Source organism: Streptomyces sp. NPDC038707 (genome assembly GCF_040636485.1).
GTDB lineage: Bacteria > Actinomycetota > Actinomycetes > Streptomycetales > Streptomycetaceae > Streptomyces.
This window is the reverse complement of sequence record NZ_JBEZUP010000024.1, coordinates 52192-107938: the sequence shown is the minus strand read 5'-3', so window position 1 is coordinate 107938 and position 55747 is coordinate 52192. Positions and strand designations below refer to the sequence as shown.

Here is a 55747-nt window from a genome sequence, read left to right as displayed (position 1 = left end):
CTCGCCACCCGGTACGCGGACGTCCGGGCGATCCTCGGCGACACCCGCTTCAGCTCCGACACCTCCGCCCCCGGCTACCCGGTCAGCGGCATGACCGGCGGCAGCCCGCGCCCCGGCGCCACCCGGGGCTTCATCCGCATGGACCCGCCGGAGCACACCCGGCTGCGCCGCATGGTCACCCGGGACTTCATGGTCAAGCGGGTGGAGGCGCTGCGCCCCACCCTGCAGCGGCTCACCGACGAGCTGTGCGACGCGATGGAGCGGACCGACCGCTCCGAGCACCCCGTCGACCTGGTCCAGGCCCTGGCGCTGCCGCTGCCCTCGCTCGCCATCAGCCTGCTGCTGGGCGTGCCCTACGAGGACCATGACACCTTCCAGCGGCTGACCGGCACCCTGCTCTCCCGTGACCTCGGCGAAGCGGAGCGCGAGCCCGCGCGCCGCGAACTCCTCGCCTACATCGACCGGTTGGTGCGGGACAAGAAGGCCGAGCCGGGCGACGACATCATCAGCCGGCTCGTCACCGAGCAGTACGCGCGGGGCGAGCTGACCCACGAGGACCTCGTGGCGTTCGCCGTGCTGCTGCTGGTCGCCGGGCACGAGACGACGGCCAACATGATCGGCCTGAGCGCCCTGTCCCTCATGCTCGACCAGGACACCGCCGGCCGGCTGCGCGAGGACCCGTCACTGGTCCGCGGCGCCGTCGAGGAACTGCTGCGTTTCCACAGCATCATCCGCAACGGCCCCCGGCGCGCGGCCCTGGAGGACGTCGAGGTCGGCGGGCGGCTCATCCGCCGGGGCGAGGGCGTCATCGTCGCCGTGCCCTCCGCCAACCGCGACGAGGACACCTTCCCCGACGCCGGCCGGCTCGACATCACCCGCCCCAACGCCCAGCACCATGTCGCCTTCGGGTACGGCATCCACCAGTGCCTCGGCCAGGCGCTGGCCCGCGCCGAACTCCAGGTGGTGATCACCACCCTGCTGCGCCGCTTCCCCGGTATGCGTCCCGCCGTACCGGTCGAGGAGATCCCCTTCCGCACGGACATGGTCATCTACGGCTGCCATGCCCTGCCGGTCACCTGGTGACCTCCGGACCACCACCCGTTTCCCCACCACCGAAGGAGTCCTGATGCAGATCACCATCGACGAGGCGAAGTGCTGCGGTGCCGGCCAGTGCGTGCTGGTCGCCCCCGAGGTCTTCGACCAGCGCGACGAGGACGGCATCGTCGTCCTGCTGGACGCCGCCCCGGACGCCGCCCGGCACGCCGCCGTGCGCGAGGCCGCCACCATCTGTCCCGCCGCGGCCATCCAGGTGCGGGAATGAGCGCCCCCCACACCCCCCGCCCCCGGATCGCCGTCGTCGGCGCGGCGGCGGCCGGGCTGGCCGCGGCCGAGGGGCTGCGCCGCCTGGGCTGGGACGGGGACATCGCGCTCATCGGCGACGAACCCCGTCCGCCCTACGACCGGCCGCCGCTGTCCAAGCACGTCCTGTCCGGCGCCTGGGAGCCGGAGCGCACCGCGCTGCGGGATGCCGGCCAGCTCGCGGCGCTCGGCCTGGACCTCAGGCTGGGCACCCGGGCCGTCTCCTACGATCCCGAGCGGCGCGAACTCACCCTCGGCGACGACGGACGCACCGCGCTGCGCTGCGCCGGTGTCATCGTCGCCACCGGTGTCACGCCCCGCACCCTGCCCGGCGGCGACGCGCTGGAGGGGGTGCATGTGCTGCGCACCCTGGACGACGCGCTCGCCCTGCGCCGGCGCCTCGCCACCCCCGGCCGCCGGCTGGCCGTGGTCGGCGGCGGCGTGCTCGGCGCGGAGGCCGCCGCCGTGGCACGTGCGCTCGGCCACCGGGTCACGCTCCTCGGCACCGAGGAGGCCGTGATGGGCCGGGTGCTGGGCCCGGAGGTCGGCCGGCTGCTCGCCGGCGTCCACCGTGCCCACGGCGTCACCCTGCGCGCCGGGCAGGCGGTCACCGGGATCCGTGGCGAGGCCGGCCGGGCGACCGGTGCCGTGCTCGCCGACGGGACCGTGGTGGAGGCCGACGACGTGCTGCTGGCCGTCGGCTCCGTCCCGGCCGTCGACTGGCTGCGCGGCCCCGGCGCCGAGGCGGCGGGCCTGGACCTGACGGACGGACTGCGCTGCGACGAGTTCTGCGCCGCGGCCCCGGGGCTGTACGGCGCCGGTGACGTCGCCCGCTGGTACCACCCCGTGCTGGGCCGGCACGTGCGGATCGAGCACCGTATGAACGCCAGCGAGCAGGGCCTCGCCGCCGCCCGCAACCTCCTGTCCGAACTGGACCCGGAACGCTTCGGCGAACGACGCCCGTTCACCCCGGTGCCGTACTTCTGGTCCGACCAGTACGACCTGAAGCTCCAGGCCCACGGTGTACTGGCCGGCGCCGACCGGACCGAGGTCCGCCTCCTGGGCGGGGACCCGCTGCGACTGGCCGCGCTGTACGGCACCGCCGAGCGGGCCACCGGAGTCCTGGCGATCGGCCTGCCGCCACGCCTGACCCGGTCCCTGCGCGCCCTGATCGCCATGCCCGGTCCCTGGGCGGAGACCCTCACCCGGCTGACGGCGGCGGTGGACGCCTGACCAGGTCCGCCCGGGGCGGCCTCCCCTGCCCCGGGCGGACCGGACGTCAGCCTGCCGAGCAGACCGTCCCGTTGAGGCGGAAGACCGTCGGGTCCGGGTTGGGGCCGTCGTTGGCGCCGACGAAGCCGAAGGAGACCGTCGACGCGCCGTCCGCGGCCAGCGGCCCGGCGCCCTCGGGGGCGGTCACCCGGACGTGCGAGCCGGTCTGGTGGAACGTGGCGTTCCAGCCGGAGGACACCGACTGCCCGCCGGTCGGCCAGTCCCAGTCCACGGTCCAGCCGGTGATCGGCGTGTCCGAGAGATTGCGCACGGTGACCGTGGCGACGAAGCCGTTGCCCCAGCCGGTGTCACGGTGGTACGTCACCGCGCAAGCGGCGTCCGAGGGGGTGCTGGTGGTGAAGGTCAGCGGCGAGGACGGGGCGGAGAGCCGTCCCGAGGCGTCGGACGCGAGCACGTTGACCGTGTGGGTACTGCCCGGCGGCAGGTTGCGCAGGGTCACGGACGTGCCGGTGCTCTCGCCGACCACATGGGTGTACGCGCCGTCGCGCTCCTGGACCAGGTAGCGGGCGGCACCTGTCGCACCCGCCCAGGACAGGCGCGCGGTGGTGTCGGTCACCGCCTCCAGTCCCGGGGTGCCCGGGGTGCCGGCGGCCGACGCCGCGGGCCCGGTGCCGGCCTTCGGGGCGAGCGTGACCGTGAGCAGCGCGTACGGCTCCACCGTCACCTGGGAGGCGGTGGCCGCCGCACCGGTGACCTCGGTGATGTCGCTGTCGCCGCGCGCGTAGCGGTGGACCTGGGGCGCGCCGGCGGAGGGGGTGAAGCCCGCGTAGTCCAGATCCACGGTGTGCGCGGCGTCCGGGTCCTTGTTGACGAGCAGCACGCTCAGGCGGCCGTCGCGCCGCAGGACGGCGTGTGCGGAGACGTCCTGCGCGGAGGACCGGGCGGCGACCATGGTGTCTCCCGCGGTGCCCAGTTCGCTGGTCATCTTCATGCCGTAGTAGGGGTGGAACGGGGTGTTCGGCGCCGGTTCGCAGACGTCGCCGGTGCAGGCGCCGCTGGAGAGCATCCCCATGTCGCCGTAGTCCGTCTCGCCGTCGACGGCGGTGATCTGGCCGGCGCCGTTGTGGGTGTCCCACCAGTCGACGTTGAACACCCCGTTCTCCAGCGCCGTCATGAAGGCGTCGGCGGCGAACAGGCCGTTGGGGCGGGCGGTGAGACGAGCGCCGCCGGTGTTGGTGTTGATCTCGGTGAGGGCGATGCCGATGCGCGGTGAGTCCGCGCCCGCGTACCGGTCGAGCTGGGCGCGCACCTCGCGCAGTTCGCCGGGGAGCCGGGTCAGCCGGTTCATGGCGTCCTCGGCGGTGGTGTCGGAGCCGCCCGCGTACCAGTGGACGCTCACGAAGTCGACGACGTCGGTCACTTGGGAGAGCACGGTGTTGTTCCAGTCGCCGGGGTCGCCGCCGCCGACCACGCCGTCCGGCCACTCGCCCGGCGCGGTGAGGACCGCACCGATCTTGACGGTCGGGTCGACGGCCTTCATGGCCTTGGCGTAGGCCCGGACCTGACGGGCGTACTCCTGCGGGCTCTTGTCCGCGTGGTCGTCGTGCTCCCAGCCGCTGCCGTAATGTCCGTTGCCGTAGATCTCGTTGCCGATCTCCCAGTACTTGGCACCGTAGTTCTTGGTGATGTTGGCGTACCTGACCCAGCCGGCCGCCTCCTCGGGCGTGCCCGAGCCGTAGTTGGCGATCAGGATCGGCTGTGCGCCGGTGGCGCGGACGGTGCCCATGAAGGCGTCGAAGCCGGTGCCGGGGGCGACGTATCCGCCGGGCGCGGTGTGCGTCTCCCAGTGGTAGATGTCCGCGTAGGAACCGCCGGGATAGCGCATCATCCCGACATCGGCCGCCTTCATCAGACCGGCGACCTCGGGATCGTTCATGTGCGAGTCCCAGATGGCGGTGTTGACGCCGCGGGCGGTGTCGGTCAGCCGGCCCAGCGCCGCCTGGGTGTTGACCCGCACCTCGACGTCCGCGGTGTCCGCGGCGGCCGCCGCCCGGGGCGCGGCGGGCGCGACGCCGGCCAGCGGGGTCAGCAGGGCCAGCGCGGCGGCCAGCACGAAGGCGCCGCGCGCGAGGGCACCGGGGCCCCCGGTACCGGCCGGCCGGCCGGGGCTGTGCAGTGGTGGCATGGGGGTCCTCCCTCATGGGTCCGGCGGCACGGCAGGTGCCGGACGGTGCCGCCGGACAGGCGAAGTGCCGGCGCGGCAGCAGGGCGTTCCGCGCCGGGACGGGGAAAGCGGAGCGGGCGGAGCCGGGGTGCGGGCGGTACGGGCGGCCGGATCCCACCCATGGGAGCGCTCCCATGATGAGAGGGGTGTGACGCCATGTCAACGCCTGTGCGGGAGGGAGGATCGGGGCCCGGGGAAGCCGGGCGCGAGACGGCCGTGCCGGAGGCGGCCGTACGGTGCTCACCCGGACGGGTGCGACGTCCGGGCCCACGCGCGGACCCGCCCGGACCCGGGCGGGCCGGGACCGGGCAGGTGACCGCGGTCCGGTGGGGTTCAGCCGGAGTGCGGCCGGCCGTCCCGGACCCAGGTCGTCACGACGAGAGCCGCGGTGATGAACATCAGCACACTGAAGGTGGAGACGGATTCGACGTACTGCTCGTAGCCCTGCGCGCGCAGTCGAAGCGCGAGCGAGCCGAGCGCTGTGCCAAGCGCCGCGGTGACGGCTGCCATGGCGACGAACGGCGCCTTCCTCATGGGTACTTCCTCCAAGCCGCGAGACTGTTGACCAAGATCGAGACTACCTGCATCACGCAAGCATCACCGCGAAGCGGACAGTCGGCCGCCGGGTCTCAGCCGCGGATCATCGACATCAGCGCACCATGGGTCCCGGCGTCGGCCGCCACCACCAGCCCACGGCCGCCCGCACCGACCGGGCCGCCGTCGATCCCGGTGACCACACAGCCGGCGGCCCGGCACACGGCGATGCCCGCGGCGAAGTGCACGCTCCCGGACAGGTCTCCGCCGTCGGTGACGTAAGCGGCGCGCCGGCCGGCCGCGACCCAGGCGAGCGCCAGCGTCGTGGACAGGACCCGCACCCCGAACCGCTCGGCGAAATCGGCACGGGCCGGCAGTTTCGCCGTCCGCGGCCCGGGCGCGCCCGGGAACGGCGCGTCGAGGTTGACGTCCACCAGCCGGGTGGCGGACGTGGGCGCCAACTCGGTGTCCACGCCGTCCTTCCGTACCCAGGCGTTCGCGCCGTCGGTGAAGAAGACCTCGCCGGCGAAGGGATCGGCCACCGCTGCCGCCCCGCCGCGCAGGGCCACGTTGACGGCCACCAGCATGGTGCCGGCGGCGTAGTTGAGCGTGCCGCACAGGGGGTCCACCAGCCACTGGCGCGCGGCGGCGGCCGCGCCCCGCCGTCCGCCCTCCTCGCCGAGCACCGCGTCGTCGGGCCGGGCGGTGCGCAGGACGCCGAGGATCGCCTTCTCGGCCTCGATGTCGGCCTCGGTGGCGAAGTCCCCCGCCCCCTTGTCCACGCGTGAGAGCGGCCGGCCGTACAGACGCCGCACCACGTCCGCGCCGGCCCGCGCCGCCGCGACCGCCACCCCGACATCGTCGAGTCCCGCATACGAGTTGATCATGCCCCGAGGGTACGGTCCCCGGCGAACGCGGGTGAGCCTTCCGGCGGCCTCGGTGAGAGCCGGCTCGGTCCGCACCGACCGGACGCAACGGCCGGTCGGTGCGGACCAGTTCGCCTTCCCACCCCCGTTAGGGTGGCCCGGTGACCGACGCGAGCGAGGACAGAGTGAACCGTTTCCGGGCCGAGGCGGCATCCCGGGGTCTGCCGTCGGAGGAGGTGGAGGAATGGATACGTGTCGCCCTTCCGGCGGTGTACCTGGCGGAGGGCGGTGACGGGCCCCTCGTGGCCCGGACCGGCGGCGACCCCGTGCTGCCGCCCGGCGTGCCCGTGCCGTCCGATCCCTTCGTGGCCTCCGTCGACCTCGCGGCCCTGCCGCCGGGTGCCACCGGCCTTCCGCTGCCCTCCGACGGCCACCTGCTGTTCTTCTCCGGCACCGACGCGCACGGCGTCGGGGAACGGGTGCCGGACGCGGTGCTGTACGTCCCCGCCGGGACCCCGGTCTCCCCGGTCCCCGTCGGACACGGCCGGCGCACCCCGTACAAGGCGCGCGAACTGCGGACGGTCTGGCACCAGTCGAGCGCTCAAATGCCCGAGAGCTTCGCGCTGGACACCTGGGGCGCGTTCCCGGACGAGGAGCAGTTCGACCTGGCCGACGAACTCGGCGACGCCTGGGCGCAGGTGGGCGGCTACCGCCCGCCCTGGGTGCTGCAGCTCGGCGGCCACCCGGTCTCGCCCCAGAACGACCCGGTGCACTACGCCCGTGACCCCGGGGAGGCCGGGCCCGCCGGGCACGGCACGGAGGACGCGGACGACTGGGCTCTCCTGGCCACCTGGTGGTGCGGCGACGATGTCCCGGAACTGGACTCCGGCGTGGCCCACTGGGTGATCCGCCGACGGGACGTGGCGGCCCTGCGCTTCGACCGCGCCCTTCGCTACGTGGAAATGGCCTGACGGCGCCGGGACGGGCGCGGCGGCTCCCCGGCGGGGTTCAGCTGCCCTCCCTCCGAGACGGCGGCAGCGCCCGGATCGTTCCCGCCGTCTCGTCGGGCGCTTTTCCGGCCATGGGGTGCCCCGCCCCGGTCAGCCGGTGCTCCAGGTCCGGTGCCCGCGTGTGCCGGGCCGCCGCGCAGGCCGGGGTCCGCCACCGTACGACCGCTCGGCGGCCGGGCCGCCGGACGCTCACGCCAGGCCGAACCAGGGCAGGCACGCGGGCAGTCCCGCCATCTCCACCGGGACCGGCTGGTGCCGTTGCCATGGTTCGGCGGTGAGGCGGAGTCTGCGCAGTACGGCGGGCCTGCCGCGTACGGCATGGCGTTCGATGCCGTCCTCGCGGTAGCCGAGCTTGCGCGAGACCGCCGGTGAGGCCGCGTTGTCCGTGTACGCCCCGGACACGGCGTGCTGTGCGCCGAGTCCGGCGAAGGCCAGGTGGAAGACGGCCGCGCGCATCTCCGTGCCCAGGCCCTGGCCCTGGTGGGCCCGGCCCAGCCAGGAGCCGGTGTTCACTTCGCGGCGGACCGGGAAGTCGCGGGCACCGATGCCCTGCGTCCCGACGACGACGCCGTCCCGCAGGGCCACCAGGTTCAACTCCCAGTTCTCCGGCCGCCAGTCGCCCCAGCGGCGCCAGTGGTACTGCAGGACGTCCCGGGCACGCTGGTCGGGCGGCACATCCGTCCAGGCCACGGTGAACGGCTGCACCGCCGGTTCGTGCACCCCCTCGGCGGCGAGCGACGCCAGCGCGGCGAGTTCCTCCGGGTGCGGCAGCCGCAACTCCAGGCGCGGCGTGGTCAACCGCAGCCCCGCGAGCGGCCAGTGGGTCGTCAGGGGCATGACCTGGGATCCTCCTCGCCGAGTCGGCCGCACACCTCGGCGGTCAGTGCGTCGGCGGCGTCGAGTGCGGCCGTGAGCGTGTCCGGAGTCGTGCCGAGCGCGGCGAACAGGCCATGGGCCCGCTCGGCGAAGTCCTGGGGAGCACCGGCGAGTTGTCCCGCGGACCGTACCGCTCCCTTTTCGTTGAGGACCCAGCGCCGGGCGTGCGCGTGGAGGGCGTGCACGACAAGCCCGACCGCGCGGAAGAGGCAGCCGGCGACGAAGAAGACATCCCCGCGGGCCGCCCCCTTGCGGGCACCGGCCAGGATGAACGGTGCCTCCCAGCGCGCGTTGCCGATGAGCGCCTCCCGCAAGGGCTCGGGGTAGCGGCGCGTCTGCTCCCGCAGGGCCCGCAGTTCACCGGTGGGATCGGCGAGGATGTGCCCGACGGCCACCTCACCGGCGTAGGAGTGGGAGTACACGCCCAGGGGGTGGCCGGGCTGGGCGCCGATCTCGAAGTGCCCGGCGCGGCACTGCTGCCACACGCGGTGCACCCGGTCCAGGTCCCGGTAGATCCAGTCGACGCGCCGGCCGTCGACGGTCAGCCAGGCCCCGCCGTCCACCCACGGCCCCCAGCCGCCCGGCTCGGTCACCTCCACCGGCCCGCCGGTCAGCTCGGCCGCGAGCAGCCGCAGGGCGGCGGTGTCGAGCGGCGGCCGGTAGTACAGGCCCAGGTCGAAGTCGGAGCCGGCGTCCTGTGTTCCGCTCGCCCGGCTGCCGCCCAGGCACACGGCGACGATCCCGCCGACACCGGTCAGCCGGTTCGCGATCTCCGTAAGGTGCTCCACCCGTCCCAGTCTGCCGGGGAGGATCACCGCCCGCGACCGGATTACCCGGCCACGGGGGCGCGGGGGTCAGCGCACCCCCGGGTGCTCGCGCAGGGCCTTCACGATCAGGTCGTGGACGAGGTATTCGCCGGGGGCCCGGTTCTCCTTGAGGAGGGGCAGGTCGTCGGGACCGAACCAGTGGCAGGCGGTGTGCTTGGACCACTCCAGGGCGGGGTGGTCCAGATCGCCGTCGACCTCGACGAGGTAGTCGGCCTCATGCCGTGGTCCGGCCCCGTCGTCACCGGTCCAGGTGCTGATCCCGAGCAGCCGCCGGACGCGGCGCAGGCGCCAGCCGGTCTCCTCCTCGATCTCCCGGGCGAGGGCGTCCGGCAATGACTCACCGGGCTCGACATGCCCTCCGACGATGTCCCAGCAGTCGGGGAAGAGTCGTCGGCCGGGGCCGCGTCTCTGCGCGAAGGCCCGGCCGTACCGGTCGAGGACGACCGCCCCGACCGTCCACGTCTCCCCGGCGGCGGGTACGGGGATCTCGACATCGTCGTCCACGGTCACGTGGTGCGGGTCGTCCGGCATGCCCTCACCCTAAGACGTCCTTGCACCTGGTCAGTCGGCGGCGACTTACGAGGGTCGCGGCGACGGCCGTGCAGGCGAGGGAGGGTTCGGCCGTGTGCTGGTGGAGGGGCAAGAAGGCGCGGAGCACGAAGGCCGGCCGAGGCGGTCCGGCCCGGACCGGTCCGCGTCGGCCGAACGCGTTCCGTCGAACGCGAACTCCTCCTACCATACGTTGACTTGAGACGTACGGGGGAGGGTGATGAGCAGCGAGCTGCCACCCGGTCTGGCCGTGGTGATCGCCTTGCTCTGCTGGGCGGTCTACGCACTGTTCGTGTCGGTCCGCAGGGCCGTCCATCGACGAGGGCTGCCGCCGCCCTCGCTCGCGCCCGGCCGACTGGAGGCGAGCCAGGGCGAGGCGTTCCGGGAGATCTGCCGACGGGCCGCGAGTCCGGGTCCGCGCGTGGAGATGACGGACTACTTCGCCGAACGAGGGTGGAACAGGGCGGACGCCATGCGCATCCTCGCCGAGCCGATCAAGCACAAGCTGATCAGAGTGAGCGGCTGGCGGTTCGGCGGGTACAGCGTGACCCGCAAGGGCTGGAGCGTGTACGAGAGCAAGTTCATCTGGGCAGGGGGCGAAGGAGTGCACATCTCGTCGGCGTCGGGCGGATTCGTCGTGGCGAACGTCAACAGCCCTCAGGCAGTGGCCCACGGCGGCTACGGCAACCGGGCGAACGGGCCGGACATCCCGCACCAGCAGCTGATCGAAGCCCTGCGAGCGGACGCCCGGGGGGCCACACCCGACGAGGCGGTCCGGGCGCGGGAGTACGCCGACGACCTGGCCTCGGCCGTGGACGCCCAGGACACGGACGGAACGGCACGCATCCTGGCAAGGATCAACGCCCTGCTGTCCACAGCCACCGCAGCCTTCACCCTGACCCGGGATCTCCTGCGCCCCGGCTCGTAGCGGAGGGGGCGGCGGTGGCCCCGCGATCCGTTCCACGACCTTGTCCCACGAGGCCCCGGGATCAGGTACGGCCGGCGGTGATTCCCGTGAGGATGAGGTCGAGGCCGGCGAGGAACTCGGCCCGGTCGTCGTGCGCGCGCAGTTGCCCGGCGACGCTGCGGGTGAACGGGTACTGGTCGGGATCCAGCCCGTCCCATGTCATCGCCACGGCGTCCAGGAACGCGGTCCGGTCCCTGTCCGGCCGGGCCGCCAGGGTGTTGGCGGCGTTCTGGCCCGCCACTCCGAGGATGTAGCTCAACAGCGCGGACGCCGCGGTGAACCGGGTCGCTTCGGGCACATCCAGCGCCTGGACCTGGCGTCCGATGCGTTCGAAGACCCGCAGCATCGGCGACTGCCCGGGCGTACGCGGGAGCTGGGCGAGCGTGGTGCCGACCCATGGGTGGGCGTCGATCGCGTCGAACACCCCGAGCGCGAGCGCGCGGATCGCTTCCCGGGGGGTCGCGCCGGTGTCGTCTCCGGCGAGAACGGGGGTGATGACGGCGTCGATGGCGGCGACGAGGAGTTCGGTCTTGCCCGTGACGTGCCAGTAGATCGCTCCGGGGCCGGTCGCGAGGCGCTCGGCAAGCGCGCGGAACGTGAGACCGCCCTCGCCGACGGTGTCGAGGAGTTCGACGGCAGCGGTGACGATGCGCTCCCGGGAGAGTGGTTCCTGCCGTCGCTCGGGACGACGCTTCCTGGTTGCCATGGGTTCAGTCTAGGCGCCTGGAACACCGTTCCACCTTGACAGGGGATGGAACGACGTTCCAGTCTGGGTGTGCTGGAACGGCGTTCCAGATGGGGTCCGATCCACCGGGCGCCCGTCCGGCCGCCCGGTAACCGAGAGGAACGACACCCCTATGACCACCCCTGTCACGATCATCGGCGCGGGACTCGGAGGGCTCACGCTCGCCCGCGTGCTGCACGTGCACGGCATCCCGGCGACGGTCTACGAAGCGGAGTCCTCGCCGGCGGCCCGCACCCAGGGCGGCCTGCTCGACATCCACGCCCGCGACGGACAGCTCGCGCTCGAGGCCGCCGGGCTCCACGAGGAGTTCCGCGGCATCATCCACCAGGGCGCCGAAGCCTCCCGGGTCCTCGACAAGGACGCAACGGTGCTGCTGGACGAGCCGGACGACGGCGGCGGCGGGCGTCCGGAGGTGCCCCGCGGCGCGCTGCGGCGGATGCTGCTCGACTCGCTGCCCGCGGGCACGGTCCGCTGGGGACGCAAGGTCACCGACGTCCGGCCCCTCGGGGACGGCCGGCACGAGGTGATGTTCGCGGACGGGGCGACCGTGCGGACCGGCCTGCTCGTCGGCGCGGACGGAGCGTGGTCACGGGTCCGTCCGCTGCTGTCCGACGCCAGGCCCGAGTACGTCGGGACCTGCCTGGTGGAGACCTACCTGTTCGACAGCGACTCCCGCCATCCGGCCTGCGCCCGGACCGTGGGCGACGGCTCGCTCTTCGCCCTCGCCCCCGGCAGGGGCATCGCCGCCCACCGGGAGCCGGACGGCGTCCTGCACACCTATGTGACGCTCACCAAGCCGCGGGAGTGGCTGGACTCCATCGACTTCGGCGACCCGGCCGGCGCCGTCGCCCGCGTCGCCGCGGAGTTCCACGGCTGGGCCCCGGAACTCACCGCCCTGATCACGGAGGCGGACACCGCCCCGGTCCCGCGCACCGTCAACGCGCTGCCGGCCGGGCACCGCTGGGACCGCGTGCCCGGCGTCACGCTGCTGGGCGACGCCGCGCACCTGATGTGCCCGTCCGGCGAGGGAGCCAACCTCGCCATGTACGACGGCGCCGAACTCGGCAGGGCCCTCGCCGCGCACCCGTACGACACCGAGGCCGCGCTCGCCTCGTACGAGGAGGCCCTCTTCCCCCGCAGTGCCGCCGCTGCCGCCGAGGCCTCCCGCGTCCACGCCCTGTGCCTCGACGACAACGCCCCGCACAGCCTTGTCGACTTCTTCACCGGCCATGGGCAGGCCGCCTGAACCACCGGCCCTGCGGCGGGCGCACGGCGAGGAGGAGCCCGCACCGTCGGTCAGGGCCGAGGGGCACCGCTTCTCGACCAGCCGCGGCTCTCGCCCTCGTCGATGAGGCGTCGCCCGGCCCGCCACAGCGCCGAGGACGCCTCTCCGATCACCGCCTTGCGGGCGCGGACATCGTCCGCGGTGACGCCCGGGGTACGCCAGGTGCCGCCCTGGGCCATCCAGTTGAGAAGCAGTGGCTGCAGCCGGTCCATCGCCTTGGCGAACCTGGCCTCGGGAGTGCGCCGTTCCTCGAACTCGTCCCACAGGGAGCGCATCCGCCGGGCCTGGTCGGCCGGGAGCAGACCGAACAGCTCGTCGGCCGCGGCGACTTCCCGCTCGCGCTGATCGACTCCCGCGGCGCTGTCGTAGAGCGGGGTGTCGCCGGCGTAGATCTCCACGAGGTCGTGCAGCAGGACGAGCTGGACCGTGTGTCCTACGTCGATGGGTTCGTCGGAGTGTTCGGCGAGGATCACCACCATCATGGCCAGGTGCCACGAGTGTTCCGCGTCGTTCTCCCGGCGGTCCGCGGCCGCCAGGGGTGACTGCCTCAGGATGGTCTTGAGCTGGTCCACCTCGACCAGGAAGGTGAGTTGGGCGCGCAGCCTTTCGTCCAGGCCCTCGGGGAAGGGTGTCTTCTCCGCGAGGAGGTTCCGCCGTTCATCGCTCATGCGCCCATCGTGGCACGCGGGTACGGCCCCGCCGGACGGTCACGCCTTCTACCGTGGGACGCGTCAGGAGAGCGAGAGGGCGGGGAACATGACCACATGGGGGCTGATCGTCGAGACGACCAGGGGCTCGGGGGACCACAAACACCTGGAGGCCCAGGTGGTGGTGCACTTCACCGGGTCCCGCGCGCAGGCGCTGGCGGAGCTGGAACGGCGGGCACGGAGCTACTCTCCCGAGCACCCCAGGTTCCCCAAGCGCCGTCGGCTGCTGCGGGACGGGGACGGTTTCCTCCTCGTCGTCGACGGGGCGATGCAATCGTTCCTCACCCGCTTCACCGTGGCCGAGCTGCTGGAGGACTCGGGCACACCGGTGACGGACGAGGACGTCATCGGGGCGCCGGACGCGCCGGAGCCGGCGGCCGGAAAGACCGGGCGGCACATCGGGACACCGGCCGCGCCCGGGACGTCTCCGGCCGGTCCGGTGGCCGGCGGGGATGTCGAGCGGTACGCGGACGGGGTGCCCGTCCGGCCGGCCTGGCTGGGGCGCACCGACCTGCCGTGAGCCGCGGTTCGCGGGCGCCCGGTCACGCCGTACCGGCGGCCACCCCGCGTTCCCTCTCAGTGGTCCGTGACGGACTCCACCTCGGCGGCGTACAGCAGGGCCGGATCGAAGCGCATTCCGGTGAACTGGCCCGCGAGTTCGAGGGACAGCACGCCGTGCAGCCGGGTCCAGAAGGCGAGGGCGCGCCGGAGGGCCGACGAGGAGGCCGGGTGCTGCCCGGCCCAGTCCCGGTGTTCCTCCAGGTGCGTCTCCAGGGGTGACGGTGGCCCGTCGGGGCCCTGTCCGGCGGTGCAGACGTCGAGGATGACGGCCATGACCTCCGCGGCGATGCGGGTGGTGTCCTCGGGCGCCCGGTAGCCGGGCACCGGGGTGCCGTAGACGAGGAAGTAGCGCTGGGGGTCGGCCAGCGCCCACTCGCGCAGGGCGTGCGCGATGCCGTGGAGATCGGCGCCGGCCTCGGCGCGGGCGCGGACGGTGTCGGCCAGGCTGCGGTAGGCGTCCCTGATGAGTGCGGTGATCAACTCGTCGCGGCCGGCGAAGTAGCGGTAGAGGGCCGGCCCGCTCATGCCCATCCGCTTGGCGATGGCGTTGAGGGAGAGCGCGGAGGCACCGGCGGTCGCGATCTGCTCCCAGGCGTGCTTCTTGATCTCGTCCCGCACCTGGGCGCGGTAGCGCTCCCTGGGAGTACTCGTCTCCGGCTTGCTCACGGCCCTTCTCCTCCGCTCTCCCGGCTCCTGGTGAGAAGCTATCACCGAAGCTATTGGCCATCGCCATGGGAGTCTCTCCTGACAGGAAGGCGTCGTGGAGGCCCTGCGGCTCCGGCATGTGGCCGTGCCCGAGCCCGGCCCGGCCCGGGACAGATCATGGCCGCCACGGAGGCGACCGGGGTCTGCTTCGCCGAGCAGCAGCTGTGCCGCGGGCGCCGTTTCGGCCGGGCGGCGTTCCCGTTCGCGCCCGGCCACGACGTGGCGGGCCGGGGCCGGGCGACCGGCCGGGGAGTCGCCCGCGGTCGGCGAGTGGCCGCGCCGGTCGGGGCCGGCGGCTGGGCCGGCCACGTGCTGGTAGCCGCGGGGGGCGCGGGCCGGCAGGGCCGGGGAGCCGGGCCAGGGCGGGCGGCGGCCGGCAGCCGCACCGGGAGGCGTCCGGGTGCCGAGGATCCCGGCCGCGTCGCTCCGCGTGGCGGCCGTCCGGCCTCGGCCGCCTCATTCCGGCGAACGGCCTGGGCGTTCTCCTCGCGTCGATCGTTCTCCTCACATCGGATCGTTCTCCCCACATCGATCGTTCCCCTCACATCGATCGGGAACGCGGGCGCGCACGACGTGGCGGGCCCGCCGTCCTCGGCCCGCCGGCTGAGCAGGTTGGGCCGCCTCGCCGGCCGGTCCGGTGCGCCTCTCCTGGACGACCCCGGGCATGTCGGGCTGCCCCGGCGAGGCTGGGGGCGAGGGCCTGGGACCCGGACGGCCCGGGCGCCGAGGAGCCGACGGCTGCGCCGGCCGGCCAGGTGCCGGCCGGCCGCGCACTGCCGTCGATGCCGGCCGGATTCCGGAAGCGGTCCGACGCCGCCTCACGGTACGCGATGGTCGACGGCCACCGGGCGGACAGGCACGGTCCATCGCCCGGCCGGGTGTGCGCGGCGCGACGGCGCGGCGGGGCGCGAGAGGAGCGCAATCGTCGGGAGAACCCTGTGTGCCGGTGCTCGCTGCGTCAGGCGTGCAGGACGACCTTTCCGGCGACGGTGCCGGACTCGGCCAGCCGCATCGCTTCGGCGACCCGGGTGAGGGGCAGTTCGGCGGCGATCCGGGCGGTGATCTCGCCCCGGCGCAGAGCTTCGAACACCTCGGTGAGGTCGTTGCGCAGCCGGGCCCGGAAGCGGTCGCGGTTCAGGGCGCGGCCGGCCCAGACGTTGAAGAAGCAGGCGTGGCGGCCGTTGGGCAGGGTGTTCCACAGCCAGACCCGGCCGAGCAGCTTGAGGACGGGCCACTGCTTGGAGCCCTCGTCGTCGCGGGTGGACGCGCTGCCGTAGGAGACGAGGGTGCCGCCGGGGGCGAGCAGACTCCAGGAGTCGGCGATGCCGCGACCGCCGACGTGGTCGAACACGGCGTCCACGCCGCGCGGGGCGAGTTCCCGGACACGGGTGGGGATGTTCTCGGTGCGGTAGTCGACCGGGGTCACCCCCTGTTCCCGCAGGGCGGCGTGGTGACGTGCGGAGGCGGTCCCGATCACCTGCGCGCCCGCGGCCCGGGCGAGCTGGACCAGGACGGATCCCACACCTCCGTTGGCGCCGTGCACCAGAACGGTCTGGCCGGCCCGTACGCGGGCCTTGCGGTGCAGCATCTGCCAGGCCGTGATGCCGTTGATCACCACGGTCTCCGCCTCCGCGGCGCCGATCCCGTCCGGGACGGGCACCAGGTCGGCGGCGTCGAGGATCACGTGGCTGGCCCAGCCGCCGACCTTCAGCAGCGCGGCCACCCGTGTGCCGACCAGGCCCGCGTCGACACCCTCACCGGTCGCCGCCACGGTGCCGACCAGGTCGTAGCCCGGGACGAACGGGAAGGGCGGCTGGTCGTAATAGCGACCGCGGCGCATCTGCTGCTCCGCGAAGGAGACACCGGTGGCTTCCGTGCGGACGACGACCTGGCCCGGACCGGCCGTCGGAACGGCCCCGTGCCGCACCTCGAGCCCCTCCGGCTCGACCCTGCCCGGCAGCACGACCTCGACCATCGTTTCGGCATTCATGAGGACCTCCGTTGATCGCCAGCACCGTTAGCGGCTCACACTTCTGTTAGAAGTTATAACCTCATGGCGAGTGAGGGTCAAGAGTGTTCGTAATAGGGTCTAACTGCGAGTCCGATCAGGTCCTGTTCTGTTTCCAGTGCCCCATGGCCGCCTTGCGGCTGCTCGCCAGGTGCTCCACCACCAGGGCCTCCACCCGGGGCACGTCACGTTCCGCGATGGCGTCGTAGAGCGCCTCGTGTTCCCGCGCGACGGTCAGCAGGTCGTCGTGCTGCCCGAGGAGCCAGCGCAGCCTGCTGCGCAGGACATGTTCGAGTTCGGTCAGCAATTCGTTGCCGGCCAGCAAGGTGACCGTCTGGTGGAAGTCCGCCGCCGCGCGTCGCGCGCGCACCGCGTCACCGGCGAGTGCGGCTTCGAGTTCCGCGTCCACGTCGGCCCGCAGCTTCTCCAGTCCGGCGCGCGTGTGCCGCTGCGCGGCCAGCCGGAACGACAAGGTCTCCAGAGCCGAGCGCACCTCGTCGAGGTCGGCCACGTCACTGGGGGTGAACTCCCGCACCACCGCCCAGGTCCGCGGTCGCGGCGTCACCAGGCCCTCGGCCACGAGCGCCTTCAGGGCTTCCCGTACGGGGAGGCGGCTGACGCCCAGCGCCTCGGCCAGTTCCCGCTCGACCAGCCGGCTGCCGGGCCGTCGTACTCCGTCGAGGATCTCGTCACGCAACTGTCGCGTCACCCGCTCCGACTCGGGTGCGAAGTCGCCCTGCTCAGCCATCCCCGTCCTTCTTCTCTCCTTGGCACCCCGCGGTGCGCCGGGGGTCCTTCGCGGTGCACCGTGTGCCGCGGGATCCACGGCACAGCGACCTTAGCGAACGGTGTCTTCGGCGGCACACGGGGCAACGGGGCGCCTCGGCGGGGAGGTGTTCCGGCCGGGGACGGCTCTCGGCCTGTCAGCCCGCCGGCGGCGGCCAGTTGACGAACCGCTTGGCCCGCGGCGGTGCGTAGGTGCGCACCTTCGATGTGGACAGGCCGAGGCGGACCAGCGACTCGGCGATCGTCACGGCGGCGGCCACCCCGTCGACGACAGGCACCCGGGTGCGCCGGGCGACGGCCTCCGCCAGTCCGGCCATGCCTCCGCAGCCGAGGCAGATCACCTCGGCTCCGTCCTCCCGGACGGCACGGAGGGCCTCCTCGGCGATGGCGTCGACGGCGGTCCCGTCGTCGCGCTCCAGGTCGAGCACGGGCAGTCCGCTGGCGCGCACGGAGGCGCAGCGGGCGCTGAGCCCGGCGATGTGGAGGCGTTCCTCGATCAGGGGGACGGTGCGGTCGAGGGTCGTGACGACGGAGTAGCGCCGGCCAAGGAACTGGGCCGTGCTCGCGGCGGCCTCGGTAATGTCGACGACGGGGACGTCGAGCAGTTCCTGCAGCCCTTCGCGGCCGTGTTCGCCGTATCCGGCCTGGATGACCGCGTCGAAGGGTCCGGGGTGGGCACGGACGGCTTCCATCACGGCGATCGCCGCGAGGTAGCTCTCGTAGTTGCCCTCCACGGACTCCGCGCCGAACGAGGGGGTCAGCGGGACGATCTCGGTTTCCGCGGAGGCCGCGCGGGCCGCCTGTTCGCCGATGGAGTCGGTGATGGACTGAGTGGTGTTGACGTTGACGACGAGGATGCGCATGGGTGACCTTTCCGTCCGGCGTACGGTCTGTTTGCGCGTCGGTCTATTCGGCGTCGACAGCGATGGCTTCGCCGTCGACGTCACGGATCGGGGCGGCGCGGTCGGCGACGGCCGCGTAGAGACCGGCGGCCAGCACGGCTCCGACGAACCAGGAGAACCCGGCCACGTCCTGGAACGCCGGCACCAGGGCGACGACGACGGCGATCGCGGCGCTGGGGACGAAGGCGGCGACGGCGCGCGGGTTGTAGCCGCGGCGGTAGTGGTACTCGCCCCGCGCGTCCTCGGTGTACAGGTCCGGCACGTTCACGCGGGCCCTGCGCAGCAGCCAGTAGTCCGCCACGATCACGCCGAACAGCGGGCCGAGCAGGGCACCGAGCCCGCCCAGGAAGTAGGTGACCACGACCGGGTTGTCATAGAGGTTCCAGGGCGTGATCACCAGCCCCAGGACGGCACTGACGAGGGCGGCCCGCCGGAAGTTCAGCCGGCGCGGGAAGAGGTTGACGAGCGCGTAGACGGGCGCGACGAAGTTGGCCAGCAGGTTCACCGCCACCGTCAGGGCGATGAGCGCGAGGGACGCCGTCACGAGCAGGAACGTGTTCGGGATCGTCCTGACGATGTCCGTGGGACTGGTGATGACGCGGCCGTCGAGCTTGAACTGGGCGCCGCTGAGGACGGCCACGATGACGGCGAAGAAGAGCATGTTCACCGGGATGCCGACGACGTTGCCGCGGACGATGGAGCCACGGTCGCGGGCGGACCGGGTGAAGTCGCAGAAGTTCAGGACGAACGTCCCGTAGATCACCACCCACAGGGCGGCGGCCCGCAGGATCTGCAGCCACATCGCGCCGCCGGTGAGCGGTGCGTCGACGGACACCGAGATCGAACCGTCGGCGCGGACGAACATCCACAGCGCCAGGGCACACATGGTGATCAGCGTGATGGGCGCGGCGAACGCCATGTAGCGGCGGATCATCTGCATGCCGTAGCTCACGATGAGTACCTGCAGGGTCCACAGGGCGAGGAAGGTGATCCAGCCCAGCGTCGACTGGCCGAGCACGGAGTTGGTGTCCAGACCGCTCAACTCGGGGAAGACCGCCACCAGAAGGGTGCTCAGCACCACGGCGGCGAGGTAGGTCTGGATGCCGAACCAGGCGATGGCGACGGCGCCGCGGACGCCGGCCGGGATCTTGGCACCGTTGATGCCGAACGCGATGCGGCTCATGACCGGGAAGGGAACACCCGTCTTGTGGCCCATGAATCCGGACAGGGTCAGCAGGAGGAAGAGCAGGACGGAGGCGACGGCGAAGGCCGCCAGGATGCCCCATACGCTCAGGCCGACCGCGAAGAGGCCGATGGCGAAGGCGTAGTTGCCGAGGCTGTGCACGTCGTTGGCCCAGAGGGTGAAGACGTTGTAGGCGCCCCAGCGGCGCCCTTCGCGCTTCGTCGGGGCGAGGTCGTAGGTGTAGAGGCCGGGGCTGAGGGCGGCGCGGGTCTCCACGGGCGACTGGTCGTCCAGGGCAGTCATGGGGGCTCCTGGGATCGGTGGTCGGGAAACAGGAAGTTCCACATGGGGGAAGGTTATTTCCGGTTCGCAGAACGTAGGTTTCGCCCATCGCCGGCGTCAAGGGTTCTGTCAGGCCGTTCACCAGGCCGTTCACCAGGCTTTTCACCGGCCCGGGAGCGGTCCGGTTCGAGGCGTGCGAAGGCACCGCCCGGCCCGGTCGGGCACGGTCGGAAGGCACTCCTCACACGGACCGGACGGCCCCCTGGCGCGTACGACGCGCCCTCAGACGAGCCGGCCGTCGCGGGCCACGACGGTCCCGCCGCGCACCACCATGTCCCGCTGCGGCAGGTCGACCACGACCTGCGGCACGCACTCGCCCCGCACCAGGACGAAGTCGGCCGGGCTGCCGGGCGTCAGGTCGGCCCGGGGCAGGCCCAGGACGTCGGAACCCCCGTGGCCGGCGGTCTCGTAGCAGGAGGACAGTTCCTCGTCGAGACGCATGTCCGTCACCCAGCCGAGGATGTGCGCGCGATGCATCATGTCCGCGTTGCCGAAGGGGCTCCAGGCATCGCGCACTCCGTCCGAGCCCAGTCCCACCTTGACACCGTGCCGGCGCAGCCGGGCAACGGGCAGAACGAGGTCCCGGCTCGGCGCCACCGTGGTCAGGGAGATGTCCAGCTCGCCCAATCGCTCGGCGAGTGCGCCGAGTTCCGCGTCGGGCAGTCCGGGCAGGCAGAAGACGTGGCTGACGGTGACCTTGCCCTGCAAGGACAGGGCCCGGGTGCGGTCGATGATGTCGCGCAGCACCGTCACACCCTTGTCGTCGGTGTCGTGGAGATGGATGTCGACGCCGACGCCGTAACGGTCCGCCAACCCGAAGACGAGATCGAGCTGTTCTTTGCGGGCTCGGTCGAAACTGACCGGGTCGATGCCGCCGACGAGGTCCACGGCGCCGCTCCGCGCGGCCTCTTCGAGCAGGGCGGCGGTTCCCGGGGCACGGACGACACCGTGCTGCGGAAAGGCGACGAGCTGCACGTCCAGCGCGTGCGCGAGCCGCTCGCGCGCCTCGGCGATGCCCTCCACGCCGGCCAGTCCGTAGGCGGGAGCCACGTCGGCGTGGGCCCGCATCGCGCGGGTGCCCCGCGTCACGGCGTGCGCCATGAGGCCGTATGCCCGCTCCGCCACGCTCCGGCTCTGACTGTCGAACAGTTCGACGTCCTGCGCCACGTAGTCCGCGATGGTGGCCGCGGGTTCGCGCGACACCCAGGACCCGCCCCATGACGTCTTGTCGGGATGGATGTGCGCGTCGACCAGGGACGGCAGGGCGATACGCCCGCCGCCGTCGACCACCTCCGCGTTCCCGGGGGCCGGGCGGTCGCTGATCCGGCCGTCGACGACGGTGAGGTCCACGGGCTCGCCGGCCCCGAAGGGCCGCACGTTCCGGAAGACCACCGCCCTGCGGGGGCGCTTGCGCCCGTCGGCCGCGGCCGGTGCCGCACCTGCGGACAGCACCGCGCCGGCGGCGGCCGCGGTGGCGAGCACGGCGCGCCGGGACGGCGATGAGGGAACGGGTGTCATGGGGGTGCTCCTTCGGGTGAGTGCGAGACGCGAGGTGCCTCTCGGGCACCCCGGTGCGGCGAGAAGGTTCAGCAGATCCGGCCGGCCCGTACGACGCGCACGGGCCGGGACAGCGTCGAGACATCGCTCAGCGGATCGGCGCCGGCGACGAGGACGTCGCCCGCACACCCAGGTGCCGGCCGGCCGACGGTGCCGGCGAGCCCGGGCAGCCGAGCCGCGTTGGTGGCGGCCGTGCGGATCGCGTCCAGCGGTGACAGCCCGGTGGCGTGCATGAGGGCGACCTCGTGTCCGACGGGGGTCACCTCGCCGCCGGCCGAGTCCGTGCCCGCGACCAGGGGCACCCACCTCGTGGGCGGCCAGGACGGCGGCCTCGGGGACGGGCGGACAAGTGCGGCCCCGCTCGGCCGGCGCCGGGTCGGACGACTCGGCGAGGCGCGGACCGCGTCGTGGCAGCCCCGTTCGCTGTGACTGTGGCCTCGGCCAGTTGCTCGTAGGAGTACACCTGGGTCAGCGGGGCCTGGTCGGGCAGGCCGGCGCGCTCGTTCACACGCGTCTTGATCACATCGGCGCCCCGGGCCACGTTCACGTCGACTCGCCGACGGTGCCGAGGTGGATGTGCGCACCGACCAGCGCCGGCGACACCCGCTGTCCCCGGGCGTCCAGCCGGGGCAGGCCCGCGGGGGCGGCTCCGCCCGGGCGCGGGCCCGCCCGGTCCACCGCGCCCGAGCGGATCACGACGACCGCGTCCTCGGTCACCAGGCCGCCGTACGCTGCCGCCCGGTGCGCCGGGCCGGCCGGGCGCCGCGGCGGCGGGTCCCGCCGCGGAGAGAGCCGCCGCGGTTCCCGCGAGAGCAGCGGCGCCGGCGAGCACGCCGCGCCGCGTGAGGCGGCCCGAAGGCGGAGGGACGGGCTCAAGACACATGACGTCTCCGGTGTCCAGGTGAGGAGCAACTGGCTCTCGTTTTGTATCCCAAAACCCTCGGACGCAACAGGGGCCAGCGACCCCGGCGTTCCGTTGATACCCGACCGTTGCGCGCTTTCTCCTCAGAAGATCCACACCGAGTGAGGCGCGGACCGACAGATATTGGTATACCAAAGAAGTGACATCCTAAGGCCCAGTGCCCCGGAGCGGCCCGCGTGCCTGCTCGGTCGGTCGCCGGCTTCTTCGCGCGGGAGTTCCCGTGTCGCCGACGAGGCCCGTCCGTCACTCCTTCGGCCCTGTACCACGGCCCTCCGACGGGCGCGCGTACCCCGTCCGGCCGAAGCTCTCCTTACGAGACGGACGACATCGATGAAGGTGAGGTGATGGCGATGGCGATGCGCACCCGAGCGCTGGTGTCGGAGTTCCTCGGCACTCTGCTACTGGTCTTCTTCGCCGTGGGCTGCGCGGTTCTGGCGGTCGAGTTCATCGGCACCCTGGGGATCGCGCTGGCCTTCGGGTTCGTGCTGCTCGCCCTCGCCTACGCGCTCGGGCCGATCTCCGGGTGCCACGTCAATCCGGCGGTGACCCTGGGCATGCTGTGCGCCCGCCGCATCGACATGGCCACCGCGATCGGCTACTGGATCGCGCAGTTCCTCGGCGGCATCGCCGGGGCGGCCCTGCTCCTCCTGCTCGCCGAGCAGGTGCCCGGCTTCCACGCCGACGGCGCCTTCGGCAGCAACGGCTACGGGGACCGGTCCCTGGTGCACATCAACACCGGCGGCGCGTTCCTCGCCGAGGTCGTCCTCACCTTCCTCCTCGTGTTCGTGGTGCTCGGGGTGACGCACCGGGTCGCGGTCGTCGGCTTCGACGGCCTGCCGATCGGCATCGCCCTCGCCGTCATCCACCTCATCGGCATCCCGCTGACCGGCACGTCGGTCAATCCGGCGCGCAGCCTCGGCCCGGCCCTGTTCGCCGGTGGTTCCGCGCTGTCGCAGCTGTGGTTGTTCATCGTCGCGCCCCTGGTCGGCGGTCTGCTCGCGGCGCTCGTCCACCACGTGACGCACCCGGCGGGCGAGGAGCGCACGATCGCCGACGAGGTGGCCGCGGCCTGAGGGCCCGTCGGCCGAGCAGCTCCGCGACCATGACGAAGGCCGTGGTCACCGAGGCGGTGACCGGTCCTCTCGTGGACCTCTCCCGCAACCGGACGAGGTCTGACGTGGTCCTCGGCCGCCCCTGATCCACGCGCCCCTGCGCACGGGGTGGCGGCTCCGGACCGATGCGGAGCACTGGCCCTCGCGGCCGTCCCCCGTCAGGTCCGTGGAACGTCTCGGTGACGGTCCCCTACGGGCGGGTGCGGCGGCCCGCTGGGCCATCCCGGTGCCGCCCGACCGGCCACGCCGGCCACCGATCTGGAGATGCGTTCGGACGCGGCGAGCACGGCGCCCGCCTTCCGTGGGGCGGGTCCCGGCCGGGGTGAGCGGCGGGGACGCGGAACCGGCTCGGTCACGGGCCTCGGCGGCGGTCTCCAGGTCGCGCAGCCAGGCTTCGGGACTCTGGCGCGGCAGATCGGTCGCGGTGGGCACGTCCATGTCGAGCAGGACGCCGGAGCGGGCCTCCTCGGTGCGCACGCGGACGCCGTCCCCGGCCGCGGTGAAGTTCCACGCGTGGACGCCGTCCCGTCGAGCCGCAGCCCCGCCGCCACCGTCGGCGAGGCGCGCGCCGATGCCCGCGGGCGGTGTTCGTACGGCAGGGGAATCGGGCGGCAGGGGCATCGGGCCGCCCGGCGCCTTCTCTCCGGGTACGGCGCCGCCGAGCCCCCGGGCCCGCCGCCGTACCCTCCCGGACGGACCCGCGCCGCTCCGGCGGACGGGGGCGCGCCAGGACCGACCGGAGGCACCCCGCACCGGTGGGGCGCGGTCAAGACCGACCGGAGGCACCCCGCGCCGGTGGGGCGCGGTCCGGGACCGGGTGCCAGGCGACCGGCCGGCCGCTCGGGGCGGGCGGCCTTGCCTTTGACGTGCGGGTCAGGGTTTAGCGTGTGCGCGCTCGACCGGCCGGGGCCACCGGGTCCCGGCCGCCGGGACGCGTGGGCGTCCCGCCACTGCCCCAGGAGGTCACGTATGACGTCGCTCCCGCAGCGGATCAGCCGCGAGATACGGCTCGCCACCCGGCCCGAGGGGCTGCCCGCACCCGAGGACTTCGCCCTCGCCGAGGTTCCGGTGGTGGACGCCCCGGAACCCGGCCAGGTGCTCGTCCGCAACCGGCAGTTCCTGGTCCACGGCGGACTGCGCACCCTCCTCGGCGGGACGGCGAGGGACACGCCGGTGCCCGTGCTGCACCCGGGAGACACGTTGTACGGGCCGGCCGTCGGCGAGGTGGTCCTCGCCCCGCCGGACAGCCCGCTGCGCCCGGGCGATCTGGTGACGCACCTGCTCGGGTGGCGTGAGTACGCCCTCGTACCCGCGGCGGAGTGCGCCAGGGTCGATCCGGCCCTGCCCGACCCGGTCGCCGAGCTGGCGTCCGGCTCCGCGGCCTACGGGGCGCTGACCCGGGTCGCCCGCGTGCGCGAGGGGGATGTCGTCCTGGTCACCGGCGCCGCCGGCGGAGTGGGGTCGCTGGCGGGGCAGATCGCCCGGCTGCTGGGCGCCTCCCGGGTGATCGGCACCACCGGTACCCCTGGGAAGGCCGGGCGGCTCGTCTCCGAGCTGGGCTACGACACGGTGCTGACCGCCGGGTCCTGGCGGGAGGCGCGGGGCGCGGGCGGCTCGCGGGAGGCGTACCGGGCCTTCGCCGGCCGGCTCGCCGAGGCCGCGCCGGACGGCATCGACGTGCTCCTCGACACCGTGGGCGGCACACAGCTCACCGCGGCGGTGGACGCGGCCCGGCAGGGCGCCCGGTTCGCCCTGGTCGGGGCGCTGTCCGGGCAGCTGGCGGCGGACGGCTCCGGCGCGAGCGCCCCGGCGGAGATCGACACCTTCCGGCTGATCGTCAAGGGTGTGTCGGTGCGGGGATACCTCGGCACCGAGCATCCCGGTGTGCGGGAGGAGTGGACCGCGCGGCTCGCCGACTGGCTGCGGTCCGGCCGGATCCGCCTCCCCCTGACCCGGATCACGGGCATCGACAGCGCTCCCCGGGCGTTGCGGGAACTGATCGAGGGGCAGCGAGTGGGCACGGTCGTCGTGGAGTTGCCGGACCATGGCTGACGACCGCTGCCACGGACGGCGGGAGGCACACATCATGCGGATCGGCGACGCGGCGGCGGCCGTGGGGACGACACCCAGGGCGCTGCGTTTCTACGAACAGCGCGGCCTGCTGCCCCCGCCGCCCCGCACCCCGTCGGGGCAGCGGGACTACGGCCGGCGTGAACTCGCCGTGCTCCGCGTCATCCGGGAGCTGCTCGCCCTCGGGCTCACGGTCGAGGATCTGCGGGGCATCGCGGGCCGGCTCCCCCTGCTCGCCGTGTACCCGCCGCCGCGGTGCGGGGCGACGGCGGCGGACAGCGGCGGGCCGGGGGTCGTGGGGGAGGCGGTGGTGGAGCGGCGGATCGCCGCGCTCGACGCGGAGATCGAGCGGCTCACCCGGCTGCGGGACGGACTGGAGGCGGGCCTGCCCGCCGAGCGGGACGCGGCGGCCCGCGGAGGGGCGGCGGGCTCACCGCGTGCGGGTCGTCGCCCACAGCAGCAGGGCGGCGCAGCTGAAGGCCGCTCCGAGGGCGCACACCCCGGTCCATCCCGCCGCCGCGTACACCAGTGAGGAGCCGGTGGCGCCGAGGGCGCTGCCGGCCGAGTAGAAGATCATGTAACCGCCGATGATCCTGCTCCCCGCGTCCGGGCGCACCGCGTGGACGAGGGTCTGGTTGGTGACGTGCGCGGCCTGGACGGCGAAGTCCAGCAGGACCGTTCCGGCGGCCAGCGCCCACAGCGACTGCCGGGTGAACGCCAGCGGGAGCCATGACAGGGCGAGCAGGACCAGGGCGGTGCCGGTGGTGCGCTGGGCGAGCCCGCGGTCGTTCCAGCGGCCGGCGATGCCCGCGGCCAGCGCACCGGCCGCCCCGGCGAGGCCGAACGCGCCGATCCCGGTGTGCGACAGCGACCACGGGGGGCCGCTGAGGGGCTGGACGACGCTGCTCCACAGGGTGCTGAAGGCGGCGAAGACGAGGAGCGCGAGCGCGCCGCGCACCCGCAGCAGGCGGTTGCGGGCGAACAGGGTCACGGTGGAGGCGAGCAGGCGCCGGTACGGCAGGCGGGCCGCCGGCGGCGGACCGGCCGGCAGGGCGCGGCGCAGCAGTACGGCGAGCGTGGCGGTGAGGGCGGCCGAGCAGAGGTAGACGGCCCGCCATCCGGCCAGGTCGGCCAGGACGCCCGCCGCCGTGCGGGCCAGCAGGATGCCGGTGATGATCCCGCTGGTGACGGCCCCGACGACCCGTCCCCGTAGGGCGGGAGCGGCGAGGTGGGCCGCCGCGGCGACCATCGTCTGGGCGACGACGGCGAGCGCGCCGACCGCCGCGAGGGCGGCGAGCAGCACGGCGGTCCCGGGTGCCAGGCCGACCGCCAGCAGAGCGGCGGCGAGCAGACCGAGCTGGAGTGTGATCAGCCTCCGGCGGTCGACCAGGTCGCCGAGCGGGACCAGCAGGAACAGGCCCGCCGCGTAGCCGAGCTGGGTCACGGTGACGAGGGCGCCGAGCAGGCCGGAGCCGAGCGCGAACCGTTCGCCGAGGGTGACCAGCAGGGGCTGGGCGAAGTACACGTTGGCCACCGCGCTGCCGCAGGCGACGGCGAAGATCGGGACCAGATGTGCGGGCGGCACGGCGGGCGGTCCGGGCGCGGCGTTCCCGGTCGTCCGTCCGCTCGCCGTGGAGCAGTCGCTCGGCATACGGCACCCTCCCCAGGTGGTTGCAAGTTGCTACCTGACGGACTCTAGGCGGCACTGGTAGCATGTTGCAACCGGACGTGAAGGAGGAGAGCCCGATGGTCGCCCGTACCCGGCTCGACGCCGACCCCTGCCCCGTCGCCCGGTCGACCGACGCGATCGGCGACTGGTGGTCCCTGCTGATCGTGCGGGACGCCTTCGACGGCAGCCGCCGCTTCGGCCAGTTCCAGCGCAGTCTGGGGATCGCCAAGAACATCCTCGCCACACGGCTGCGCGCGCTGGAGCGGGCCGGGGTGATGGAGACCGTGCCGGCCTCCGACGGCAGCCCCTACCGGGAGTACGCGCTCACGGAGAAGGGCCGCGCCCTCTTCCCCGTGATCGTCGCGCTGCGCCAGTGGGGCGAGTCCCACTGCTTCGCCCCGGGGGAAGCGCACTCGCGGCTCCTCGACCGTCGCGACGGGCGCCCGCTGAGCCCGCTGGAGATCCGCTCCGGCGACGGACGCCCGGTCGGCCCGGACGAGACGTTCGTCGAGAAGGTCCGCCCCGCCGACGGCACCCGCTAGGTCCTGCCGGCGGCGTCAGCGGAGACCTCGGCGCGGTTCCGCCGCCCCGCCAGGAGCCGTGGAGGCCGGTTTGCACCCGCCGGCCCGTGGGCGTTCCCCGGGCGTACCGGCCGCGCGGCCCGGCCTTCTCGAGGCCGCCACGGCGCCGGGCACGGACGGGCGACGGGCCTGCGACGGCGGGTGCGGGACGAAGACGACGCGGGAACCAGCCGGCGCGCGGCCGTCGGCGGGGGGGGCAGCGCCGGACGCGCTCGCGGTGGCGCCGACTCCCCGCACGGCGGTGGCGCGGTCCCCGCCGTCATCGCTGTGGCCGCCCGTCCAGGGCATCCGCCGGGAGCACGATCCGCAGGTACGGCGGTGGCCGTCGCAGGTGAATCCGCTGTCCGGGTTCGTGCCGGAGGAGGAGTCCGGGCGGGCCGTGCCGCTGCTGTGCGCCGCCGCGGCGTACACCCCGGCGTTCCCGGCGCGGCTGTCCGGTGTGCGTTTCTTCCGGCACCGGCACTGCGCCACGGTCCGCCTGGACCCCGCCGCCGGACCGGCACCGTGGGGGCGTCTGCACCGGGAGCCGGCCGCCGAGCGCGCCGCGCGGCTCGGTGTGCCGGCGGCTTCCGGTGGAGGAGGTGCTCGTCCTGTCCCGGCGCGGGGCCATGCGGCCCCGGGCCGTGGTCACCCTGGGCACGGGCGAGGTCCGGTGGCCGGCCGAGGACGTGAACTGCCCCGGACACGAATGAGGTTGTGCGCGCGGTCGCGGCAGGACGTCCGGCTACGGCGAGGCCGGCGGGCGCGGGCCGGGTCGGCCCTGGCGGGACAGGCGCCGGGCGACGCAGGCGGCGATGGCGGGGACGACCGCCGTCAGCTCGGGGCGCCAGCCCGGCACGGCGTTCACCTCGCAGACGGTGTAGGTGTCCTCGGCGTCGAACAGCAGGTCCACGCCGGCGATGTCCAGTCCCAGGACGTGAGCCGCCCGCACCGCCAGCTCCTCGGCCCGCGGATGGCGGCCCGTGCACAGGGTGGCGGTGCCGCCCTTGGCGATGTTGGCGGCGAGAGCGCCGTCGCGGGAGGTGTGCAGGACGGCGCCCACCGGCTCGCCGTCGACCACGGTCACGCGCAGGGTGCGGCCGTGCGACGCGGCCACGTGTTCCTGGAAGAGGAACGGGGTCTCCTGGGCGAGGCTGCCGGCCACCTCCCGCAGCAGGCCCGGGCCGGGGGCGAGGAAGACCTGCCCGCCCTTCGCGCCGCTCACCGACTTCACCACGCACGGCGTGCCGAGGTCACGGCTGCGGACGACGCCCTCCAGGGGTGCCGTCGCGTAGGTGAGGGTGTCGGGCACCGGCAGCCCGGCCAGGGCGAGTTCCTGCAGCTGCCACATCTTGTTGCGGGAGGTTAGCTGCGCGTCGAGGGTGTTGACGAGGGCGCTGCCCATGCGGGCGAGGTGGCGGAGCAGGGTCACCTCACGGTCGTCCCGCATGGGGCCGGCGACCTGGCGCACGCACACCACCCGGGGGGCGGGCAGCTCCGTGCCGCCCAGGGTGCGCAGGGTCAGCCGCCCGCCCTGGACGCCGAAGAGGAGTTCGTCGGTGTGCCAGACCGCGAAGCGGGGCCCGTGGGCGTCGGCGAGCGCGGTCGCGAGTTCGCGGGTGGACCGGCGCAGTGCGGTCGGCCGGTGCCGTACCAGCATCCACACATCGGCGGGTGCCCCCGCCCCCGGCACGACCCGGTGCTCAGCGACCATGCCGGCTCCCCTCCCCCGCCTCGCCGCCCCACCTCCCGTGGGCCCTCGTGGCCAGTCTCGCAGCCGGGTGATCGCGGTGTCACGGGGAGGTGAGGCGGGCGGGCGGTGCCGGACCGGATCAGTTCAGCGGCGCGGGGGCCGGGGTGCCGTAGAAGGTGACCGACGGCCAGCCCCGGGAAGCCAGGAGCTTGTTGATCGCTTCGGCGATCTCCTGCGGGGTGACGGCGTAGGCCGCCGGCGTCTCGGACGCGTTGGCGACGCTGAACTTGATCTCCAGCTCGGAGGGCATGTCGTTGCCGGTGTCCCGCTCGGACCGGCCCCCGAAGAGCGTCCCCTGGGGGAAGTCGGTCGTCGCGCTCGCCGACGCGGCCTGGACGGCCTGAGCGGGCTCGGCGGCCTGGGCCGGCGACGCCGAGGCCGTACCGGCGATCACGGCGCCGGCGGCGGCCGTCCCCGAGTACCCGATCAGGGACCGCCTCGAAATGCTGCTCATAACTCCCCCTCTTTGCCCGGCCGTCGGGTGTTTTCCCGAGGCCGCGGCTTGATCGTAAACGCATGTGCGGGGCGCTGGGGCAGAATGCCGCCGTCCGTTTCGCGGGCGGCCCGGGTCCGGGTGCGACCGGCCGGCCCTGGTCCACGCGGCGGGTGAGGCGGAACCCGCACCGCGGGCGGTCGTCAGGCGGATGTGTCGCGGCGCGCGGTGCCCCACTCCCACATGCCGCGCAGCACCGGCTCCAGCGCCCGGCCGGGGCCGGTCAGCTCATAGCGGACCCGGGGCGGCCAGCCGGGGATGCGGTGGCGCTCGACGACACCCGCCCTGGTCAACTGGGCCAGCCGGTCCGAGAGGACCTTGTCCGAGAGGGCGGGCAGGGCGGCGGACAGTTCCGTGTAGGTGGCCTGGCCGCGGCGCAGGAGCTCGCGGAGCACCAGCGGGGTCCAGCGGCCGCCCAGGGCCGCGAGGGTGATGTCGACGGGGCAGCGCGGTTCGTCACCGGGCGGCACCAGGGCGTCGTCCGGGCAGTCCGCCAGCGGGCCGTCCCGGCCGGCCGGCGGCTGGTGTCCAACCGTTTGGTGAGTCACGAGAGCACCTCCTAGCGTCGGTGGTGAACGGCCCGCCCGTACGGGCTGTAGGGGGCACCATGCGTATTCATCATCTCAACTGCGGTTCCCTGCGGGAGATTCCACCGCTGGACGGGGAGTCGTCGGGGGCGAGCGCCGTGGCGGGGGCACGGGCCCTCGTCTGCCATTGCCTGCTCATCGAGACGGACGCGGACGGGCTGGTCCTGGTGGAGACCGGTCTCGGCACCGCCGATGTCCGGGATCCGGACCGGTCGTTGGGGGCGGACTGGGTGGCGTACGCCCGGCCCGCCCTGGACCCCGCGCAGAGCGCGCTGCACCAGGTCGTACGGCTCGGGTACGCGGCGGCGGACGTGCGGCACATCGTGCTCACCCACCTGCACCGCGACCACACGGGAGGGCTGCCGGACTTCCCGCACGCGCGCGTGCATGTGCACCCGGACGAGTACCGGGCCGTCACCGATCCCGCGGCGGCCCACCACCGGCACAGCCTGGTCCGCTACATGCCGGCGCACCGGGCGCACGGCCCGCTGCTGACACCGGCGCCGGTGGCGGAGGGCGCGGAGTGGTTCGGTTTCCCGGGCGCGGTGCGACCGGAGGGGCTGTCCTGCGAACTGCTGCTGGTGCCGCTGCCCGGTCACTCGGCGGGGCACGCGGGCGTGGCCGTGCGCGACGGCGACGGACGGTGGCTGCTGCACGCGGGGGACGCGTACATGTACCACGGCGAAGTCGACGCCGCCCCGCCGCTCGCCCACCCCGTCCTCGAGCCGGTCCAGCACGGGGCGCAGACCGACGCGGCGGCGCGGGTCGCGACCCGCGACCGCCTCCGCGCCCTCCGGCGTGCCCACGCGGACGAGGTCACGGTCTTCAGCGCGCACGACCCCTGGGAGTTCGCCCGCCTCGCCGCCCGGTGAGCCGCTCACCCGGACGACATGCCCGGCCGTCCCGCCGTGCGCGCACGGCGGGACGGCCGGAGGTCACCGCTTCAGGCCGTAGAAGGCCATCGGCGAGTTGGGCCGGAAGCCGATCCGGGGGTACACCGGTGCGCCCGCCGCCGTCGCGTGCAGGGTGGCGCGGGTCAGGCCGGTGGCGCGGGCGCCCTCGTACAGGGCCTTGCGCGTCACCGTCTCGCCGTAGCCCCGGCGTTCCCATTCCGGTGCCGTGGCGACCAGCACGACGAACAGCCGTCCGTCCGCCTCCACCGTAGCGGCGCAGGTCACCGGGGTGCCGTCGCGCAGGCCGAGGTAGGCGTGCGCCTGGTCCTTCCACAGGGCGGAGCCGAGGAGTCCGTCGCGGCCGTCCTCCAGCGGGAAGCCGTAGGCGCGCGAGTTCAGGTCGGCGTACGCCCGCAGGTGTTCGTCGGTGCTCACCCGCACGAACGTCAGCTCCGGGTGGGCCGGTTCGGGGAGGGGCAGGAGGTCTGCGGCCATGCCGGTGCCGGGGAAGGCGTACTCGAGCCCGGCCTTCTCGGCCGCGGCCCGGACCTGGACGCGGGCGTCGGCGCCGAGGAGGTCCTCGAAGAGCCACAGGAACCCGGGGTGCCGCTTCGCCCGCATGATGTCCGCCGCCTGGCGCAGGCGTTCCCCGACCAGTTCCGGGTCCGCGTCGGTCTCGGTCAGGGTGACGCAGTTCCAGAAGGCGAAGCGGCAGTCGGCCCAGCGGACGGCGATGCCCGGCAGGTCGCGCACATCGGCGTCCGGATCGCGGTCGAGCACCAGGGCCCGCCAGACCAGGGCGAGCTGCTCCATCGATTCGATCGACTCCGTACGGTCCGTCATCCGGGCTCCTCAGGCGGCGGTGGCGAGCAAGCCCACCCAGTAATACGCCACTTGGGCCGGTGTGTCGCGCACCTCGGCGGCGGACGGGTCATGCCGCGAGCACGCGTGCCGTACCGCCGCCGGAGGCCCCGGTGCGTGCCGGCAGACGGCACAGGGCCCGGCGGAGCGGACGCTCCGGGCACGTCGCTGCCGACGCGTTCCCCGGCGCAGGCGGCCCGGCGGAACCGTCCGGGTTCAGCGCGTCGGGACGACGCCGTACGGCCGGTTCGGCCTCCCCGGCGAGTGCCGCGGCCCGGGGGTGCCCGTACGGTCCGGCGGGCACGGGACCAGGAGTCCCGGCAACGTCCGTCCGCCCGGGGCGAGATGGGCATCGGACGCCGCGAGCGCCGCGCGGACGCCCCCCTCCGGAGGAGGTGCTCGGCGATCCGCCGGCGCATGCGCGGACCGGGACCGCGACGAGGGCTGCGGGACATGAACGACCTCCCCGCACTGCGGAACAGCGGCCCATGACGCCAAGTCCATCCACTCCCCGCCTGCTCGCCCGTACGGCCGGCCGGGCGCCTTCGTCCGCACCCCTTCCGGCGCCCCGCGACCGGCCCCCGCTCGACACCGCGCACACCGGGTGGCAGACTGACGACAGTTTTTGGATCAGATGAATCAAAATTGTGTATCGTTCACTCCGCACCGAACGCCCGCACCACGCGCCCCACTTGAAAGGTCCTGAAAATGCCGCTGTCAGTCATCCGCGCCCGGAAGGCGGCCCTCTGATGCCCCTCGCGGTCTTCGTCCTCGGCCTCGCGATCTTCTGTCTCAACACGACGGAGGTCATGGTGGCCGGGCTGCTCCCGTCGCTCTCGGACGGCCTCGACGTCTCGATCACCGCCGCGGGCAACCTGGTCACCGTCTTCGCCCTCGGCATGGTCTTCGGCGGCCCGCTGCTGACGCTCACGCTCATGAGGGCCCCCCGCAAGCCGGCGCTCATCCTGATGATGGTGCTGTTCCTGGTGGGGCAGACCATCGGCGCCCTGGCCACCGCCTACTGGGCCATGGTGATCGCCCGCGTCGTCACCGCCCTGGCCACCGCGGCCTTCTTCGGGCTCGCCGCTTCGGTCTGCGCCAACCTCGTGTCCCCGGACAAGACCGGCCGCGCGCTGGCCATCGTCTTCGGCGGCTTCATGGTGGCCAACGTCTTCGGCCTGCCCCTGGCGACCTTCATCGACCGGCTCATGGGATGGCGTGCCGCCTTCTGGGCCGTGGACGTCCTGGTCGCCCTGTGCCTCGTACTGGTCCTGTTCACCATCGAGCGCACCCCGGCCCCGGAGGGCCCGGACATCCGGTCGGAGCTGTCGGTCTTCCGCAGCGGCCGCCTCTGGGGCGCCTTCGCCACCAATGCCCTGCTGATCGGCGGCGTCTTCGCCACCTTCGCCTACCTCTCCCCGGTGCTGACCGAGGTGGCGGGCTTCTCCGAGGACATCGTCCCGCTGCTGTTCGTGCTGTACGGCGTGGGTACGGTCATCGGCAACATCATCCTCGGGCGGCTGGCCGACGCGCACATGATGCGCGTGCTGTGGCTGGGCGGCGCGGTCCTGTCGGTACTCCTGGGGCTGTACGCGCTCGTGGCGAGCAACCAGGCGCTCTCCCTCGCCGCCCTGTTCCTGCTGGGTTTCACCGGGCTGCCGCTCAACCCGGCGATGGCTTCACGCGTCATGAACCTGTCCAACAGCGGGGCGCTGATCAACACCATGAACACGGCGGCCATCTGCGCGGGCATCACCGTGGGCACCTGGCTGGCCGGCGTGGGCATCGACGCCTACGGCTACCGCGCCCCGATGTGGGCCGGCGCGCTGCTCGCGCTCGGCGCGCTGGCCACCCTTCTCCTCGCGCGGATCACCGACCGGCACCACGTGGAGGGCGGCCGTCCCGCCGCCCCCGCGGACCTGGAGTCCGCGGCACGGGGGTGACCCCGCACCCCCACGCCGGCGGGGGCCGGGCGAGGACGCCACGGCCCCCGCCCCCGACGGTCGTCCCCACCGCGCTCCTCCCCCGGATTTTTGCGCAACCGATCCAATACGGTTAGGTTGATGTCATGGGGAGGCCCAGGAAGTTCGACGAGACGCAGGCCCTCACCGCGGTCATGCACACGTTCTGGCGGCGTGGCTACGAGGCGACCTCCACCCGTGACCTGGCCGAATCCACCGGGATGGGCCTGTCGAGCCTGTCCAACGCGTTCGGCGACAAGCGGCAGCTGTACCTGCGCGCGCTGCGCCGCTACTACGACACCAACACCGCCGTGCAGACGGAGCTCCTCGGACGCCCGGGCCCGGTCAAGGAGCGGGTGCGGAACCTGATGGTGCAGGCGATCGACACCGACCTCGCCAATCCGCCCTCCGCCGGCTGCCTCATCATCAACGCCTCGACGGAAAGGGCGAACACCGACCCCGAGGTGGCGCAGGAGGTGCGCCGTCACTTCACCACCGTGGAGCGGGCGCTGCGCGCCGCACTCGCCGAAGGACAGCGCGGCGGGGAGATCACCCGCGACCAGGATGCCGCCACGCTGACCCACCACGTCCTCACCAGTTACTACGGACTGCGGGTCCTCGCGCGCGTACAGCCCGACCGCACGGCCCTGATGAACGTGGTGGAGACCCTGCTGGCCACGCTCTGACCGGCCGGATCGCGGCCCCCGCTCAGTCGGCGGCGCGGTCGTCGCGGGGCGGCTGCGCGGTCGGGCCGTCGGCCGGGAGGCAGACCGCGAGCGCCGCGATGTCGTCCTGGAGCCGGTCGCCGCTGTAGGCCAGCAGGTCGTGGTGGAGCTGTTCCAGGAGGCTCCGCGGCGGCAGCGAGCGCCAGGAGCGCAGGCGGTGCAGGAGGGGGTAGAAGGACCCCTCCGCATCACGGGTCTCGGTGATGCCGTCCGTGTACAGCAGCAGTTCGTCGCCGGGGCGGAAGCCGTACTCCTCGACGTGGTACGGCTCCCCGGCCAGCACACCGAGGTTGAGCGGCGGCGCCGACCGCCCGCTGTCCAGTTCGCGGACCTCCCCCGAGCGGATGAGGACGGGCGGCGGATGACCGCAGTTGACGACGCGCAGCACCGGCTCGCCGAGCGGGATCTCGACGAAGACGGCGGTGACGAACCGCTCGCCCACCTCGTTCCCGCCCAACAGGGCCGCCCTGCGGTCCATGCTGGTCTCCACCCGGCCGGCCAGGGCGGGCAGCCCGGGTTCGTCGTGCGCCGCCTCGCGGAACGCGCCGAGCAGGGCCGCGGCGGTCTCCACCGCGAGCAGTCCCTTGCCCCGTACGTCACCGATGAGCAGCCGGACGCCGTACCGGGTGGGGACGGCCTCGTAGAGATCGCCGCCGATGCGTGCCTCCGCGGTGGCGGACAGGTAGAGGCTGTCCAGCAGGAGGTCGCCGATCCGGTGCGGGACCGGCCGCAGCAGCACCCGCTGGGCGATGTCGGCCACGAAACGCACGTCGGCGAGGGTGCGCTCGCGGTGTGTGCGGTGCGCGGCCAGGATGGCGCCGAGAACACCCACCAGGGCCGTGCAGACGTAGGAGGCCACGTAGTAGCGGTCCCAGAGATGGCCGACGGGCCGGCCGGCGCAGCACGGGGTGCCGGCCAGCACACCCTCCAGGAACACGGCGAACACGGTGGCGCCGGCGACGACCACCGGACCGTGCGCGAACGCGGTCACCAGGGGCAGCGCGATCAGTACGAAGCTCACCGGCCACTGGACGGGGGTCGCGGGCTCCAGCAGCAGGATGGCGACGACGTACAGGACCGGCAGCCAGCGCAGCCACGCGGGCCGCTCCGGCAGCCGCGTCCGCGCACCGGCGCCCTCCTCCGGCTCCCGACCGGTGTGTCCAGGCCTCGGCATACGTGGTCTGCGCACACGGACTCCTGATCACAGGACCTCACGACAAGGTCCCCAGCCTGGTGCTCCCGTGCGGGGCACACCGGGGATTGCTCCACCCGGCGGCATGTTTCCGCCACGGCCGGCCCCTGACACCGCACGGCCCGCCCCCGGGCGCGGAGCCCGTCCCCCGCCCGGCCCACACCGGTGCGCCGGGCGCGCGCGAGCGGCGGCACAGCGGTCGCCGGTCACCGAGTTCCAGTGCTAGAAAAGGGAGATGAGCGGACGTTTCCGCCGTCCAAGGGTGAAAGCGGCGCCGCCGCCCGGCACCCGGTGGGCCTCCGATCCGCCCGGCCGACGAGTGCCGTGGCCGTTTCGCGGGCGCCGGATCTCGCCGTCCCTCAGCGTCCGCACGCTCGCCGCCCAGGTCTTCCTGTTCCAGGCGCTGATCATGCTGCTGCTGGTCGCGGTGGGGGCCGCCGCCCTGGCGGTGCAGGGGCTGTACGACGCCGAGCGCAGCGCCCGGGACCGGTCGCTGGCGGTGGCCGAGGCCTTCGCCCACGCCCCGGGCACGGCCCAGGCCCTGCGCGCGCCGGAACCGACGGCCCGGCTGCAGCCGAAGGCGGAGGAGGTGCGCAAGGGGTCCGGCGTCGACTTCGTCTCCGTGCTGGACAAGCACGGGGTCCGGCTGACCGACCGCGAGCCCGGGCTGATCGGCACCAAGGCCCAGGGGGTCGGCAGGGCGCTCGCGGGAGAGTCGTTCACCGAGACCTTCCACGGGCAGCCGACCGACGCCGTGCGCGCCGTCGTCCCCGTGACGGACCCGAGCAGACGCGTGGTCGGCGTCGTCACCGCCGGGATCGAGTACGCGAACGTGGGCGAGGTCCTCGTCCGGCAGCTGCCGGTGCTGCTCGGCACGGCGGCCGGGGCCCTGGTCCTGGCGACCGGCGGCGCCGCCCTGGTCAGCCGCCGGCTGCTGCGGCAGACCCATGGGCTCGGCCCGGCCGAGATGACCCGGATGTACGAGCACCACGACGCCGTCCTGCACGCCGTGCGCGAGGGGGTGCTGATCCTCGGCGGCGACGGGCGGGTGCTGCTCGCCAACGACGAGGCGCGCCGGCTGCTGGACCTGCCCCGTGACGCGGACCGGCGGCAGGTTGCGGAACTGGGGCTGGGGCCGCGGCTCACCCGGCTGCTGGAGGCGGGCGAAACCGCGTCCGACGAGGTCATCCGGGCCGGGGACCGGCTGCTGGCGGTGAACATCCGGCCCACCGCGCCGTACGGCGACGCACCGGGGCTGGTGGCCACGTTCCGGGACACCACGGAACTGCTCGCCCTGTCCGGGCAGGCCGAGCTGGCCCGGGGCCGGCTGTCGTTCCTGTACGAGGCGGGCATGCGGATCGGCACCACGCTCGATGTGCGGCGCACGGCCGAGGAGCTGTCGGAGGTGGCGGTGCCGCGCATGGCCGACTTCGTCACCGTGGAGCTGCTGGACGCGGTGCTGCGCGGCGAGGAACCGACGAGCGCGGTGCGCGAGATGCGCCGTACCGCGCTGCGCACCGCGCACACCGGGCACCCCTTGCAGCCGGTGGGCGAGGTGATCCGGTTCGTGATGGCCGACACCCCGATGGCGGCGGCGCTGCGGCGGGGCAAGGCCGTCCTGGTGCCGGACTTGCGCACCGCCCAGGACTGGCGGGCGCGGGACTCCGGCGGGGCCGAGCGGGTGCTGGACTACGGCATCCACTCGCTGATCACGGTGCCGCTGCGGGCCCGCGGGGTGGTCCTCGGCATGGCCGACTTCTGGCGGGGCGCGGGCTCGCCCCGGTTCGAGGAGGAGGACGTCGCGGTGGCCGAGGAACTGGTCGCCCGGGCGGCCGTGGCCATCGACAACGCCCGCCGGTACACCCGTGAGCACACGATGGCGGTCACGCTGCAGCGCAGTCTGCTGCCGGTGGGCCTGCCGGAGCAGGACGTGCTGGAGATCGCCTCGCGCTATCTGCCGGCCCGGTCGGGCGTGGGCGGCGACTGGTTCGACGTCATCCCGCTGCCCGGGTTCCGGGTGGCGCTCGTCGTCGGGGACATCGTGGGGCACGGGATGCAGGCGGCGGTGACCATGGGACGGCTGCGCACGGCCGTGCTGAACTTCTCGTCGCTGGACCTCGCCCCGGACGAGCTGCTCGGGCACCTGGACGAGATGGTGACCCGGCTGGACTCGCAGACCGCGACCGCCGACGACGATCATGTGCCGCTCACCGGCGCCACCTGCCTCTACGCCGTCTACGACCCGGTCTGCGGGCGCTGCACCGTCTCCCGCGCCGGGCATCTGGCGCCCGCCGTGGTGGACCCGGAGGGCCGGGTGACCTTCCCGGACCTGCCCCTGTCGCCGCCCCTGGGGGTGGGCGGGCACCCCTTCGAGACCGGTGAGCTGGAGCTGCCCGAGGGCAGCCGTCTCGTCCTGTTCACCGACGGTCTGATCGAGGGCCGGGGCCGGGACGTCGACGAGGGCCTGGCGGTGCTCGCCTCGACCGTCGCGGACGCGGACCGGACACCGGAGGAGACCTGCCGTGCGCTGGTGGAACGGATGCTGCCCGAGCGTCCCGCCGACGACGTGGCCCTGCTGGTCGCCCGTACCCGGCGTCTCAAGCCGTCCTGCGTGGCGACCTGGGACGTGCCGTTCGACGTGACGGCCGTGCCCCGGGTCCGGGGCGAGGTGAGCCGGCGGCTGACCGACTGGGGGCTGGAGGAGACGGCGTTCGCCACCGAACTGATCCTGAGCGAACTGCTCACCAACGCGATCCGCTACGGCGCCCCGCCCGTACGGGTCAGGCTGCTGCTGGGCCGCACCCTGGTCTGCGAGGTGTCGGACGGCAGCAACACCTCGCCGCGGCTGCGGCGCGCGGCCGGCACGGACGAAGGGGGCCGGGGCCTGTTCCTCGTCTCCCAGTTCGCGGACCTGTGGGGGACCCGCTACGCGGCCCGGGGCAAGGTCATCTGGGCCGAGCAGACTCTGGGCCGGGTGGTGGAACCGGATCCGTCCGTCCTGTTCGACGTCATGGGCCTGTGACCGGCATTCCGGTCCGCGCCGCGACCGGCCGGGGCGTACGATCCGGTGGCGTGAAGATCACCTACGAGTGGCGGGGCGACTTCGACAACGCGGCTCTCGACGCGCTGCGTGCCGGCGGTTTCGGGCCTCCGGCCGCCACGGCCGACTGGCGGGCCCGGGTCGAACGCCGCAGTCTGGGCTGAATCTGCGCCCGCCGGGACGGCACGCTGGCCGGCTTCGTGAACGTCGCCCGGGACGGCGGCGCCCACGCCTTCCTCCTGGACACGGTCGTCGCCCCGGCGTGCCGGTCCCGGGGCGTGGGTGCCTCGCTGGTCGCCCGCGCGGCCGACGGGGCCCGTGCCGCCGGGTGCGCGTGGCTGCACGTCGATTCCGAGGAACACCTGCGCCCGTTCTGCCTGGACGCCTGCGGGTTCCGGGAGACGGCCGCGGGTCTGATCGCCCTCTGACCCCGGGCGGCCGGGTGCGCTGTGTAGTGCTGCTCCAGCAGCTTTGATCCGGTGCACTAGTTTTCCGACGACGCCCGCCGGCACCGCCGGTCGCCGGGCGGTGGACGGACCGGAGGTCGACTCATGCCCCGACAGGCACCGTATCTCGCGGTGGCCGACGTGCTGCGCGCGCGCATCCTCGCGGGAGAGTGGGGTGTCGGGGAACGGCTGCCGTCCCGGGCGCGGTTCGCGCAGGAGATCGGGGTGGGGCGCAACGTCGTACAGCGGGCGGTGGACCGTCTGATCGTCGAGGGTCTCCTCGAAGGACGGGCCGGCTCGGGCACCTATGTGCGGGTCCCCCGCGAACGCCTGCGGCTGGTGCGCTCGCGGCACCGGGAACGGCGGGGTGTCTCCCCCGCCGGCACCAAGGAGCGGGGCCGGGCCGACGCCTGGGACGCGCACAGCCAGGTACGGGTGCCCGCCCCCGAGGAGATCGCCGAGCGGCTGGCCATCGGTGCGGGCGACCCCTGCGTCACCACCCACTACGAGTTCCTGGCCGGAGGACAGCCCGTACAGCTCTCCCGGTCCTGGGAACCGATGGCCCTGACGGGCGGCACACCGGTCGTCCTGCCCGAGACGGGCCCGCTGGCGGGCAAGGGTGTGGTCGAACGCATGCGGTCCATCGGCGTGGTCGTCGAGACGGTGGTCGAGGTGCCGCGTCCGGCCCGCGCCACCCGGGAGCAGGCGCATCTGCTGGGGATCAGCCTCGGTGACCTGGTGCTGCTGATCGAGCGGACCATCCTCGACACGGACGGACGCCCGGTGGAGACCGCCGACATCGTCATCCCGGACGCGCGCCGGGAAGTGGTCTACGAGTTCGGCGTCGAGCGGCCGTAGCCCGCGCGGACACGGCGACGGAATTTCTCACGGAGGGTGACGGGAGACTCGTATGTCCAAGGCGTCCCGGCGCGGGCTGCTGCGCGAGCCGGACTTCGGGCGGCTGTTCGCCGCCACCGCGCTCGGTCAACTGGGCGACCGCATCGTGTTCCTGGCGCTGCCGCTGGCCGCGCTGGAGGCGACGCGCGCCGGCGCGTTCCGGCTCGGGCTGCTGGCCGCGGCGACCACGGCGGGTTCGCTGCTGGTCGGGCTGCCGGCCGGCGCGTGGGTGGACAGGGCGCGCAAGCGGCGGGTGCTGGTGGGCGCCGATCTGCTGCGCGCGCTGGTCCTGTCGACGGTTCCGGTGGCGTGGTGGGCGGGGGCGCTCACCATCGGGTGGCTCTACGCGGTCGCGCTGGTCCATGGCGTGCTGACCGTCTTCTTCGATGTCGCCTACGCCGGTTACCTCCCGCACGTGGTGGGACGCGACCGGCTCCTGGAGGGCAACGCGAAGCTGTCGGCGGTCCGTTCGGTGACGAGTATCGGCGGGCCGACGGTGGCCGGGCCGCTGGCCGCCCTGGTGGGAGCCCCGGCTGCGCTGGGGGCGAGCGCGGCCGGGATGGCCGTGTCGGGGCTGCTCGCGCTGACCGTCCGGACCCGCGAGCCGCGGCCGGAGCCGGGCCCGGGTCCCCGGCTGGGCCGGGAGATCGGGGAAGGGGTGCGGTTCGTGTTCAGGCACCCCGTCCTGCGTGCGGTCGTGCTGGGCGACGCGGTGTTCAACCTGTTCCTGGCGCTGTACCAGAGCATGCTGCTGGTCTTCCTGGCGCGGGAGGCGGGGCTGACGCCGTCGGGTATCGGCCTGGTGCTGTCCGGGATGGGCTGCGGTGCCCTGCTGGGCGCGCTGCTGGCCACCAGGGTCTCGGCGCGCGTGGGGCAGGGCCGGGTCATCTGGCTGGCGTCGCTGGTGACGTGCCCGCTCACCGCGCTGATGCCGTGGGCCCGGCCGGGCTGGAGCCTGTACGTGGCGGCGGCCGGGCTCGCGGCGCTGTCGCTGGGCGGGGTCGTCCGGGTCGTGGCCCAGTCGAGCCTGCAACAGGCGCTGACGCCGGACCGGTTGCTGGGCCGGATGAGCGCGACGGCGCGGTTCGTGTCCTGGGCCGGCCTTCCGCTGGGCGGTGTCCTGGGCGGGGCGTCGGGTTCCGTGTTCGGGGTCACCGCGACCCTGTGGGCCGGGGCCGCGGGCATGACCCTGAGCGCGCTGCCCCACCTGCTGTCCCCGCTGCGGAGTCCGGGTGCCGGTGCCCTGCCGGTGCCGCGGACACCCGCCTGACCTCAGGGCCCGGCGAGGATCGTGTCGAGGCCGAACTCGAAGCGGGCGTCGAACGAGGCGGCGCCCAGGTGGGCCAGGGTGCGGTACAGGGCGGGGTGGGTGTCCGCGGAGACCGCCCGGTCCAGGCTTCCGTCCCGGGGCCGGGCGGCGGCCGACTGCTCCTCCTGGGCCAGGCCGAGCGTGAAGTAGACCAGGGCCCACATGGTCCAGGCCGCCTCGCGTTCGGCCATGCCGCCGTCGAGCAGGGCGCCGACGAGCGCCTCGGCGAAGCGCAGGGTGTGCGGCTCGGCGGGGTAGGTGCCGGTCACCAGGGCGGCGCCGTCGCGGTGGGCGAGCAGGGCGCGGCGGTAGCGGCGGACGAGTGCGCGTGCCCGCTCGTCCCAGGCGTCGGGCAGACGGTCGAGCGGGGCCTCCCCGACGACGGCGTCCGCCATCAGCTCCAGCAGCCGGGCCTTGGTCTTCACATGCCACAGCACGGTGTTCATCCGGACCCCGAGCCGGTCGGCGACCGCTCGGGTGGACAGGGCGTCGAGCCCGTTCTCGTCCAGCAGTTCCAGGGCCGTGCGCACCACCGCGCCGGCGTCCAGCCGGGTGCCGCGTTCCGCGTCCGCTTGCTCCTTGGTCACTGACCTAGTTTACTGCACCCACGACTATTGGTCACTGACCAAGAGGGAGGCAGGCGTGGAACAGCAGGTCGTCATCGCCGGAGGAGGACCCGTCGGGCTCTGGCTCGCCGCCGAACTGCGGCTGGGCGGGGTCACGGTCACCGTCGTGGAGGAACGCCGGGAGCGCGACCAGCGCTCCAAGGCGCTCACCCTGCATCCGCGCACCCTGGAGATCCTGGCGTCGCGGGGCGCCCACGGTCCCTTCCTGGAGGCGGGGACCCCCCTCCCGGGCGGCCATTTCGGCGGGCTCGGCACCCGGCTGGACTTCCGGGTGCTGGACACCCCGTTCCCGTACACGCTGGCGCTCCCGCAGGCCAGGACGGAGGAGTTCCTCGAGGCGCGTGCGCTCGCGCTCGGCGCGCGCCTCCTGCGCGGACACCGCGTCACCGGCCTGACACGGGCCCCGGACGCGGTGACCGTGCACATACGGGGCCCCGAGGGGCCGTACGCGCTGCGGGCCGCGTACGCCGTCGGCTGCGACGGAGTGCGCAGCACCGTCCGCGCGGCGGCCGGCATCGGCTTCCCCGGCACACCCGCCACCGTCCTGGGCTTCCTCGCGGACGTACGGCTGGACGGCCCCCCGCCGCCCGGGTTCAGCGTCTGCGGCCCGTCCGGCGGGCTGATGGCCGTCCAGCTGCCCGGCGGGCCGACCCGGCTGGTCGGCATCACCCCGGACGACCTGACCGCCACCTGGCCGGGCGACCTCACCCTGGACGAACTGCGGACCAAGGTACGGGCGATCACCGGGCGGGACTTCGGGCTGCGCGACCCCGTCTGGCTCTCCCGCTTCGGCAACGCCACCCGGCAGGCCGACCGCTATCGCGACGGGCGGGTGCTGCTCGCCGGGGACGCCGCCCACCAGCACTTCCCCACCGGCGGGGTGGGCATGAACGTGGGCATCCAGGACGCGCACAACCTCGGCTGGAAGCTCGCGGCCGTCCTCGCCGGCCGGGCCGGCGGGACGCTGCTTGACTCCTACCACGACGAGCGCCACCCGGTGGGCGCCCGCCTGCTGGAGAGCAGCCGCGCCCAGACCGCCCTGATGACGGCCTTCTCACCGGAAGGGCTCGCGCTGCGCGCGGAGTTGAGCGCGCTGCTGGCCGCCCAGCCGGCCCTCAACGCGACACTGGCCGAGCGGGTCTCCGGGCTCGCCGTCGGCTACCCGCCCGCGGACCCGGCCGCCCATCCGCTCACCGGCACCCGCGCCCCGGACCTGGCCGTCGAGGGCTCCGAGGGGCTGTTCTCCCTGCTGCGCCCGGGCCGCCCGCTCCTGCTCGACCTCGCCGGGGACACGCCCGCCGGATCCTCGGCACCGGGCACCGTCCGGCACACCGGCGTCCTCCTCCGGCCGCCGTCAGCCTGGGCCGGGGTGCGTGCCGCGCTGATCCGCCCGGACGGCCATGTCGCCTGGGCCAGGACGGGACGGGACCGCGCGGCCGAAGGGCAGAGCCGCTGAGGGAGAGAAAGACAAAGGCAAGGAGGTCAGCCACTCCTTGCCACTCTCAACTTATAGCGCACAGGGGGCCTTGCGGCAAGGCCCCCGTCGTACCGCAGAATCGTCGGCCTGAGCCGGGAAGCCGCCGAAACGGGAGTTCTGCGAAGTGCGTGTGGTGTTGTCGACCTATGGGTCGCGGGGAGACGTGGAACCGCTGGCGGGGCTCGCGCTCCGGTTGCGTGAACAGGGCGCTCAGGTGCGGGTGTGCGCGCCGCCCGACGAGGATTTCCAGCGGCGGCTGGCGGAGGCCGGCGTACCGCTGGTGCCGGTCGGCCCGTCGGCCCGCGCGCTGACGCGGGCGGCGCCCGCGCCCTCGTCCCTGCCGGAGCGCGCGGCCCGGCTGATCGCCGGACAGCTCGGGCCGCTCACCGAGGCGGCCGAGGGCTGCGACGTGATGGTGGCGACCGGCGCGCTGCCCGCCGCCGCGGGCGCGCTGTCGGTGGCCGAGAAGCTGGGCGTCCCCGCGGTGTCCGTCACCTTCCAGCAGCTCACCCTGCCCGCGCCGCACCGCCGCCCGCTGGCGTACCCCGGCCGGCCCCTCCCGCCGGAGGTGACCGACCCCAAGGCGCTGTGGGAGCTGGACGCCCAGAACGTCAATGCCCTGTTCCGCGAGGCGCTCAACACCCACCGGGCGTCCCTCGGCCTGCCACCGGTGGACGACGTCCGCGGCTACGTCATCGGCGACCGGCCCTGGCTGGCGAGCGATCCGTACCTGGACCCGTGGCACGGGACGGCGGACTTCGACGTCGTACAGACCGGCGCGTGGATCCTGCCCGACACGCGCCCGCTCCCCGCCGATCTGGTGGCGTTCCTCGACGCCGGCCCGCCGCCGGTGTACGTGGGCTTCGGCAGCATGCCCCTGCACGCGGCGGCGGACATGGCGCAGGTCGCCGTCGAGGCGGTCCGCGCGCAGGGCCGCCGTGTGATCCTGGCGCGCGGCTGGGCGGAGCTGTCCTGCGGCGCCGGCCGCGACGACTGCTTCGAGGCCGGCGAGGTCAACCAGCAGGCGCTGTTCCCCCGGGTGGCCGCCGTCGTGCACCACGGCGGCGCCGGTACCACGACGACGGCCGCCCGGGCCGGAGCGGCCCAGGTGGTGGTGGCCCAGGCGGCGGACCAGCCGTACTGGGCGGGCCGGGTCGCCGGCCTGGGCATCGGCGCGGCCCACGACGGCCCCGCCCCCACGGTCGCGTCGCTGTCGGCCGCGCTCCGTACGGCGCTCGCCCCCGGGGCCCGGTCTCGGGCGACCGCCGTGGCCGGCCGGATCCGGACCGACGGGGCGTCGGTGGCGGCACGGCTGCTGCTCGGCACCCGCACCCCCGGCTGACAGCACCTTGCGACCCGGCCCCCTACCCGGCCGCACCCGCGGCCCCATCGGAGACAACGACATGACACCCCACCTGACCACCAGCGCCTTCGACCTCCCCGACCGGCTGTCCGCCAAGGCCGACCCGGCACTGATCGCCGACGACGAACGGCACTTCGCGGCGATAGCGGAGTGTCTCGAGGAGTCGATCGCCGAACTGTCCGGCCGTCTCGACGCCGAACGACGGGCGCCCGGCGGCACCGGCCGGCAGGCCATGGACCGGGACGCGGAGATCCACCGGCTGACCGCCCGGCTGCGCGCGCTGCGCCGCTTCGGTCTGGACCTGTGCCTGGGTCGCATGGTCGCCGCCGGCGATCCCGAGCCCGTGTACGTCGGACGGCTCGGCCTCACCGACCGCACGGGCCGGCGGCTGCTGGTCGACTGGCGCTCCCCCGCCGCCGAACCGTTCTTCGGCGCCACCCACGCCCACCCGATGGGGCTGGCGAGCCGCCGCAGGTACCGCTGGACGAACGGCCGGATCGGCGACTACTGGGACGAGGTGTTCACCGCCGAGGGGCTGGCCGGGCACGCCGCGCTGGACGACCAGTCCGCGTTCATCGCCGGTCTGGGCGGGAGCCGTTCGGCGCGGATGCGGGATGTGCTCGGCACCATCCAGGCCGACCAGGACGCCGTCATCCGGGCGGGCTCCCGGGGCGCGCTCGTCGTGGACGGCGGCCCGGGCACCGGCAAGACGGTCGTCGCGCTGCACCGCTCCGCCTACCTCCTGTACGCCGACCCGCGGCTCGGCCACCGCCGCGGCGGGGTGCTCTTCGTCGGCCCGCACCGGCCGTACCTGTCCTACGTCTCCGACGTGCTGCCCAGCCTCGGCGAGGAGGGTGTGCAGACCTGCACGCTGCGGGACCTGGTCGCCGAGGGGGCGGACGCGGTGGCCGAGGCCGACCCCGAGGTGGCCCGGCTCAAGTCGTCCGCGCGGATGGTGCGGGCCATCGAGGCGGCCGTCAGGTTCTACGAGGAGCCGCCCGCCGAGGGGATGACGGTCTCCACCCCGTGGTCGGACATCCACCTGGGCGCCGACGACTGGGCGGCGGCGTTCGACGCCGCGGAGCCGGGTACGCCGCACAACGAGGCCCGCGAGCAGGTCCTGGAGGAGCTGCTGACGATCCTTCAGGACAAGCACGAGGGCGATGCCCCGCCCGAGTTGCTGCGCAGGGCGCTGCGGGCGAACCGGGAGCTGCTCGCGGCCCTCGACCGGGCGTGGCCGCTGCTGGAGGCGGCCGACCTGGTCGGGGACCTGTGGACGGTACCCGCCTATCTGCGGCTGTGCGCGCCCTGGCTGGACCGGGACGAGGTCCGGCGGTTGCAGCGCGCGGACCCCCGGGCGTGGACGGTGTCGGACCTGCCGCTGCTGGACGCGGCCCGGCAGCGGCTCGGCGACCCGGAGGCGGCGCGGCGCGAGCGTCGGCGCGTGGCGGTGCTCGCGGCACAGCGGGAGCGCATGACGCGGGTCGTCGACAACCTGATCGCGGCGGTGGCGGACTCCGGGGCCGACGGCGACGAGGGCGAGGGCCTGGTGAGGATGTTGCGCGGCGAGGACGCGCAGGTCAGCCTGGTGGACGAGGCCGAAGTACCCGCCCCCGACCCCGATCTGCTCGCCGGGCCGTTCGCGCACATCGTCGTGGACGAGGCACAGGAACTGACCGACGCGGAGTGGCAGATGCTGCTCCTGCGGTGCCCGTCCCGGAGCTTCACCGTCGTCGGGGACCGGGCGCAGGCCAGGCACGGGTTCACGGAGTCGTGGCGGGAGCGGCTCGAACGGGTCGGGTTCGACCGGATCCGGCTGGCCTCCCTGAGCGTGAACTACCGGACTCCGCAGGAGGTCATGGCGGAGGCCGAGCCGGTGATCCGGGCCGCCCTGCCCGACGCCAATGTGCCGGTGTCCGTGCGCCGCAGCGGGGTTCCCGTCGTCCACGGGTCCGTCGCGGACCTGCGCTCGCTCGTGGACACCTGGCTCGCCACGCACACCGAGGGGATCGCCTGCGTCATCGGCGACCCCACGTTCCCGGGGACGTCCCGCGTCCGTTCGCTGCCCCCGGAACTGACGAAGGGGCTCGAGTTCGACCTGGTCGTCCTCGTCGACCCGGACCGCTTCGGCACCGGTGTCCAGGGCGCGGTGGACCGCTACGTCGCCATGACCCGGGCCACCGGCCGGCTCGCCGTGCTCACCGGTCCGTGACCGCGTGCGGCGGCACCGACGGCACATGGGACGATGCCGGTACGGCGGAGGAGGGGCCCGTGGAGTTGCGCGATGTGTCACCGGACGATGTCGATGCCTATGTCCGGATGCGGTGCGATCCGGTGATGATGGCCGGCCTGGGCGGGCCGCTGCCCCGCGAGGGGATGGCGGACAAGGTCGGGCGGGACGTCCGGGAGGCGGCGGCCGGACTGGCGTGGATCAGGATGATCGTTCCCGACCCGGGCCGTCCCGGCGAGGTGGCGGGCACGGTGACCCTCTGGTCCCACGACACCGGTGACGGGCCGCTCTCCGAGATCGGGTGGATGGTGCTGCCGGAGTTCCAGGGGCGCGGACTGGGCAAGCGTGCCGTCCGGGCGCTCCTGGAGGAGGCCCGGGACCAGGACCGCTGGGGAGTGGTGCACGCGTTCCCGGCGGTCGGCAACGCGGCGTCGAACGGCATCTGCCGGTCCGTCGGCTTCAGCTTCCGGGGGGAGACCGACGTGGACTTCGCGGGCCGGGTGATCCGGGCCCGTCACTGGGCCATGGATCCCCGGACGGAACTGGCCCCGTGACGACGGGCCTCCGGCTCCCCGGCCGTGGCGGCCGGCCGCTGTCCGGTCTGGACTTCTACGCTCAGGTGGCCGCGCGCGGCGAGGTTCTCGGGGTGGGGATCGGATCCGGTCCCGATGACTGGCGGGCGGCGTTGGGGGCGGACTGTCTGGACGATCCCGGCCATGGGCTGCTGCGCCGGGACTACGGGCTGGTGGAGGTCTCCTTCTCGGCGGACGGCGGACCCCTGTCGTGTTTCGGGATCAGCGTGCAGGCGCACCGGCTGATCCTCGGACGGGGGGTGCCGCCGGCCCTGGCGGAGGCCTACGGCGCGTTCACGCCCCGTGCCCGGTTCGCGGACGTACGGGCCAGGATGCTGGCCCTCGGGTGCACGCTCGAACCCGACGACCTCTCGGACCACGTCCACCGCTACCGCGTCCCCGAGTCGGGGGTCCGGGTCTTCGTCATCGACGATCCCGACCCCTACGGCGACGGTGATCACGACGTCCACGACCCGGAGCTCCACCAGCGCGGTGACCTCTGGTCGTTGAGCGTCTCACCGGCCTGGTGGGCGCGGAGCCGGTAGCCCGCGCCCCGGCGGCCTCGGACGGCACGGCCCCGGTGTCCCGCCCGTGGACTGGGTGCGCCCCCGGTCACACCCCGCACGCCTCGTCGGGAACCGGATGAACCCGCGGCTGCGCACCCTCGGCAGCGGACTCGTCACGTGCGCCGCCCTCGCCTGGTTCGGCCGTCAGACGGTCCGCGGTTCCGGCGCGCCGAGGATCTGGTCGGCCGTCATGCTGACCGTCGCCGTGGTGACGGGTGCCGGTGCCGTCCTGGACCGTGTCCGGCCACGGCCCGCGCGCCGCCGGGCACGCGAGCGTGACGGGGGGACGGGCGGCTGACGAGCGGCTCCGGCGACGCCGTAGCGGCGGATCCGGAGGCCGTCACGACGCTGACGTGCGGGGCGCGCGAGGCCGTCACCGCCCGGCCGCGAGGTCCTTGAGCGCGATGTTCAACTCCAGGACGTTCACCCGGGGTTCGCCGATGAATCCCAGGGTGCGGCCCTCGGTGTGGTCCTCGACCAGCTTGCGTACCCCGGCGAGGGGCAGGTGGTTCTCCGCGGCGACCCGGCGCACCTGGAGCGCGGCGTAGGCCGGGGAGATGTCCGGGTCCAGGCCGGAGCCGGAGGAGGTGACGGCGTCGGCGGGGACGTCCGCGGGGCTGACCGAATGGCCGGGCACCGAGTTGTCCCGGACGACCCTGGCCTTGGCGTCCTCCACCTGCCGGAGCAGTTCCTCGTTGTCGGCGGCGAGGTTGGTCGCCCCGGACACGAGCAGCCGGTACCGGGTGTTGACCGAGTTCTCGGCCAGTCCGCGGGCGGGGCGTGGCTGGAAGTACCGGAGGCTGTAGCCCTGTTGTCCGATCAGGGACGAGCCGACGACCTTGCCGTCCGCCTCGGTCCGGGAGCCGTTCGCCGCGCCGGGAAAGAGCGCCTGGGCCACACCTGTGACGGCCAGCGGATACAGGACGCCTGTGAGCACGGTCAGCACCAGCAACGCGCGCAGGCCCGCGACCAGCAGCCGACCGGTGTTCACACAAGAGGAGTTCTTCATGTCCTTCACCCGATCCCGGGGATCAGCGAGACGAGCAGGTCGATGAGCTTGATGCCGGCGAACGGCGCGATCAGGCCGCCGACGCCGTAGATCCCGAGGTTGCGGCGCAGCATCCGGTCCGCGCTCATCGGCCGGTACCGCACCCCTTTCAGGGACAGCGGCACCAGCGCCACGATGATCAGCGCGTTGAAGACGACCGCCGACAGGATGGCGGAGTCGGGCGAGGACAGGTGCATGATGTTCAGCCTGTCCAGGCCCGGGTGGACCGCCGCGAACAGCGCCGGGATGATCGCGAAGTACTTCGCCACGTCGTTGGCGATGGAGAACGTCGTCAACGCGCCCCGGGTGATGAGGAGTTGCTTGCCGATCCCCACGATCTCGATCAGCTTGGTCGGGTCCGAGTCGAGGTCGACCATGTTGCCGGCCTCCTTGGCGGCCGACGTGCCGGTGTTCATGGCCACGCCGACGTCCGCCTGGGCGAGGGCCGGCGCGTCGTTGGTGCCGTCGCCGGTCATCGCGACCAGCCTGCCGCCGGCCTGCTCCCTCTTGATGAGGGCCATCTTGTCCTCGGGGGTGGCCTCGGCGAGGAAGTCGTCCACGCCCGCCTCCTCGGCGATGGCCCTGGCGGTCAGCGGGTTGTCGCCCGTGATCATGACCGTTCTGATGCCCATGCGGCGCAGTTCCCCGAACCGCTCCCGCATGCCCTCCTTGACGACGTCCTTGAGGTGGACGACGCCGAGCACGCGGGCGCCGTCGGCGTCCTCCACCGCGACCAGCAGCGGGGTGCCGCCGGCCGCGGAGATCCGGCCGGCGATCCGGTCCGCGTCCTCGGCGACCGTGCCGCCCCGCTCCCGCACCCAGGCGATGACCGAGGCGGCGGCGCCCTTGCGGATCCGGCGGCCGTCGACGTCCACGCCGGACATGCGGGTCTGGGCGGTGAAGGCGACCCACTCGGCGCCGGTGATGTCGCCCTGGTGCCGTTCGCGCAGCCCGTACCTCTCCTTCGCCAGGACGACGACGGAGCGGCCCTCGGGCGTCTCGTCGGCCAGCGACGACAGCTGGGCGGCGTCGGCGACCTCGGCCTGGGTCGTACCGCGCACCGGCACGAACTCGGCGGCCCGCCGGTCGCCGAGGGTGATGGTGCCGGTCTTGTCGAGCAGGAGCGTGGAGACGTCGCCGGCGGCCTCGACCGCACGCCCCGACATGGCCAGCACATTGCGCTGCACCAGGCGGTCCATGCCCGCGATGCCGATCGCGGAGAGCAGGGCGCCGATGGTGGTCGGGATCAGGCAGACCAGCAGGGCCACCAGCACCACCAGGGTCAGGTGGGCGCCGGCGTGGCCGGCGAACGCCGGCAGGGTGGCGCAGGCCAGCAGGAACACGACGGTCAGCGAGGCCAGCAGGATGTTCAGGGCGATCTCGTTCGGCGTCCTCTGCCGGGCCGCGCCCTCCACGAGGCTGATCATCCGGTCGATGAAGGTCTCCCCGGGCCGGGTCGTGATCCGGACGACGATCCGGTCCGACAGCACCTTCGTACCGCCCGTGACCGCGCTGCGGTCGCCGCCGGACTCGCGGATGACCGGCGCGGACTCGCCGGTGACGGCCGACTCGTCCACGGACGCGACGCCCTCCACCACGTCCCCGTCGCCGGGGATGACGTCGCCGGCCTCGCAGACCACGAGGTCACCGACGGTCAGCCCGGTGCCCGGAACCCGCTCCTCGGAGCCGTCCGCGAGCAGCCGGCGCGCCACGGTGCCGGTCCTGGCCCTGCGCAGGGTGTCGGCCTGGGCCTTGCCCCGGCCCTCGGCGACCGCCTCCGCCAGGTTGGCGAAGATCACGGTCAGCCACAGCCAGCCGCTGATGGTCCAGCCGAACCAGTCGCCGGGGTCCCGGAACGAGAAGACCGCGGTCAGCACCGAGCCGATCCACACCACGAACATCACGGGGGACTTGACCATCACCCGCGGGTCGAGTTTGCGGAAGGCGTCCGGCAGCGATCCGAGGAGTTGTCCGGGGTCGAAGAAGCCGGCCCCGACGCGGCCCTCGGCCGTCCGGTGTTCCGGCGGCGCGTCCTGGTGGGGCGCGAGCGTGGGAGTGGACATCGGGTCCTCTTGCTTGGGTACGTCGGTTCGCTCGGGCACGTGGGTTCGCCTGGGTGCGTCGGTGCTCGTCACGCGAGGCCCTCCGCGAGCGGTCCCAGTGCCAGGGCCGGGAAGTAGGTGAGACCGGTGATGATCAGGATCGCGCCCGCCAGCAGGCCGGTGAACAGCGGTTTCCCGGTGCGCAGGGTGCCCGCCGTCACCGGGACGGGCCGCTGCCCGGCGAGCGAGCCGGCGAGGGCCAGCACGAACACCATCGGCAGGAAACGGCCGAGCAGCATGGCGAGTCCGGTCGTGGTGTTGAACCAGTCGGTGTTCGCGTTCAGGCCGGCGAAGGCCGAGCCGTTGTTGTTCGCCGCCGAGGTGAAGGCGTACAGGACCTCGGAGAAGCCGTGCGCGCCCGGGTTGAGCATCGAGTGCGGCGGGGTCGGCAGGACGAGGGAGGCCGCGGTGAACACCAGGACCAGGGCCGGGGTGACGAGGAGGTAGCAGGCGGCGAGTTTCATCTCCCGGGCGCCGATCTTCTTGCCCAGGTACTCGGGGGTACGGCCGACCATCAGGCCGGCGATGAACACCGCGATCACCGCCATGATCAGCATGCCGTACAGGCCGGAGCCGACACCGCCGGGCGCGATCTCGCCCAGCATCATGCCGAGCATCGTGATGCCGCCGCCCAGGCCCGTGAAGGAGGAGTGGAAGGAGTCCACCGCACCGGTCGACGTGAGGGTGGTCGCCACCGCGAAGACCGACGAGCCGCCGACGCCGAAGCGGACCTCCTTGCCCTCCATCGCCGCGCCCGCGGCCTGGAGCGCCGGGCCGTGGTGGGCGAACTCGGCCCCCGACATCAGCGCGGTGAAGGTCAGCCAGATGCCGGCCATCGTGCCGAGGATCGCGTACCCCTGCCGCACGCTGCCGACCAGCACGCCGAAGGTGCGGGTCAGCGAGAAGGGGATCACCAGGATGAGGAAGATCTCCAGCAGGTTGGTGAACGGGGTCGGGTTCTCGAACGGATGTGCGCTGTTGGCGTTGGCGACGCCGCCGCCGTTGGTGCCCAGCTCCTTGATGGCCTCCTGGGAGGCGTAGGCGCCGCCGCCCCACTGCTGCCCGCCGCCCGTGAACTGCCCGACCTCGTGGATGCCGGAGAAGTTCTGCAGCGCGCCGCACGCCACCAGCACCACGGCGGCGAGCGCCGCGACGGGCACCAGGATCCGCAGGGTGCCGCGGACCAGGTCGGCCCAGAAGTTGCCCAGTCCACCGGAGCGCGACCGGGCGAAGCCGCGCACCAGCGCGACCGCCACCGCCATGCCCACGGCGGCCGACACGAAGTTCTGCACGGCCAGCCCGGCGGTCTGCACGACATGGCCCATGGTCTGCTCGCCGGCGTACGACTGCCAGTTGGTGTTCGTCACGAAGGAGACGGCCGTGTTGAACGACTGCGCCGGACTCACCGAGGAGAAGCCGAGCGAGCCGGGCAGGACGCCCTGGAGCCGCTGGAGCAGATAGAGGAAGAGGACCCCGGCGAGCGAGAAGGCCAGCACACCGCGCAGATACGCGGGCCAGGCCATCTCGGCGTCGGGGTCGGCGCCGATGCCCCGGTAGATCCACCTCTCCACCCGCAGGTGCTTCCTCGAGGAGTAGACCCGGGCCATGTAGGTGCCGAAGGGGATGTGGACGAGCGCCAGCGCGCCGATCAGGGCGAGCAGCTGGAGCACGCCGGCCAGTACGGGACCCATGTGCGCGCTCAGAACCTCTCCGGGAAGATCAGGGCGAGGACGAGGTAGCCCAGCAGGGCGACGGCCACGACCAGGCCGACGACGTTCTCGGCGGTCACAGCTTGGTCACCCCCTTGGCGACGAGAGCCACCAGCGTGAAGGCGGCGAGCACGGTGACGACGAAGGCCGGATCGGCCATCGCGAACTCCTGGAGTGAGGTGCGGTGGAAACGGACGAGTACGAGGAAAGCGCCTCTCTGGCCGGATCCGACCGCTCGTTGACGCTTCCCTTACGGCTTCACCCAGGTCTTTGACGGTTCTCTTACGGCTCCCGGTCGTTCCGGCGGCGGCAGGCTCGTCGCTGCGGCACGGTAGGCCGACGGGCCGAGGGGAACCCGTGTCCTCATGCGTATCGATCTGAGTGGACGTACCGCACTGGTCACCGGCTCGACGCAGGGCATCGGTGCCGCCATCGCCGTCGCGCTGGCCCGGGCCGGAGCCCGGGTGGGCGTCAACGGCCGCGACGAGCGGCGGGTGACCGAGAGCGTGGAGGCGCTGGTGCGGGAGGTGCCCGGTGCCGAGCCGGTGCCGGTGGCCGCCGATGTCACCACCGACGAGGGCGCGGCCCGGGTGGCCGGGCTGCTGCCGCGGGTGGACATCCTGGTCAACAACCTCGGTGTCTTCGGTGCCGCCGACCCCCTGGAGATCACCGACGCGGAGTGGCGGCGGTACTTCGAGGTGAACGTCCTCGCCGCCGTACGGCTGACCCGGCAGTACCTGCCGGGCATGACCGAGCGGGGCTGGGGCCGGATCCAGTACGTGGCGAGCGACTCGGCGGTGGTGATCCCCGCGGAGATGATCCACTACGGGATGTCGAAGACCGCCCTGCTGGCGGTGAGCCGGGGCTTCGCCAAGAAGGCCGCGGGCACGGGCGTGACGGTGAACTCGGTCATCGCGGGGCCCACCCACACCGGCGGGGTCGAGGACTTCGTGTACGAGCTGGTGGACCGGGAGCTGCCCTGGGACGAGGCACAGCGCGAGTTCATGCGCCGGCACCGCCCGCAGTCCCTGCTCCAGCGGCTGATCGAGCCCGAGGAGATCGCCCACATGGTCGTCTACCTCAGCTCCGAGCAGGCGTCGGCGACGACCGGCGGCGCGCTGCGGGTCGACGGCGGGTACATCGACTCGATCCTCCCCTGACCGGCCGCCGGGGCACCGTGCCCGTAGTCGCAGCGAGAAGGATATCCGCTGGGGCGCACGACCCTCACCGCTACAGGGTGACGGGCTACCGCGGTTCAGCCGAGCGCGCCATCCGTGGACGTCGTGCGGCTCGGTCCGTAGCAGGCGCTTGCCGCTCCAGTGGCGAACGCCCAGTAGCGGTCGCCGAACGACCAGTGCCACCATTCCGTCGGGTAGTTCACCAGGCCCACGGCCGTCAGCGCGCGCCCCAGGATCTCCCGGTGAACGCGCGCCTGCGCGCTGATCCCGGCAGCGTCGGTGTAGCAGGCGCCGGCGCTCTCCTCCGGAGTCGCGTTCACAGGCGTACCCAGATCCAGCTCACGGCCGTCCGCATCCACGAGCGTAAGATCCACCGCCGCGCCCGCGCTGTGCGGCGCGATCTCCGGTGGCGACACGAAACGGCTCGCCGCCGACCGAATCTGCTCGTCGGTCCATCCAGGCTGCTCCGCGCGCAATCCGGCCGCGTATCTCTCGAAGTAGCGCCGCTGCAATGCCAATGGACGATAGCCCTCGACCACCAGGAGCCGCAGGCCGGCCGGCAAGTGCGCTTGTGCCTGCAGCAGACGCTTCAGCACGCCTTCCCGCAGGTAGAAGAAGGCGTTCGAGTCGTCCTGTTTCCGTAAGTCCACAAGGAGTGGGTCCTTCCGGACATCGACCAGCGGCTCACCGCACTCGTGCACGGGGACGGCTGCTACCCGTGGATCCGACATCAAGATGATCTCGCTCATCCCTCCATGATCCCGAGCGCGGTCACCTACCACAATGTCGCTCGACCGCCCGGCGAACGTTCATGGTCGAAGCACCGGTGGTCCGCGCGCTGCCCGTGCGCGGGATCGGGCTGCCGTGTCCACGCGGCCAGCAGCCGGAGCGCCTCTTCGGAGCTGGAGCCCGCCTCGGCGGTGCAGACGCTCAGCCGCTGGTCCGGGTGCGGGCCGGGCGCGGTGTCACCTCCCCCGCGGCCGGCGCACACGCCTACCGCCGGGCGGGCGTGGCGTTCCTCGTCGCCTGTTCGCTGATCTCACTGGCCGCGGGCCTGCCGGCTCGGGCCGCCGCGGCCACGCTCATCGCCGCAGTGGCACCGCGCCGCCCGCTTCGAGGCGTCCTTCGCGCTCGCCCCCGGCATGCCACCGGCCAGTACC

50 protein-coding genes and 4 pseudogenes (2 of these 54 running past the window's edge) are annotated in these 55747 nt (G+C 73.7%); 27 read left to right on the top strand and 27 right to left on the bottom strand.

Translation table 11 applies throughout. From position 1 onward, the window contains the following. The 3 genes in view from AB0E62_RS27890 to AB0E62_RS27880 are tightly spaced (at most 43 nt apart) and all read left to right on the top strand, a layout consistent with a single transcriptional unit that may run on beyond the window. A protein-coding gene (locus AB0E62_RS27890; protein ID WP_362199461.1) for a cytochrome P450 crosses the window boundary here: on the top strand, window positions 1–1083 show its 3' portion. Its footprint begins 141 nt before the window's first position; only the last 1083 of its 1224 coding nucleotides appear in the window; the start codon falls outside the window, past its left edge; the stop codon is at window positions 1081–1083. A 43-nt stretch (window positions 1084–1126) separates the two neighbouring features. Next, window positions 1127–1321 carry a ferredoxin gene (locus tag AB0E62_RS27885; RefSeq protein ID WP_181797842.1) on the top strand — a complete coding sequence of 65 codons (195 nt, stop codon included), beginning with the start codon at window positions 1127–1129 and terminating at the stop codon, window positions 1319–1321. Further along, the gene (locus AB0E62_RS27880; RefSeq protein ID WP_362199457.1) at window positions 1318–2592 is read left to right on the top strand and encodes an FAD-dependent oxidoreductase; all 1275 of its coding nucleotides are present in this window, start codon (window positions 1318–1320) and stop codon (window positions 2590–2592) included. The genes AB0E62_RS27885 and AB0E62_RS27880 overlap by 4 nt, the downstream gene beginning before the upstream one ends. A gap of 46 nt (window positions 2593–2638) precedes the next feature. Here the strand turns inward: AB0E62_RS27880 and AB0E62_RS27875 are convergent, their stop codons facing one another. The 3 genes from AB0E62_RS27875 to AB0E62_RS27865 form a co-directional block, all read right to left on the bottom strand. After that, a complete protein-coding gene (locus tag AB0E62_RS27875) occupies window positions 2639–4777 on the bottom strand; it encodes a cellulose binding domain-containing protein (RefSeq protein WP_362199454.1) in 2139 nt (712 codons plus the stop codon). 372 nt (window positions 4778–5149) lie between these two features. Then, window positions 5150–5350 (bottom strand): SCO3870 family protein, encoded by a 201-nt coding sequence (locus AB0E62_RS27870; RefSeq protein ID WP_362199451.1) that lies wholly within the window; start codon window positions 5348–5350, stop codon window positions 5150–5152. Window positions 5351–5445: 95 nt separating this feature from the next. Continuing rightward, window positions 5446–6237: an inositol monophosphatase family protein gene (locus tag AB0E62_RS27865; protein ID WP_362199448.1), complete on the bottom strand. Its 792-nt coding sequence runs from the start codon at window positions 6235–6237 to the stop codon at window positions 5446–5448. A gap of 140 nt (window positions 6238–6377) precedes the next feature. Between AB0E62_RS27865 and AB0E62_RS27860 the strand changes: the two genes are divergently transcribed. Continuing rightward, the gene (locus tag AB0E62_RS27860) at window positions 6378–7187 is read left to right on the top strand and encodes a DUF1963 domain-containing protein (RefSeq protein ID WP_362199445.1); all 810 of its coding nucleotides are present in this window, start codon (window positions 6378–6380) and stop codon (window positions 7185–7187) included. Window positions 7188–7415: 228 nt separating this feature from the next. On the opposite strand, the gene AB0E62_RS27855 is transcribed toward AB0E62_RS27860, so the two are convergent. The 3 genes from AB0E62_RS27855 to AB0E62_RS27845 all read right to left on the bottom strand — a co-directional run bounded on the left by AB0E62_RS27855 (window position 7416) and on the right by AB0E62_RS27845 (window position 9460). Then, entirely contained in the window at window positions 7416–8063 is a 648-nt protein-coding gene (locus AB0E62_RS27855; RefSeq protein ID WP_362199442.1) for a GNAT family N-acetyltransferase, read from the bottom strand. Then, window positions 8054–8890, bottom strand: a complete 837-nt coding sequence (locus tag AB0E62_RS27850; RefSeq protein WP_362199439.1) for a nucleotidyltransferase domain-containing protein — start codon at window positions 8888–8890, stop codon at window positions 8054–8056. Before AB0E62_RS27850 ends, AB0E62_RS27855 begins: the two co-directional genes overlap by 10 nt. A gap of 66 nt (window positions 8891–8956) precedes the next feature. Beyond that, window positions 8957–9460 (bottom strand): NUDIX domain-containing protein, encoded by a 504-nt coding sequence (locus AB0E62_RS27845; protein ID WP_362199436.1) that lies wholly within the window; start codon window positions 9458–9460, stop codon window positions 8957–8959. Window positions 9461–9698: 238 nt separating this feature from the next. Here AB0E62_RS27845 and AB0E62_RS27840 point away from each other — a divergent pair, with 238 nt between their 5' ends. Then, entirely contained in the window at window positions 9699–10406 is a 708-nt protein-coding gene (locus tag AB0E62_RS27840; RefSeq protein WP_362199433.1) for a hypothetical protein, read from the top strand. Window positions 10407–10467: 61 nt separating this feature from the next. Here the strand turns inward: AB0E62_RS27840 and AB0E62_RS27835 are convergent, their stop codons facing one another. Continuing rightward, the gene (locus AB0E62_RS27835; RefSeq protein WP_362199430.1) at window positions 10468–11151 is read right to left on the bottom strand and encodes a TetR/AcrR family transcriptional regulator; all 684 of its coding nucleotides are present in this window, start codon (window positions 11149–11151) and stop codon (window positions 10468–10470) included. Window positions 11152–11302: 151 nt separating this feature from the next. Here AB0E62_RS27835 and AB0E62_RS27830 point away from each other — a divergent pair, with 151 nt between their 5' ends. Continuing rightward, window positions 11303–12436 carry an NAD(P)/FAD-dependent oxidoreductase gene (locus tag AB0E62_RS27830; RefSeq protein WP_362199427.1) on the top strand — a complete coding sequence of 378 codons (1134 nt, stop codon included), beginning with the start codon at window positions 11303–11305 and terminating at the stop codon, window positions 12434–12436. A 50-nt stretch (window positions 12437–12486) separates the two neighbouring features. On the opposite strand, the gene AB0E62_RS27825 is transcribed toward AB0E62_RS27830, so the two are convergent. Next, complete coding sequence (locus AB0E62_RS27825; protein WP_362199424.1) at window positions 12487–13143, bottom strand: HD domain-containing protein; 657 nt, start codon at window positions 13141–13143, stop codon at window positions 12487–12489. A gap of 88 nt (window positions 13144–13231) precedes the next feature. On the opposite strand from AB0E62_RS27825, the gene AB0E62_RS27820 reads away from it, so the two are divergent. Next, the gene (locus AB0E62_RS27820) at window positions 13232–13702 is read left to right on the top strand and encodes a hypothetical protein (protein ID WP_362199421.1); all 471 of its coding nucleotides are present in this window, start codon (window positions 13232–13234) and stop codon (window positions 13700–13702) included. A 56-nt stretch (window positions 13703–13758) separates the two neighbouring features. Here AB0E62_RS27820 and AB0E62_RS27815 read toward each other — a convergent pair whose 3' ends face one another. From AB0E62_RS27815 to AB0E62_RS27785, 7 genes and pseudogenes are all read right to left on the bottom strand, one after another. Continuing rightward, window positions 13759–14409, bottom strand: coding sequence for a TetR/AcrR family transcriptional regulator (locus AB0E62_RS27815; RefSeq protein ID WP_362199418.1), 651 nt, complete (start codon window positions 14407–14409; stop codon window positions 13759–13761). A gap of 997 nt (window positions 14410–15406) precedes the next feature. Beyond that, a complete protein-coding gene (locus AB0E62_RS27810) occupies window positions 15407–16438 on the bottom strand; it encodes a medium chain dehydrogenase/reductase family protein (protein ID WP_362199415.1) in 1032 nt (343 codons plus the stop codon). Between the two features lie 115 nt (window positions 16439–16553). Beyond that, window positions 16554–17204: a GntR family transcriptional regulator gene (locus AB0E62_RS27805; RefSeq protein WP_362199412.1), complete on the bottom strand. Its 651-nt coding sequence runs from the start codon at window positions 17202–17204 to the stop codon at window positions 16554–16556. Between the two features lie 175 nt (window positions 17205–17379). Beyond that, entirely contained in the window at window positions 17380–18105 is a 726-nt protein-coding gene (locus AB0E62_RS27800; RefSeq protein ID WP_362199409.1) for an aspartate/glutamate racemase family protein, read from the bottom strand. Window positions 18106–18148: 43 nt separating this feature from the next. Further along, window positions 18149–19630 carry an NCS1 family nucleobase:cation symporter-1 gene (locus tag AB0E62_RS27795; RefSeq protein WP_362199406.1) on the bottom strand — a complete coding sequence of 494 codons (1482 nt, stop codon included), beginning with the start codon at window positions 19628–19630 and terminating at the stop codon, window positions 18149–18151. A gap of 261 nt (window positions 19631–19891) precedes the next feature. Continuing rightward, the gene (locus AB0E62_RS27790) at window positions 19892–21187 is read right to left on the bottom strand and encodes an amidohydrolase family protein (protein ID WP_362199403.1); all 1296 of its coding nucleotides are present in this window, start codon (window positions 21185–21187) and stop codon (window positions 19892–19894) included. A gap of 68 nt (window positions 21188–21255) precedes the next feature. Next, window positions 21256–22109, bottom strand: a pseudogene (locus AB0E62_RS27785) (amidohydrolase family protein). A 395-nt stretch (window positions 22110–22504) separates the two neighbouring features. On the opposite strand from AB0E62_RS27785, the gene AB0E62_RS27780 reads away from it, so the two are divergent. From AB0E62_RS27780 to AB0E62_RS27770, 3 genes and pseudogenes are all read left to right on the top strand, one after another. Further along, a complete protein-coding gene (locus tag AB0E62_RS27780) occupies window positions 22505–23221 on the top strand; it encodes an MIP family channel protein (RefSeq protein WP_362199482.1) in 717 nt (238 codons plus the stop codon). A 1008-nt stretch (window positions 23222–24229) separates the two neighbouring features. Further along, a complete protein-coding gene (locus AB0E62_RS27775) occupies window positions 24230–25312 on the top strand; it encodes an NADP-dependent oxidoreductase (protein ID WP_362199400.1) in 1083 nt (360 codons plus the stop codon). A 34-nt stretch (window positions 25313–25346) separates the two neighbouring features. Further along, window positions 25347–25706 (top strand): annotated as a pseudogene (locus tag AB0E62_RS27770) (MerR family transcriptional regulator); the annotation flags it as partial. A gap of 54 nt (window positions 25707–25760) precedes the next feature. On the opposite strand, the gene AB0E62_RS27765 reads toward AB0E62_RS27770, so the two are convergent. Continuing rightward, window positions 25761–26981: an MFS transporter gene (locus AB0E62_RS27765; protein ID WP_362199397.1), complete on the bottom strand. Its 1221-nt coding sequence runs from the start codon at window positions 26979–26981 to the stop codon at window positions 25761–25763. A 95-nt stretch (window positions 26982–27076) separates the two neighbouring features. On the opposite strand from AB0E62_RS27765, the gene AB0E62_RS27760 reads away from it, so the two are divergent. Next, window positions 27077–27541, top strand: a complete 465-nt coding sequence (locus AB0E62_RS27760) for a helix-turn-helix domain-containing protein (RefSeq protein WP_362199479.1) — start codon at window positions 27077–27079, stop codon at window positions 27539–27541. A 58-nt stretch (window positions 27542–27599) separates the two neighbouring features. After that, window positions 27600–28046, top strand: a pseudogene (locus AB0E62_RS27755) (2'-5' RNA ligase family protein); the annotation flags it as partial. Window positions 28047–28304: 258 nt separating this feature from the next. Here the strand turns inward: AB0E62_RS27755 and AB0E62_RS27750 are convergent. The 3 genes from AB0E62_RS27750 to AB0E62_RS27740 form a co-directional block, all read right to left on the bottom strand. After that, the gene (locus AB0E62_RS27750; RefSeq protein WP_362199394.1) at window positions 28305–29273 is read right to left on the bottom strand and encodes a RimK family alpha-L-glutamate ligase; all 969 of its coding nucleotides are present in this window, start codon (window positions 29271–29273) and stop codon (window positions 28305–28307) included. A gap of 118 nt (window positions 29274–29391) precedes the next feature. Beyond that, window positions 29392–29766, bottom strand: a complete 375-nt coding sequence (locus AB0E62_RS27745) for a hypothetical protein (RefSeq protein WP_362199392.1) — start codon at window positions 29764–29766, stop codon at window positions 29392–29394. Between the two features lie 182 nt (window positions 29767–29948). Further along, entirely contained in the window at window positions 29949–30353 is a 405-nt protein-coding gene (locus AB0E62_RS27740; RefSeq protein WP_362199390.1) for a helix-turn-helix domain-containing protein, read from the bottom strand. A gap of 59 nt (window positions 30354–30412) precedes the next feature. Between AB0E62_RS27740 and AB0E62_RS27735 the strand changes: the two genes are divergently transcribed. After that, complete coding sequence (locus AB0E62_RS27735) at window positions 30413–31264, top strand: MBL fold metallo-hydrolase (RefSeq protein WP_362199388.1); 852 nt, start codon at window positions 30413–30415, stop codon at window positions 31262–31264. A gap of 63 nt (window positions 31265–31327) precedes the next feature. On the opposite strand, the gene AB0E62_RS27730 is transcribed toward AB0E62_RS27735, so the two are convergent. Then, on the bottom strand, window positions 31328–32128 hold the full coding sequence (locus tag AB0E62_RS27730; RefSeq protein ID WP_362199385.1) for a GNAT family N-acetyltransferase: 801 nt from the start codon (window positions 32126–32128) through the stop codon (window positions 31328–31330). A gap of 767 nt (window positions 32129–32895) precedes the next feature. Here AB0E62_RS27730 and AB0E62_RS27725 point away from each other — a divergent pair. Further along, on the top strand, window positions 32896–34089 hold the full coding sequence (locus tag AB0E62_RS27725) for an MFS transporter (protein WP_362199382.1): 1194 nt from the start codon (window positions 32896–32898) through the stop codon (window positions 34087–34089). Window positions 34090–34214: 125 nt separating this feature from the next. Beyond that, on the top strand, window positions 34215–34793 hold the full coding sequence (locus tag AB0E62_RS27720; protein ID WP_362199379.1) for a TetR/AcrR family transcriptional regulator: 579 nt from the start codon (window positions 34215–34217) through the stop codon (window positions 34791–34793). A gap of 22 nt (window positions 34794–34815) precedes the next feature. On the opposite strand, the gene AB0E62_RS27715 is transcribed toward AB0E62_RS27720, so the two are convergent. Next, window positions 34816–36021: a PP2C family protein-serine/threonine phosphatase gene (locus tag AB0E62_RS27715; RefSeq protein ID WP_362199376.1), complete on the bottom strand. Its 1206-nt coding sequence runs from the start codon at window positions 36019–36021 to the stop codon at window positions 34816–34818. 412 nt (window positions 36022–36433) lie between these two features. On the opposite strand from AB0E62_RS27715, the gene AB0E62_RS27710 reads away from it, so the two are divergent. From AB0E62_RS27710 to AB0E62_RS27695, 4 genes and pseudogenes are all read left to right on the top strand, one after another. Next, entirely contained in the window at window positions 36434–39046 is a 2613-nt protein-coding gene (locus tag AB0E62_RS27710) for a SpoIIE family protein phosphatase (protein ID WP_362199476.1), read from the top strand. A gap of 50 nt (window positions 39047–39096) precedes the next feature. Then, a pseudogene (locus AB0E62_RS27705) lies at window positions 39097–39492 on the top strand (GNAT family N-acetyltransferase). Window positions 39493–39615: 123 nt separating this feature from the next. Further along, window positions 39616–40368 (top strand): GntR family transcriptional regulator, encoded by a 753-nt coding sequence (locus tag AB0E62_RS27700; protein ID WP_362199373.1) that lies wholly within the window; start codon window positions 39616–39618, stop codon window positions 40366–40368. Between the two features lie 52 nt (window positions 40369–40420). After that, on the top strand, window positions 40421–41677 hold the full coding sequence (locus AB0E62_RS27695) for an MFS transporter (protein ID WP_362199370.1): 1257 nt from the start codon (window positions 40421–40423) through the stop codon (window positions 41675–41677). Window positions 41678–41679: 2 nt separating this feature from the next. Here the strand turns inward: AB0E62_RS27695 and AB0E62_RS27690 are convergent, their stop codons facing one another. Then, the gene (locus tag AB0E62_RS27690) at window positions 41680–42303 is read right to left on the bottom strand and encodes a TetR/AcrR family transcriptional regulator C-terminal domain-containing protein (protein WP_362199367.1); all 624 of its coding nucleotides are present in this window, start codon (window positions 42301–42303) and stop codon (window positions 41680–41682) included. A 55-nt stretch (window positions 42304–42358) separates the two neighbouring features. Between AB0E62_RS27690 and AB0E62_RS27685 the strand changes: the two genes are divergently transcribed. The 6 genes from AB0E62_RS27685 (at window position 42359) to AB0E62_RS27660 (ending at window position 48848) form a co-directional block, all read left to right on the top strand. Further along, window positions 42359–43798: an FAD-dependent monooxygenase gene (locus AB0E62_RS27685; protein WP_362199364.1), complete on the top strand. Its 1440-nt coding sequence runs from the start codon at window positions 42359–42361 to the stop codon at window positions 43796–43798. A gap of 145 nt (window positions 43799–43943) precedes the next feature. Then, entirely contained in the window at window positions 43944–45161 is a 1218-nt protein-coding gene (locus tag AB0E62_RS27680; RefSeq protein ID WP_362199361.1) for a glycosyltransferase, read from the top strand. 61 nt (window positions 45162–45222) lie between these two features. Further along, the gene (helR, locus tag AB0E62_RS27675; protein ID WP_362199358.1) at window positions 45223–47394 is read left to right on the top strand and encodes an RNA polymerase recycling motor ATPase HelR; all 2172 of its coding nucleotides are present in this window, start codon (window positions 45223–45225) and stop codon (window positions 47392–47394) included. 59 nt (window positions 47395–47453) lie between these two features. Continuing rightward, the gene (locus AB0E62_RS27670; RefSeq protein WP_362199355.1) at window positions 47454–47966 is read left to right on the top strand and encodes a GNAT family N-acetyltransferase; all 513 of its coding nucleotides are present in this window, start codon (window positions 47454–47456) and stop codon (window positions 47964–47966) included. Further along, window positions 47963–48529, top strand: coding sequence for a hypothetical protein (locus AB0E62_RS27665; protein ID WP_362199352.1), 567 nt, complete (start codon window positions 47963–47965; stop codon window positions 48527–48529). Before AB0E62_RS27670 ends, AB0E62_RS27665 begins: the two co-directional genes overlap by 4 nt. Window positions 48530–48626: 97 nt before the next feature. Then, window positions 48627–48848, top strand: a complete 222-nt coding sequence (locus tag AB0E62_RS27660; protein WP_362199349.1) for a hypothetical protein — start codon at window positions 48627–48629, stop codon at window positions 48846–48848. A gap of 75 nt (window positions 48849–48923) precedes the next feature. On the opposite strand, the gene AB0E62_RS27655 is transcribed toward AB0E62_RS27660, so the two are convergent. From AB0E62_RS27655 to kdpF, 4 genes are all read right to left on the bottom strand, one after another. Next, a complete protein-coding gene (locus tag AB0E62_RS27655) occupies window positions 48924–49559 on the bottom strand; it encodes a potassium-transporting ATPase subunit C (protein ID WP_362199346.1) in 636 nt (211 codons plus the stop codon). A 5-nt stretch (window positions 49560–49564) separates the two neighbouring features. Further along, window positions 49565–51661, bottom strand: a complete 2097-nt coding sequence (gene kdpB, locus AB0E62_RS27650) for a potassium-transporting ATPase subunit KdpB (RefSeq protein WP_362199343.1) — start codon at window positions 51659–51661, stop codon at window positions 49565–49567. 68 nt (window positions 51662–51729) lie between these two features. Continuing rightward, window positions 51730–53391 (bottom strand): potassium-transporting ATPase subunit KdpA, encoded by a 1662-nt coding sequence (gene kdpA, locus AB0E62_RS27645; protein ID WP_362199340.1) that lies wholly within the window; start codon window positions 53389–53391, stop codon window positions 51730–51732. A gap of 8 nt (window positions 53392–53399) precedes the next feature. Next, window positions 53400–53489 carry a K(+)-transporting ATPase subunit F gene (gene kdpF / locus AB0E62_RS27640; RefSeq protein ID WP_009326374.1) on the bottom strand — a complete coding sequence of 30 codons (90 nt, stop codon included), beginning with the start codon at window positions 53487–53489 and terminating at the stop codon, window positions 53400–53402. A 285-nt stretch (window positions 53490–53774) separates the two neighbouring features. Between kdpF and AB0E62_RS27635 the strand changes: the two genes are divergently transcribed. After that, the gene (locus AB0E62_RS27635) at window positions 53775–54569 is read left to right on the top strand and encodes an SDR family oxidoreductase (RefSeq protein ID WP_362199337.1); all 795 of its coding nucleotides are present in this window, start codon (window positions 53775–53777) and stop codon (window positions 54567–54569) included. 95 nt (window positions 54570–54664) lie between these two features. Here the strand turns inward: AB0E62_RS27635 and AB0E62_RS27630 are convergent, their stop codons facing one another. Further along, window positions 54665–55336: a M15 family metallopeptidase gene (locus tag AB0E62_RS27630; RefSeq protein ID WP_362199334.1), complete on the bottom strand. Its 672-nt coding sequence runs from the start codon at window positions 55334–55336 to the stop codon at window positions 54665–54667. Window positions 55337–55398: 62 nt separating this feature from the next. Between AB0E62_RS27630 and AB0E62_RS27625 the strand changes: the two genes are divergently transcribed. After that, window positions 55399–55747, top strand: partial view of a hypothetical protein gene (locus AB0E62_RS27625; RefSeq protein ID WP_362199331.1) — the 5' portion only. It continues 212 nt past the right edge of the window; 349 of the gene's 561 nt are visible here — the first part of the coding sequence; its start codon is at window positions 55399–55401; its stop codon lies off the right edge, out of view.

Coding starts and splice junctions, on each gene's coding strand:
- AB0E62_RS27660 (WP_362199349.1), top strand. CDS start 48,627: ATGAACCCGCGGCTGCGCACCCTCGGCAGCGGACTCGTCACGTGCGCC.
- AB0E62_RS27630 (WP_362199334.1), bottom strand. CDS start 55,336: ATGAGCGAGATCATCTTGATGTCGGATCCACGGGTAGCAGCCGTCCCC.
- AB0E62_RS27695 (WP_362199370.1), top strand. CDS start 40,421: ATGTCCAAGGCGTCCCGGCGCGGGCTGCTGCGCGAGCCGGACTTCGGG.
- AB0E62_RS27635 (WP_362199337.1), top strand. CDS start 53,775: ATGCGTATCGATCTGAGTGGACGTACCGCACTGGTCACCGGCTCGACG.
- AB0E62_RS27865 (WP_362199448.1), bottom strand. CDS start 6,237: ATGATCAACTCGTATGCGGGACTCGACGATGTCGGGGTGGCGGTCGCG.
- kdpB (WP_362199343.1), bottom strand. CDS start 51,661: ATGTCCACTCCCACGCTCGCGCCCCACCAGGACGCGCCGCCGGAACAC.
- AB0E62_RS27775 (WP_362199400.1), top strand. CDS start 24,230: ATGACGTCGCTCCCGCAGCGGATCAGCCGCGAGATACGGCTCGCCACC.
- AB0E62_RS27805 (WP_362199412.1), bottom strand. CDS start 17,204: ATGGCTGAGCAGGGCGACTTCGCACCCGAGTCGGAGCGGGTGACGCGA.
- AB0E62_RS27655 (WP_362199346.1), bottom strand. CDS start 49,559: ATGAAGAACTCCTCTTGTGTGAACACCGGTCGGCTGCTGGTCGCGGGC.
- AB0E62_RS27810 (WP_362199415.1), bottom strand. CDS start 16,438: ATGAATGCCGAAACGATGGTCGAGGTCGTGCTGCCGGGCAGGGTCGAG.
- AB0E62_RS27830 (WP_362199427.1), top strand. CDS start 11,303: ATGACCACCCCTGTCACGATCATCGGCGCGGGACTCGGAGGGCTCACG.
- AB0E62_RS27795 (WP_362199406.1), bottom strand. CDS start 19,630: ATGACTGCCCTGGACGACCAGTCGCCCGTGGAGACCCGCGCCGCCCTC.
- AB0E62_RS27880 (WP_362199457.1), top strand. CDS start 1,318: ATGAGCGCCCCCCACACCCCCCGCCCCCGGATCGCCGTCGTCGGCGCG.
- AB0E62_RS27780 (WP_362199482.1), top strand. CDS start 22,505: ATGCGCACCCGAGCGCTGGTGTCGGAGTTCCTCGGCACTCTGCTACTG.
- AB0E62_RS27825 (WP_362199424.1), bottom strand. CDS start 13,143: ATGAGCGATGAACGGCGGAACCTCCTCGCGGAGAAGACACCCTTCCCC.
- AB0E62_RS27835 (WP_362199430.1), bottom strand. CDS start 11,151: ATGGCAACCAGGAAGCGTCGTCCCGAGCGACGGCAGGAACCACTCTCC.
- AB0E62_RS27760 (WP_362199479.1), top strand. CDS start 27,077: ATGGTCGCCCGTACCCGGCTCGACGCCGACCCCTGCCCCGTCGCCCGG.
- AB0E62_RS27885 (WP_181797842.1), top strand. CDS start 1,127: ATGCAGATCACCATCGACGAGGCGAAGTGCTGCGGTGCCGGCCAGTGC.
- AB0E62_RS27875 (WP_362199454.1), bottom strand. CDS start 4,777: ATGCCACCACTGCACAGCCCCGGCCGGCCGGCCGGTACCGGGGGCCCC.
- AB0E62_RS27750 (WP_362199394.1), bottom strand. CDS start 29,273: ATGGTCGCTGAGCACCGGGTCGTGCCGGGGGCGGGGGCACCCGCCGAT.
- AB0E62_RS27720 (WP_362199379.1), top strand. CDS start 34,215: ATGGGGAGGCCCAGGAAGTTCGACGAGACGCAGGCCCTCACCGCGGTC.
- AB0E62_RS27745 (WP_362199392.1), bottom strand. CDS start 29,766: ATGAGCAGCATTTCGAGGCGGTCCCTGATCGGGTACTCGGGGACGGCC.
- AB0E62_RS27870 (WP_362199451.1), bottom strand. CDS start 5,350: ATGAGGAAGGCGCCGTTCGTCGCCATGGCAGCCGTCACCGCGGCGCTT.
- AB0E62_RS27735 (WP_362199388.1), top strand. CDS start 30,413: ATGCGTATTCATCATCTCAACTGCGGTTCCCTGCGGGAGATTCCACCG.
- AB0E62_RS27765 (WP_362199397.1), bottom strand. CDS start 26,981: ATGCCGAGCGACTGCTCCACGGCGAGCGGACGGACGACCGGGAACGCC.
- AB0E62_RS27800 (WP_362199409.1), bottom strand. CDS start 18,105: ATGCGCATCCTCGTCGTCAACGTCAACACCACTCAGTCCATCACCGAC.
- AB0E62_RS27855 (WP_362199442.1), bottom strand. CDS start 8,063: ATGCCCCTGACGACCCACTGGCCGCTCGCGGGGCTGCGGTTGACCACG.
- AB0E62_RS27790 (WP_362199403.1), bottom strand. CDS start 21,187: ATGACACCCGTTCCCTCATCGCCGTCCCGGCGCGCCGTGCTCGCCACC.
- AB0E62_RS27820 (WP_362199421.1), top strand. CDS start 13,232: ATGACCACATGGGGGCTGATCGTCGAGACGACCAGGGGCTCGGGGGAC.
- AB0E62_RS27845 (WP_362199436.1), bottom strand. CDS start 9,460: ATGCCGGACGACCCGCACCACGTGACCGTGGACGACGATGTCGAGATC.
- AB0E62_RS27840 (WP_362199433.1), top strand. CDS start 9,699: ATGAGCAGCGAGCTGCCACCCGGTCTGGCCGTGGTGATCGCCTTGCTC.
- AB0E62_RS27700 (WP_362199373.1), top strand. CDS start 39,616: ATGCCCCGACAGGCACCGTATCTCGCGGTGGCCGACGTGCTGCGCGCG.
- kdpA (WP_362199340.1), bottom strand. CDS start 53,391: ATGGGTCCCGTACTGGCCGGCGTGCTCCAGCTGCTCGCCCTGATCGGC.
- AB0E62_RS27725 (WP_362199382.1), top strand. CDS start 32,896: ATGCCCCTCGCGGTCTTCGTCCTCGGCCTCGCGATCTTCTGTCTCAAC.
- AB0E62_RS27710 (WP_362199476.1), top strand. CDS start 36,434: ATGCTGCTGCTGGTCGCGGTGGGGGCCGCCGCCCTGGCGGTGCAGGGG.
- helR (WP_362199358.1), top strand. CDS start 45,223: ATGACACCCCACCTGACCACCAGCGCCTTCGACCTCCCCGACCGGCTG.
- AB0E62_RS27730 (WP_362199385.1), bottom strand. CDS start 32,128: ATGACGGACCGTACGGAGTCGATCGAATCGATGGAGCAGCTCGCCCTG.